44 protein-coding genes and 1 pseudogene (2 of these 45 running past the window's edge) are annotated in these 57,671 nt (G+C 40.8%); 22 read left to right on the top strand and 23 right to left on the bottom strand.

Annotated features, from left to right (window positions below; all coding sequences use genetic code 11):
- A protein-coding gene (locus tag LOC50_RS02110) for a hybrid sensor histidine kinase/response regulator (RefSeq protein ID WP_214552698.1) crosses the window boundary here: on the top strand, positions 1-1,975 show its 3' portion. Its footprint begins 1,466 nt before the window's first position; 1,975 of the gene's 3,441 nt are visible here — the last part of the coding sequence; its start codon lies off the left edge, out of view; its stop codon occupies positions 1,973-1,975.
- A 49-nt stretch (positions 1,976-2,024) separates the two neighbouring features.
- Here the strand turns inward: LOC50_RS02110 and LOC50_RS02105 are convergent, their stop codons facing one another.
- The 3 genes from LOC50_RS02105 to LOC50_RS02095 form a co-directional block, all read right to left on the bottom strand.
- Positions 2,025-4,631, bottom strand: a complete 2,607-nt coding sequence (locus tag LOC50_RS02105; RefSeq protein WP_250653532.1) for a DUF2339 domain-containing protein — start codon at positions 4,629-4,631, stop codon at positions 2,025-2,027.
- 75 nt (positions 4,632-4,706) lie between these two features.
- On the bottom strand, positions 4,707-5,606 hold the full coding sequence (locus LOC50_RS02100; protein ID WP_250653903.1) for a GGDEF domain-containing protein: 900 nt from the start codon (positions 5,604-5,606) through the stop codon (positions 4,707-4,709).
- 71 nt (positions 5,607-5,677) lie between these two features.
- The gene (locus LOC50_RS02095) at positions 5,678-6,262 is read right to left on the bottom strand and encodes a YqaA family protein (RefSeq protein WP_250653531.1); all 585 of its coding nucleotides are present in this window, start codon (positions 6,260-6,262) and stop codon (positions 5,678-5,680) included.
- A gap of 145 nt (positions 6,263-6,407) precedes the next feature.
- Between LOC50_RS02095 and LOC50_RS02090 the strand changes: the two genes are divergently transcribed.
- Positions 6,408-7,640, top strand: a complete 1,233-nt coding sequence (locus LOC50_RS02090; RefSeq protein WP_250653530.1) for a TMEM143 family protein — start codon at positions 6,408-6,410, stop codon at positions 7,638-7,640.
- A gap of 78 nt (positions 7,641-7,718) precedes the next feature.
- Here the strand turns inward: LOC50_RS02090 and LOC50_RS02085 are convergent, their stop codons facing one another.
- The 5 genes from LOC50_RS02085 to LOC50_RS02065 form a co-directional block, all read right to left on the bottom strand.
- On the bottom strand, positions 7,719-10,856 hold the full coding sequence (locus LOC50_RS02085) for an efflux RND transporter permease subunit (RefSeq protein WP_250653529.1): 3,138 nt from the start codon (positions 10,854-10,856) through the stop codon (positions 7,719-7,721).
- Between the two features lie 8 nt (positions 10,857-10,864).
- Positions 10,865-12,094, bottom strand: a complete 1,230-nt coding sequence (locus LOC50_RS02080) for an efflux RND transporter periplasmic adaptor subunit (protein WP_250653528.1) — start codon at positions 12,092-12,094, stop codon at positions 10,865-10,867.
- On the bottom strand, positions 12,091-13,344 hold the full coding sequence (locus LOC50_RS02075; RefSeq protein WP_250653527.1) for a TolC family protein: 1,254 nt from the start codon (positions 13,342-13,344) through the stop codon (positions 12,091-12,093). Before LOC50_RS02075 ends, LOC50_RS02080 begins: the two co-directional genes overlap by 4 nt.
- A gap of 171 nt (positions 13,345-13,515) precedes the next feature.
- Complete coding sequence (locus tag LOC50_RS02070; RefSeq protein ID WP_036981433.1) at positions 13,516-13,842, bottom strand: hypothetical protein; 327 nt, start codon at positions 13,840-13,842, stop codon at positions 13,516-13,518.
- Between the two features lie 189 nt (positions 13,843-14,031).
- The gene (locus tag LOC50_RS02065; RefSeq protein ID WP_013465765.1) at positions 14,032-15,177 is read right to left on the bottom strand and encodes an iron-containing alcohol dehydrogenase; all 1,146 of its coding nucleotides are present in this window, start codon (positions 15,175-15,177) and stop codon (positions 14,032-14,034) included.
- 183 nt (positions 15,178-15,360) lie between these two features.
- Here LOC50_RS02065 and LOC50_RS02060 point away from each other — a divergent pair, with 183 nt between their 5' ends.
- Both LOC50_RS02060 and LOC50_RS02055 read left to right on the top strand, forming a co-directional pair.
- The gene (locus LOC50_RS02060) at positions 15,361-16,239 is read left to right on the top strand and encodes an AraC family transcriptional regulator (protein ID WP_036956599.1); all 879 of its coding nucleotides are present in this window, start codon (positions 15,361-15,363) and stop codon (positions 16,237-16,239) included.
- 446 nt (positions 16,240-16,685) lie between these two features.
- Positions 16,686-17,972 carry a sensor domain-containing diguanylate cyclase gene (locus LOC50_RS02055; protein WP_250653526.1) on the top strand — a complete coding sequence of 429 codons (1,287 nt, stop codon included), beginning with the start codon at positions 16,686-16,688 and terminating at the stop codon, positions 17,970-17,972.
- Between the two features lie 24 nt (positions 17,973-17,996).
- Here the strand turns inward: LOC50_RS02055 and LOC50_RS02050 are convergent, their stop codons facing one another.
- A complete protein-coding gene (locus LOC50_RS02050) occupies positions 17,997-18,419 on the bottom strand; it encodes a VOC family protein (protein WP_036981430.1) in 423 nt (140 codons plus the stop codon).
- Between the two features lie 220 nt (positions 18,420-18,639).
- Here LOC50_RS02050 and LOC50_RS02045 point away from each other — a divergent pair, with 220 nt between their 5' ends.
- The 4 genes from LOC50_RS02045 to LOC50_RS02030 all read left to right on the top strand — a co-directional run bounded on the left by LOC50_RS02045 (position 18,640) and on the right by LOC50_RS02030 (position 21,949).
- Complete coding sequence (locus tag LOC50_RS02045) at positions 18,640-19,008, top strand: hypothetical protein (protein ID WP_171034667.1); 369 nt, start codon at positions 18,640-18,642, stop codon at positions 19,006-19,008.
- Complete coding sequence (locus tag LOC50_RS02040; protein WP_250653525.1) at positions 19,005-19,388, top strand: hypothetical protein; 384 nt, start codon at positions 19,005-19,007, stop codon at positions 19,386-19,388. Before LOC50_RS02045 ends, LOC50_RS02040 begins: the two co-directional genes overlap by 4 nt.
- Positions 19,389-19,553: 165 nt before the next feature.
- Positions 19,554-20,036, top strand: a complete 483-nt coding sequence (locus LOC50_RS02035; protein ID WP_036956603.1) for a DUF3015 domain-containing protein — start codon at positions 19,554-19,556, stop codon at positions 20,034-20,036.
- Between the two features lie 80 nt (positions 20,037-20,116).
- On the top strand, positions 20,117-21,949 hold the full coding sequence (locus LOC50_RS02030) for an Lnb N-terminal periplasmic domain-containing protein (RefSeq protein ID WP_250653524.1): 1,833 nt from the start codon (positions 20,117-20,119) through the stop codon (positions 21,947-21,949).
- 5 nt (positions 21,950-21,954) lie between these two features.
- Here LOC50_RS02030 and LOC50_RS02025 read toward each other — a convergent pair whose 3' ends face one another.
- Positions 21,955-22,776 carry a sterol desaturase family protein gene (locus LOC50_RS02025; protein WP_250653523.1) on the bottom strand — a complete coding sequence of 274 codons (822 nt, stop codon included), beginning with the start codon at positions 22,774-22,776 and terminating at the stop codon, positions 21,955-21,957.
- A complete protein-coding gene (locus LOC50_RS02020) occupies positions 22,766-23,215 on the bottom strand; it encodes an SRPBCC family protein (RefSeq protein WP_250653522.1) in 450 nt (149 codons plus the stop codon). Before LOC50_RS02020 ends, LOC50_RS02025 begins: the two co-directional genes overlap by 11 nt.
- Positions 23,216-23,311: 96 nt before the next feature.
- Here LOC50_RS02020 and LOC50_RS02015 point away from each other — a divergent pair, with 96 nt between their 5' ends.
- Positions 23,312-24,310, top strand: coding sequence for an AraC family transcriptional regulator (locus LOC50_RS02015; protein ID WP_250653521.1), 999 nt, complete (start codon positions 23,312-23,314; stop codon positions 24,308-24,310).
- Positions 24,311-24,402: 92 nt separating this feature from the next.
- Complete coding sequence (locus LOC50_RS02010; protein ID WP_138626211.1) at positions 24,403-25,164, top strand: substrate-binding periplasmic protein; 762 nt, start codon at positions 24,403-24,405, stop codon at positions 25,162-25,164.
- Here the strand turns inward: LOC50_RS02010 and LOC50_RS02005 are convergent.
- Positions 25,161-25,571 (bottom strand): nucleotide triphosphate diphosphatase NUDT15, encoded by a 411-nt coding sequence (locus LOC50_RS02005; protein WP_250653520.1) that lies wholly within the window; start codon positions 25,569-25,571, stop codon positions 25,161-25,163. The genes LOC50_RS02010 and LOC50_RS02005 overlap by 4 nt on opposite strands.
- A gap of 203 nt (positions 25,572-25,774) precedes the next feature.
- On the opposite strand from LOC50_RS02005, the gene LOC50_RS02000 reads away from it, so the two are divergent.
- Both LOC50_RS02000 and LOC50_RS01995 read left to right on the top strand, forming a co-directional pair.
- Positions 25,775-27,664 (top strand): AMP-binding protein, encoded by a 1,890-nt coding sequence (locus LOC50_RS02000; protein ID WP_250653519.1) that lies wholly within the window; start codon positions 25,775-25,777, stop codon positions 27,662-27,664.
- Positions 27,665-27,783: 119 nt separating this feature from the next.
- The gene (locus tag LOC50_RS01995) at positions 27,784-29,052 is read left to right on the top strand and encodes a mechanosensitive ion channel family protein (RefSeq protein WP_250653518.1); all 1,269 of its coding nucleotides are present in this window, start codon (positions 27,784-27,786) and stop codon (positions 29,050-29,052) included.
- 3 nt (positions 29,053-29,055) lie between these two features.
- On the opposite strand, the gene LOC50_RS01990 is transcribed toward LOC50_RS01995, so the two are convergent.
- The gene (locus LOC50_RS01990; RefSeq protein WP_069440129.1) at positions 29,056-29,940 is read right to left on the bottom strand and encodes a LysR family transcriptional regulator; all 885 of its coding nucleotides are present in this window, start codon (positions 29,938-29,940) and stop codon (positions 29,056-29,058) included.
- A 110-nt stretch (positions 29,941-30,050) separates the two neighbouring features.
- On the opposite strand from LOC50_RS01990, the gene LOC50_RS01985 reads away from it, so the two are divergent.
- From LOC50_RS01985 to katG, 3 genes are all read left to right on the top strand, one after another.
- Positions 30,051-31,193, top strand: a complete 1,143-nt coding sequence (locus LOC50_RS01985) for an alkene reductase (RefSeq protein ID WP_171034668.1) — start codon at positions 30,051-30,053, stop codon at positions 31,191-31,193.
- A gap of 536 nt (positions 31,194-31,729) precedes the next feature.
- Positions 31,730-33,070 (top strand): L-cystine transporter, encoded by a 1,341-nt coding sequence (locus LOC50_RS01980; protein WP_250653517.1) that lies wholly within the window; start codon positions 31,730-31,732, stop codon positions 33,068-33,070.
- 315 nt (positions 33,071-33,385) lie between these two features.
- Entirely contained in the window at positions 33,386-35,653 is a 2,268-nt protein-coding gene (gene katG, locus LOC50_RS01975; protein ID WP_069440126.1) for a catalase/peroxidase HPI, read from the top strand.
- A 61-nt stretch (positions 35,654-35,714) separates the two neighbouring features.
- On the opposite strand, the gene LOC50_RS01970 is transcribed toward katG, so the two are convergent.
- The gene (locus tag LOC50_RS01970) at positions 35,715-37,595 is read right to left on the bottom strand and encodes an MFS transporter (protein ID WP_069440125.1); all 1,881 of its coding nucleotides are present in this window, start codon (positions 37,593-37,595) and stop codon (positions 35,715-35,717) included.
- A gap of 233 nt (positions 37,596-37,828) precedes the next feature.
- Here LOC50_RS01970 and LOC50_RS01965 point away from each other — a divergent pair, with 233 nt between their 5' ends.
- From LOC50_RS01965 to LOC50_RS01955, 3 genes are all read left to right on the top strand, one after another.
- Positions 37,829-38,608 (top strand): DUF2189 domain-containing protein, encoded by a 780-nt coding sequence (locus LOC50_RS01965; RefSeq protein ID WP_069440124.1) that lies wholly within the window; start codon positions 37,829-37,831, stop codon positions 38,606-38,608.
- Positions 38,609-38,780: 172 nt separating this feature from the next.
- Positions 38,781-39,200 carry a CBS domain-containing protein gene (locus tag LOC50_RS01960; RefSeq protein WP_036981396.1) on the top strand — a complete coding sequence of 140 codons (420 nt, stop codon included), beginning with the start codon at positions 38,781-38,783 and terminating at the stop codon, positions 39,198-39,200.
- Positions 39,201-39,355: 155 nt separating this feature from the next.
- Entirely contained in the window at positions 39,356-39,718 is a 363-nt protein-coding gene (locus LOC50_RS01955; protein WP_069440123.1) for a DUF2237 family protein, read from the top strand.
- Positions 39,719-39,751: 33 nt separating this feature from the next.
- Here the strand turns inward: LOC50_RS01955 and corA are convergent, their stop codons facing one another.
- The gene (corA, locus tag LOC50_RS01950; RefSeq protein ID WP_016900502.1) at positions 39,752-40,708 is read right to left on the bottom strand and encodes a magnesium/cobalt transporter CorA; all 957 of its coding nucleotides are present in this window, start codon (positions 40,706-40,708) and stop codon (positions 39,752-39,754) included.
- A 347-nt stretch (positions 40,709-41,055) separates the two neighbouring features.
- Here corA and dps point away from each other — a divergent pair, with 347 nt between their 5' ends.
- Both dps and LOC50_RS01940 read left to right on the top strand, forming a co-directional pair.
- Complete coding sequence (gene dps / locus LOC50_RS01945; protein WP_036981392.1) at positions 41,056-41,580, top strand: DNA starvation/stationary phase protection protein Dps; 525 nt, start codon at positions 41,056-41,058, stop codon at positions 41,578-41,580.
- Between the two features lie 186 nt (positions 41,581-41,766).
- Positions 41,767-43,509 carry a SulP family inorganic anion transporter gene (locus LOC50_RS01940; protein WP_069440122.1) on the top strand — a complete coding sequence of 581 codons (1,743 nt, stop codon included), beginning with the start codon at positions 41,767-41,769 and terminating at the stop codon, positions 43,507-43,509.
- Positions 43,510-43,856: 347 nt separating this feature from the next.
- On the opposite strand, the pseudogene LOC50_RS17565 reads toward LOC50_RS01940, so the two are convergent.
- The 5 genes and pseudogenes from LOC50_RS17565 to LOC50_RS01915 form a co-directional block, all read right to left on the bottom strand.
- Positions 43,857-44,172 (bottom strand): annotated as a pseudogene (locus LOC50_RS17565) (IS4 family transposase); the annotation flags it as partial.
- A gap of 990 nt (positions 44,173-45,162) precedes the next feature.
- Complete coding sequence (gene gcvP / locus LOC50_RS01930; protein ID WP_069440121.1) at positions 45,163-48,054, bottom strand: aminomethyl-transferring glycine dehydrogenase; 2,892 nt, start codon at positions 48,052-48,054, stop codon at positions 45,163-45,165.
- A gap of 151 nt (positions 48,055-48,205) precedes the next feature.
- On the bottom strand, positions 48,206-48,595 hold the full coding sequence (gcvH, locus tag LOC50_RS01925) for a glycine cleavage system protein GcvH (protein ID WP_069440120.1): 390 nt from the start codon (positions 48,593-48,595) through the stop codon (positions 48,206-48,208).
- A gap of 77 nt (positions 48,596-48,672) precedes the next feature.
- Positions 48,673-49,755, bottom strand: coding sequence for a glycine cleavage system aminomethyltransferase GcvT (gene gcvT / locus LOC50_RS01920; RefSeq protein ID WP_069440119.1), 1,083 nt, complete (start codon positions 49,753-49,755; stop codon positions 48,673-48,675).
- Between the two features lie 119 nt (positions 49,756-49,874).
- Positions 49,875-50,474: a hypothetical protein gene (locus LOC50_RS01915; protein ID WP_138626229.1), complete on the bottom strand. Its 600-nt coding sequence runs from the start codon at positions 50,472-50,474 to the stop codon at positions 49,875-49,877.
- A 126-nt stretch (positions 50,475-50,600) separates the two neighbouring features.
- On the opposite strand from LOC50_RS01915, the gene LOC50_RS01910 reads away from it, so the two are divergent.
- Entirely contained in the window at positions 50,601-51,458 is an 858-nt protein-coding gene (locus tag LOC50_RS01910) for a LysR family transcriptional regulator (protein ID WP_036981376.1), read from the top strand.
- A 509-nt stretch (positions 51,459-51,967) separates the two neighbouring features.
- Positions 51,968-54,124, top strand: coding sequence for a TonB-dependent receptor family protein (locus LOC50_RS01905; RefSeq protein ID WP_250653515.1), 2,157 nt, complete (start codon positions 51,968-51,970; stop codon positions 54,122-54,124).
- A gap of 91 nt (positions 54,125-54,215) precedes the next feature.
- Here the strand turns inward: LOC50_RS01905 and rlmB are convergent, their stop codons facing one another.
- The 3 genes from rlmB to LOC50_RS01890 all read right to left on the bottom strand — a co-directional run.
- Positions 54,216-54,959 (bottom strand): 23S rRNA (guanosine(2251)-2'-O)-methyltransferase RlmB, encoded by a 744-nt coding sequence (gene rlmB / locus LOC50_RS01900; protein WP_069440116.1) that lies wholly within the window; start codon positions 54,957-54,959, stop codon positions 54,216-54,218.
- Positions 54,956-57,415, bottom strand: a complete 2,460-nt coding sequence (gene rnr, locus LOC50_RS01895; RefSeq protein WP_214552582.1) for a ribonuclease R — start codon at positions 57,413-57,415, stop codon at positions 54,956-54,958. The genes rlmB and rnr overlap by 4 nt, the downstream gene beginning before the upstream one ends.
- Before the next feature lie 207 nt (positions 57,416-57,622).
- Positions 57,623-57,671 carry the 3' portion of an enoyl-CoA hydratase/isomerase family protein gene (locus tag LOC50_RS01890; RefSeq protein WP_250653514.1) on the bottom strand. The gene runs 686 nt beyond the window's last position, so only the last 49 of its 735 coding nucleotides appear in the window; its start codon lies off the right edge, out of view — the gene reads right to left on this strand; its stop codon occupies positions 57,623-57,625.

Here is a 57,671-nt window from a genome sequence, read left to right as displayed (position 1 = left end):
TTCGCTAGGGGCTGAAGAGCGCTTAATCGATAAAATTCAAGCGGCTGCTTTTGTTAATCCAAAAGATCAGGCTATTTTATCGCGCCGATTAAATAAAAATGTAAAAGCCACGGTATACGACTTCAAAATACTGCTACAGACCTTTTTAGGCATTCAACGTAGCCAGCAAGTATTATCACACTATGCGCTTCATCACGACTTAAACGACAACAATGCTCACCCTCGCGCTGACTTTATTGCCTACTGCGAACGTGCACTTACTGGGGTATTAGGTGCCTCGTCGGCGCAAGCGCTTATTCATACCGTATCGTCGGGCAAACGCATGGCGTTTGAAGAGGTGGTAAACTTTTTTGATGAAACCACACAAGCACTGCAGTTTAATCAAAACTTGCTGTTTACCTCGTTAGAGAACTTAAGCCATGGCCTATCCGTTGTAGATAAAGACCTTAACCTCGTGGCTTGGAATAAGCGCTACAGTGAAATGTTTAACTACCCCGAGGGCTTTTTACAAGTTGGCCAACCTATTGAGGAAATAATCCGGTATAACGCAGAGCGCGGTGAATGTGGCCCAGGTGAAATTGACCGTCATGTTGATAAGCGAGTTCAGCATTTAAAAAATGGTAGTTCACATCACTTTATTCGCCATCGTCGAAACGGCCAAGTGTATGAAATGATTGGTAACCCACTTCCTGATGGCGGATTTGTAACCAGTTTTTCTGATATTACTACTCACATTAGTACTCAAAATGCGCTAGAAGAAATTAATATGGACTTAGAAAACCGTATTGAAGCCCGCACCCAAGAAGTACAAACGATTAATAGTAATCTACAAGCACAAATAGATAGCCGCGTACAAACAGAGCAAGCACTTACTTTAGCCAAGCGCGAGGCAGAACAAGCTAATGATAGTAAAACTCGCTTTTTAGCATTGGCCAGTCACGATATTTTACAGCCATTAAATGCTGCACGTTTATACCTTGCCGCGATTGATGAAACACAACTAGACACCACGAATAAAAATAATTTTAATAAGCTTGGCGACAGTTTAGATTCAACTGTGCATTTAATGTCGGCCTTACTCGAAATTGCAAAATTAGAACAAGGCGCAATGACCCCAAGCCCACGTCACTTTTGTATTGACGATATTTTAGACCCTCTCAAAAGTGAATATGCCATTTTATCAAGCGATAAAGGACTGTCATTTACAGTGCGCTCAAATAAGCAAATAGTGCATAGTGACATTACCTACTTGCGCCGAATACTACAAAACTTGCTTTCTAATGCGATTAAATACACCGAAAATGGCCAAGTACTAATTGCCTGCAGAAATCGTAAACACAGTTTACGCATAGAAGTATGGGATACAGGCCCAGGCATTAGCGATATTGAACAGGCAAAAATATTTAACGACTTTTACCGAATTGAAGCGGGCGACAATAAAGGCGTAGGCCTTGGTCTAGGGGTAGTTAAACGTATGGCTGATTTACTGAGCCTGCCGATTGATGTGGTTTCTTTACCTAATAAAGGCAGTCGATTTAGTATAGAAGTGCCTTATGGTGATGCGCAATTAGTGCAACAAAAACAAACAAATCAAAATATCGTAGACAACCGCGCTGCGATTAATATTATTGCCGTTGATGACGATCCTGAAAACTTAGCCGCGATGGCCAGCTTATTGAAAAAATGGCGGGCAAATTACACCTTATTCGACAAAGTTGATGCTGTGTTAGCGTATGCTAAAGCGCATGCAGCGCCCGATGTTATTTTAATGGATTATCAATTAGGTAATGATTGGGATGGCATTACTTTAATTAAAACACTGCGAGAGACTTGGCAAAGCGACATTCCGGCAATTTTAATTACCGCGGTGCGTGACACCGAGCTAAAACAAACAACCAAAGCTGAAAATATTCATTACCTAAGTAAACCAGTAAAACCAGGTAAACTTAAGGCCTTGCTTAATCATAGTACTTAACCACCAATAAACGCTTAAGCCCAGTAAAGTACTGGGCTTAAAGCTATGCTTAATTGCTATAATTACGCTTTCTTAGTTTTTGGAACAACCAACTAAGCCCGACTAACGAAAGCCCTAAGCCAATAAACGATAATGCCTTTAAAAGCCCAGTTAAATTAGCCATATCAATTAAAAATACTTTAACAATTACTGCACCAAGAACCCCCAAACCAACATTTTGTAATAATCGCAGCTGTTTTAAATGTCCGGCGATCACCACCAATGCGCCAAGTAATAACCAAATAACCGAATAGCTATATAGCTCGGCGTCACTGGTTGCCTTATCAAGGTAAATAAAGCCGCCTTGCCAATATTGGCGGATCAAGGTGTTGATAGCTAACAGGGCTAATAAACCAGACACACCGAGTGTAATTTGACTCAATTTAGCATTTAACGATTTAACTAAACTCGCTAACCATAACGCCAGCAGGCTCGGGACGAACCAGATTAAAAGCAGCCAGTTAAATATTGGCGTTTCACCAACATAAAGACGCATTAATAACGGATTATCATCCAACGTTGTATTGATTAATAATAAGCCAGCTAACGCTGATAAAATCAAACCTGCAGTGCGGTATAACTTAACCAGCTGCCCTGCACTTTGCGCGCGATATAAATAAACGCAGCCTAAAGCAAGCAAGTTACAGCTGAGCAAAACTTGCTCATAAAAACTTAAAGAAAAAAGCTGTGGGTAGTGCCCTACCAGTTGATAACTGGTTTCGGTTGTCACAAATAACGCTAAACAATGCAGTGCCGCCCCCTCTAACCATATTTTTAGTTGTGAGGTATTAAAACATTTAGCCGCTGCAAAAAATAACCCAATACACAGCGGGTAAACAACTAAGCTCCAATGCAAATCAAAGATAGTTAGATCATCATAACTAGGCGTCCACGGCGATAAGGTAAGGCGTAAAAGTAATGCCGCCACAAGGGCTTTTATTGGCCAGTGTGGCATAGCCACACTGTATTTTTTTATTAATAAGCTCAGCAGTAATACTTGAATAGCCAGTGCAATAGTAAGGCCGCTATCGCTGAGTAACATAGTAATTGCTAAAGTGATATTGGCGTTTGCTCCCACCCAATAACTAAAACGCTGCCATAAGGTTGTATTATTTTGCGTAAATTTAATTAACACCGCACTCATTAAACATAACAATACCGCCCAAAGTGGATAAGCGGTTGCTAAAGCCGTATTTGGGATCATCGCATACAAAGTGCCAACTAATGCAAACACGCTTAATGAAGCAAGCAAATGAAAAGCTAATCGTTTTGGGTATTTATTACCAAAATAGAGTCCATAGCCACTTAACCCCAGAGCAAGTAATAAGCCAAGCCCGTATTCGTTTTTAAAAATAAATAACGCATCATCAAAGGTATAAGTTTGTTTAGCACTGATCACTAATAACAGCGCAATCATTAAAGAGACTCCTTGCCATGCATCCCAACGACTATTTTTTAGCACTAAAAATAGAAGTAAAGCGATGCTTAACAATGCCACTACTTGCCACTGTAAATTAAACACACTCAACAACATGGCAATCATTAAAGGCGCCATAAAGGCCAGTAATAACCCGTGATCTGGAAATAAATTCACTAATCGTTTAAAGCTGTGCGGGCGTGCTTCAAGGGTGTTGAAGGTTAATCCTAAGCGTGCAATAGCGATTAACCCTAAAATACTTAATAACGCAAAAGCACCTATTAACCACACTGTGTCGTAGTTAAATAAAGTGAGTCCAACCAAGTACCAACCAATATGCCCTGCCCATAATAAATACCACAGCCAAACGCGCTTTACTTTATGTGCCACTACTGTCGCAGCAACACTCACAAGGGCAACATAAATAAGCAAAGAAAATAACTGCCCGCTGCCCGTATTCACCCAAACAGGGACACTGTATGCGCCTATAATGCCAATTACAGCAAGTAAAGGACCTAACTTAATCGCCATTGCACTGGCGCACAAAGCAATCACTGCTAAGCCAATAAATGCCCACTCAGCACTTAGCATACTAAAGCTGTTATAGGCCAAAAACATTAAGGCAAAGCAAGTCATAAAGCCGCCACTAGCCAGGGCTGCAGGAATGTAATTATTAAAGCCTTCAAAAACGATACGTTTATAATGTAAATAATACGCTGCGGCGATTAAGCCAATGCCAAATAATCCACCGGCACTGAGCCTCATTGCAGGTGAAAGTAGCCCAGCCTCTAAACTGTATTTTGCTAAAAATACGCCACCTAAAGCCAAAGCAATAGCACCAATCCAGGTCATCCAATTTTGCTCAAAGCCTGCACCTAACTGCTTAAAGAGCAGTTCAATACTCGATGGTTTTTTAGTTATAGTTTTACGAGCTGATGTAGCTTTAATGCTGGTTGGCTTATAAACAGCGGCTGGAATATCTGAGCTGTGTAGAGGTTTTACATTATCTATTTGAGGATCAGCGGGAGATTTTTCATTTATTGCTGCATTTGCGTTTAACTCAAACTGAAATAGTTTTAGTTTTAATGCGGCAACCTCTTGTTTAAGGGAGTTCAATTGCACTAAGGCTACTAACCCACATATGGCCCCTGCAACAATAACAATAGATATAATAATTGCTAATCCGATTAACTCATCCATACAATTCCTTTTTATCTCGCAACAAGAGTTCCCAAAAATAGCACAAGCGAAGTCTATTTCATAAAATTACGATGTTTAAGCAAACTCAAGGCGATCACGGCCTGCTTTTTTAGCGCGGTATAATGCTTGATCAGCACGTTTCATTACATTATCAAAGGTCTGGGCGCTTGTACGATGCGCAATACCGATACTGACCGTTAAAGAACGCTGATTTTGTACTGTAATAGTGCGAGCAGTCTCTAGGATAGTCTGCGAGAAGTTAAGTACTTCATCAAGCTCATAACTAGGCAGGTAAGCGGCGAATTCCTCCCCCCCTATGCGAGCAAAAATATTTTCATCTTTAAAAAGACGATTCACTTTATCAGCAAACTGTTTAAGCACCTTATCGCCCACATCGTGGCCATAATCATCATTAATACGTTTAAAGTGGTCGAGATCTATAATTAAAACAGTGTAAGGATTATTAACAACCCCCTTCACATGCTGATAAAAGCAGCGACGGTTATACACTTTCGTTAAATCATCTATAATAAATTCTTGCGCCAAGCGGGTGTGCATTCGCTGCATAAAGTGCATGGTTTTAAATAAACCATAAGCGGTAATTAGCATACCTAATGTGCGACATAAGTCTTCTACGTAATTACTTATCCAAAAAGGCTGACGTATCACTTCATCGAGCACATCGGCAGTAGAGCCTACAATCCATAGCATTAAACCGATACTGACATATAAATACGCTTTTTTAGCTAACCGTGAACATTGCACTACAAAAAAAATAGCAAAAATCACCACTAAATTAATAAAATCAGTGGTAAAGCCATAGAGGTTTTGGGTTATGTTTAATGGGGGAAAGCGCATTAACGAAAAAATTGAGAAAGCAATAATAAACGCCAGCGTCATCAAAATTAACAGCTTATTTAATCTGGTAATTTTAACAAAGCGGCTGAGCTTGAGGCTCACTTTTTCCGGATTCAGCATAAGCTATATCTACATTAGATTTATAATTATTACTAAAAACTATAACATAAATTATAAAACGGATTAATTTATATTAATGTGCTAATGATCCAGCCAACGGCAACTAAAATAGTTAACCCAATCATAGTTTTAGTTTTATGTTTACTGATAAGTCGCTCAGCTTGATTGCCTGCATAATATACCACTAACGCTAACCCAAAATAGCGTATGGAGCGGGCAATCGCAGATGCCACTAAAAACAGTGCCAGCGAGTACTTAGTTGCGCCAGCGGCTAGCATCGCAATTTGAAACGGAATAGGCACAATACCTAGGCTTAATACAAACCAAAAACCTTGTGCCTGCATTTTTTGCTTAACGTTTTCAAACTGTTCAGGACTAGAAAAGGTATTAATGATCCAATCGCCCACTACATCAAATAAATAATAACCCAACGCATAACCAAACAACGCCCCAATAACACAGCCGATTGTTGCCATAAGGGCAATTTGCCAAAGCTTTTCCCGCCTTGCCTGCATTAGCGGTACCAGCACCGCCTCGAGTGGAATGGGCACTATGGTGGATTCTAAAAACGAAGCAAACGTGATCCCGCTGAGCATATTTTTAGACTCAATAAACTGACGTGTTTTTTGCTTGAGCTTTTTTTGTATAGCCATAAACGTCCTGTTAGCAATTATGTAAGTGATTAAATCATCTCATAATAAGGTTAATGCTGCCTGAAGAAATACAGTCAACATAGTAATCAGTAAAAGACTGCTTTATTATCTTTACATATCATTATACTTTTAAAATTTTCACCATATGCAAACTGCTCGCTACATTCCCTTTAGAAAACACGACATCATTACAATGTGCGTCAAAGAGCTTGCTAAAGACCAACAAACTTCTTTTAAGCAGCTTTGTGAACTTTTAGCTAGCTTAATTCACTTTCAGTACCATGGCACACTTGAGTCATTAAAAAATAATTACGCGCCTTTTGATCCAAATAGCGATACTCGTTTGATAAACAGCGTGACTGATGAACAAAAAGCCCAGTGCCAACGCGATTTTGCTAAAGATTTCGCCAACGTATTAAACGCGGCTAATTTTGAAGTGATCACCCATCAAGACCTACAAGATGCACTCAACGAAGAATCGCTTTTTAAAGTTCGCCTTGAGGTAGAGTTTGAGGATTTTGAAGAAGTGGTTTTTTATCGCAGAGGCGAATCGCAACTCACCGAAACCATAACCAGTTTTTGGGGGTTACGTAAAAAGCCACTGCATTTTACCAACTACGATCGCGTAGCAGTATTTATCCGTTTTAAAGATAAAGCCTATTTTGAATCAAAAAATAAACTACCTATGGGGTTTGAGCCAAGTTCGACCATAGTAAAACTATTTCAAAATGTGCCAAAAGCTGACTTAGAAATGCTGTTTCCGAATAGCGAAGTGCGGATGCGCCCGATTGATAAAATTATTATTGGCTCATCTGCACTTATTGGCGGTGCTGTGGTGTTAGTTACCAAACTGGGCGCCTCATTACTTTTATTGTTTGCTTTGTTTGCATTTTGGGGAGGGTTTAGAGATGAAGCCGTTACCATGACTCAGCAGCACTTTATTACGTTAGCCATTGGTATTGGAGTATTTGGCAGTTTTGTGTTTAAAGAGTGGAGTAAATTTAAAAACCGCAAAATTAAATTTATGAAAGCACTGAGCGATAATCTGTACTTTAAAAACCTTGATAACAACGCCGGTGTTTTTCATACCCTTATAGACACCGCCGAAGAAGAAGACACAAAAGAAGCCCTGCTTGCTTATACGTTTTTACTAAAATCAGAAAAAGGTCTAAGCGCACAAATGCTTGATGAGCAAATAGAGACGTGGTTTAAAACAAAGTATAAATGCGAGCTAGATTTTGAAATTAGTGATGCACTTGAAAAGCTCACTCGGATGCGTTTAGTAACCTGCACTAACAATGTGTATAGTGCAATAAATTTAGATCATGCAAAAACTATTTTGGATGAGCGCTGGGATAACCTGTTTCAATATAATTAATGTGCAAAGTTTACTTAACAACAAAAAAGCAGCTGTCATTACAGCTGCTTTTTACGTTACTTAACAAGATGCAATTAGCTAAGCAGCTTGATGCCTAGTAAACTTTGCATGCACTAATTTATAAAGTGCAGGTAATATTAATAGCGTAAGCAGAGTTGATGAAATAATTCCGCCAACCACAACCGTTGCCAGCGGCCTTTGTAGCTCAGCGCCGGTACCAGTATTTAGCGCCATAGGAATAAACCCTAAACTCGCCACTAAAGCAGTCATTAGTACTGGGCGCAGGCGCGAAAGCGCACCTGTTTGTATTGCATCTATTAAACTAAGTCCATCAGCTCTTAATTGTTTAATAAACGACAGCATAACCACACCATTTAATACCGCTACACCACTCAGCGCGATAAACCCCACACCCGCTGAAATAGAAAGCGGCATATCTCGCAGCAATAATGCTAATACCCCACCGGTTAGTGCCAGTGGTACACCACTGAATATAATCAGTGAATCACGCAGCGAGCCAAAGGCACTATAAAGTAAGCCAAAAATAAGCAATAAAGTCACAGGCACAACCAGCGATAGCCGTTTACTCGCCGATTGTAATTGCTCAAACGTACCGCCGTATTCAAGCCAATAACCGCTAGGTAAGTTAAGTTTTGCATTCATACTCGCTTGGGCATCGCTTACAAAGCTGGCTAAATCACGCCCTGTCACATTGGCCGTTACTACCACATTACGCTTGCCGCTTTCGCGATTTATTTGATTCGGGCCTTTTTCAATGCTAATTGTAGCCACTTCTCCAAGCGGTACAAATGCAAGCTCAGGGTTACTACTTTGAGGTAATGCGACAGGTAAACGCGCAAGCGCAGAGACATCAGCAGACCAACGCTTATCTAAGCGTACTAATAACGAAAAGCGCTTATCACCCTCATAAATGAGCCCTGTTTGCACCCCGCCAACGGCAGCGGCAAGCGTTTGTTGAATGTCGTTTACAGTTAATCCTAGTAGCGCCATATGATCTCGCATTGGAGTAACAGAAAGTGTAGGCAAGCCCTCCATTTGCTCTAAACGAACATCGGTAGCACCGGTAATATTTCGTATTAAGCCGGTGGCTTTTTCGCCAAATTGCTTAAGTATGGCTAAATCGTCACCGTAAATACGCAGCGCTACATCGGCACGCACACCGGCAATTAACTCGTTAAAGCGCATTTCTATAGGCTGGGTAAATTCATAGTTATTACCCGGTACCTCATTCACACGATGACGAATTTGCTGCACTAACGCGTCTTTACTTAGTGACGGATCAGGCCATTGCTCACGCGGCTTTAACATTAAAAAAGTGTCGGCAACGTTAGGTGGCATAGGATCGCTGGCGACATCTGCTGTGCCAATCTTTGAAAATACGTTCGCAATTTCAGGCTGCTCTAATAAAGCCTGCTCCAACTGCTTTTGCATTTGCACCGATTGTTCAATACCGGTGCCAGTAATACGCAGCGCATGCATTGCAATGTCACCTTCATCAAGCTGAGGTAAAAATTCGGCGCCCATATTTTTAACTTTAAAGCCAAGTACTAGTACTAAAACCGTGGCAATGCTCACCATCAGCCACGGTAATTTAAGCGATAAGTTAAGCATTGGCTTGTAGATTTTTTTAACACCACGCATTACTGCATTTTCGCTTTCATCTACTTTACCACGCACAAATACGGCAATTGCCGCCGGCACAAAGGTAACAGCAAAAGTAAGTGCACCTATTAACGCAGCAACAACAGTAAACGCCATAGGCTGAAACATTTTGCCCTCAACACCACTCAGTGCAAATAGCGGTAAATACACCAACATAATAATTAAAATACCAAACACCGCCGGGCTGAACACTTCTTTGGTGGCTGATGTTACAACCTCTAAACGCTCACTGAGTGTAAGTAAGCGACCATGTTTATGTTGAGCCATCCCTAATTGACGAAGGCAGTTTTCAACCACAATCACCGCGCCATCAACAATTAATCCAAAATCGATTGCACCTAAGCTCATTAAGTTACCCGAGACTCGATTACCCACCATGCCTGTAATAGCAAATAGCATGCTCAACGGAATAACCATGGCGGTAATAAGCGCACCTGTGATGTTCCCGAGCAATAACAGTAAAATGACGATAACTAATACCGCCCCTTCAAACAGGTTTTTTTGTACTGTGGCAATGGTTTTATCAACCAGGTTGGTACGGTCATAGACAGGCTCAACGATAACCCCTGCAGGTAAGCTTTTTTGTACCTCTATCAACTTGTCAGCCATGGCTTTGGCAACCACACGGCTATTTTCACCAATTAGCATCATTGCCGTGCCTAATACGGTTTCCTCGCCATTATAAGTAGCCGCGCCAGTTCTGAGTTCTTTTCCTAAGTATACATTTGCCACGTCTTTAATTCGCACAGGAGCATCATCACGCTTAGCAATAACGGTGTTTGCTATATCCGCTAATGTTTTTAATTGCCCAGGTGAGCGCACTAAATATTGGCCGTCAAAGCGCTCTATATAACCGGCTCCGCGATTGCTGTTATTAAGCTCAAGTGCACTAATAACATCCTTGATTGTTAGCTTATAAGCGATGAGCTTTTCTGGTATGGGCGCAACTTGGTACTGGCGCTCAAAGCCACCTTGGCTGTTTATTTCGGTTACGCCTTTTACTTTTAAAAGCTGCGGACGAATAACCCAGTCTTGTAAAGTACGTAAATCTTCGGCGCTGTAAGGCATACCATCACTTTTTAACGCATCGGGCTTTGCATGCACGCTATAGGTAAATATTTCACCTAAACCACTGGCAATAGGTCCAAGGTTTGGCTCAACATTATTAGGTAAATCGGCGCGAATACTTTGAATACGCTCTGATATTTGTTGGCGCGCCCAATAAATATCGGTGCCTTCATCAAAAATAATGGTTACTTGAGAAAGCCCATAGCGAGAAAGCGAACGGGTATAATCAAGCTTAGGAATACCCGCCATCGCTGTTTCGACTAAGTAAGTGATACGCTGCTCAACTTCAAGCGGCGTAAAACCAGGCGCTTTAGAGTTAATTTGCACTTGTACATTGGTAATATCGGGTACAGCATCTACCGCTAAGTTTTGGATGTTATACACACCAAACCCAGCAAATAAAAATGTTAGCGCAAGCACCATCATGCGGCGTTTAACCGCAAAAGAAACAATCCAGTTAATCATGGTACCTCCTAGTGAGCGTGACTTGCGCCGCTTTTTAAAATATCGGCTTTGATCACATAGCTATTGGCAGTGACGTACTCACTACCGGGGCTTAAACCTGCGATGACTTCAACCCACTCGCTATTTTTTGCGCCTAAAGTAACCGGGCGTACTTCAAACACATTATTTTTACGCACAAACACACTCGCCATGCCGTTAAACTCTTGAATAGCCTCAGGCTTTACACGCACGCGAGCATTGACTTTATCGATACTGACATCAGTATTAACATGCATACCCGGACGCCAATGACCATCAGGGTTATTAAGCTCAATACGGGCACGTGCAATATGCCCGCCGGTCATCATAGGTGCTATAAAAAACACCTTACCTTGGGCATTTAAATGATGATGTAAATCGTACACGATGGCGCTTTGACCAATGGCTAGATTTTCGATGTTTTCAGGAAAGGCTGAGAGCTCAACCCATACTTTATCAAGGTTCACGACCTGCATTAACGCACGAGTACTTGCCAGTTCGCCACGCTTTAAATATTGCTCGGTTACCACACCGCTAATGGGGCTTTTAATACTGTAGTTTTGCAATGTTTCACGGTTGGTGACACTGGCCAGTACCTCACCTTTTTGAACCGTTTGACCAATGCTGACAAAAATATCGCTGATCAATCCGGTATATGGCGCCATCACTTCTACTGTGCCGTGCTGTGTCGGTGCAATAACACCAAACAGCGTGTCAGAAATATCAACCTCGCCGCTTTGTGCTATCTCTGTTTTAATGCCCGCGCCTTTAATTGCTCGCTCGCTAAGCACAGTTTGGCCTTCGTGCTGAGAGTACTCAAAGCTAACGCGCTCACCTTTATAATTGGCAGTAATCAAAAGCTCAAATGAATGTGGCTCATTTATCGATTGCGTGCTAACAAGGTACTCATTCTCACGGGTAAATTGTATTTTTTGCGGCGCTTCTACTAAGCGTTTTAAGTTCATTTCTATACTTAAATCGTTGATATCTACCGGCTGTTTTTGCTCATAACCATATACGCGCAGCTCAACTTTACCTGCCAATTCTCGCAGCTTTAACTCAAGAGTGAGCTTTGCGTTGGTTAATAAAAAGCCGCCATGGGCACCTTGTTTTTGGGTTTGCTCTGTTTGCCCATGCTCTGCTGAGGCAAATACATGTGTGCTTATAACGCTCGTTGTAGACGAAAGAAATATTAATAATGCGATAAACGTGTTGTTCATGATTGAAAAGTCTCAGTTAAAGATTGGCCAGTTAAACGCTCAAGAGTAAGGTGCGTTTGATATAGCGCTGCATAGGTATTGATAAGTGCGCGTTTAGAGTCAAATAGAGCTTGTTGGGCATCGAGCAATTGCAACACCGAAATTTGTCCGCGTTGATAGCTTTTTAAACTTTGCTCAATAAGTGTTTGGGCTTGTGGAATAACCTGCTCAGATAACAACTGCGCCTGTAACGTTTTGCCTTGGTAATAGGTGTACAAGGTACGAACTTGTTGGCGTAACTGAACCCGTAATTGCCCTTGCTGCTCACGTAACAATGCCAACTGACTGTTAGCCGCTTCAATATTACCGCTATTTGGGTTACTCAATTGCAATGGCATAGAAAACGAAAACAGCAACGAACTGGTATCGCTTTGCTGATTGTAGCGCAGGCCCGCACCTACATTAATGTCGCTTTGCCCGTTGGCTTTTTGCAGCGTTAAGTTGGCCGCTTGCTGTAAGTATTGTTGCTGCAACATGGCAAACTCAGGCGCTTGGTTAACTGCATTAAGTAACGCTTGCTCAGATTTAAGCGGTATTAAGGTAGCCATATTCCCTGCGAAATTCGTGTAGTTATGTTGCTCATTCCACAGCTCATTGAGCGATAAACGCGCTCGCTCAAATTCGCTATTTAGCTTAGCTGTCTCAAGCTCAACTTGGCTTAGTGCATAACGCATACGGGTTACATCGGCTTGCGATACAGCGCCGGCGTTAGCCCGTTGCTTTATTGCTTTGAGAGCTTGGCTCACCACGTGATGTCGTTCGCTGTTAAGCGTAAGTAAGGTTTGAAATTTAAGCGCCTCGTAATATCGCTCACCAGTGGTTGCTAATAAAGCTAACCGAGTATTTTGATATTGTATTGCTTGGGCTTTAATGTTCGCCGTTGCGTAATTTATGCGGCTTTGGCGTTTATCTCCAAGCTCTATAAGCTGGCTAAATGCCAAGGTTATTTCAGCGTCTTGCACACCACGCGCATCGTTTGTCCCTAATAAGTTTTCAGCTTCTATATTTAAAATAGGGTTAGGCGAAAGTGCAGCTTGAGATTTAAGTGCGCTGAGTATTTTTTGATGATAAGGGTAGCGTTTTAATAGCGGATTTTGTTGCTCGGTATTTATCAACGCTTGTTTTAGAGTTAGTGTTTTAACATTTGCAAACGCACTAAAAGCAGGCAGCGTGCACAGCATCACCACCAACATAATTGATTTTTTATTCATATAACTTGTCCGTTTTTAATAAACAGAGTTCACTTGCAAACCATTCACAACCTACGCAAAAGATAGCGACAGTGTAAAATAGTTAGCAATTTAAACATGCCATAACAGCCCATAAAACGCTTACGCGCAGGCAGCTAAAAGCACAATAATTAATTGAAATTAAATTAAAAACTAGCTAAATGAATTCGGTGGAGGTACATCAGGTGGATAATTTAAACTATGGTAATACACAAGTACTGTGGGTTTACTTTGTTGAGGAATAATAGCGTGACTAAGTGTGCTGTAATAGCCACAGTGACAATGTTGGTGTGCATGAATCTCAACCGGTGGCTGATTATCGCTTTGTCCATGGTCATTATCAGCGATTATAGTGTTTTGTGATAATGCGTTACTTACATGCTCAACGTCTTCTTGTAAATGGTATGCAGCGCCATCACAACTTATAAAGCTGTGCACAAGCACGAGTAACATGACCATTAACAAACGATTTGAGCGCATAATTTAGCTATCTTCTCAGCCTAAAATTGACTTAAATAAACCTAACCAATTAAAGCCACATAGTATATTAGCGGCAAACGACAATAAAGGGCTTTTTATCAATTAATGGCGCCAATTGCGTTTACTGAGGTTAACTATAAAACAAAAAACCACCGGCTTTAATAGCCAGTGGTTTTTTAAAATTAACGCTTAAGCAACCGCATGTTCTAAAATTTCACGGCTTTCTTTTAGCGTAATCGCTTGGTTTTCACCAAGGGCAACCATGCCATGTGCTTCTAGTTTGCCAATAATATTATCAATGGCAGCCGCTTTATCATCACCATGTTCAGTTAGCTGTGTTGCAACCTCAAGGCTGTGGTAAAACGCTTCAATCGCTTGAATTGTTTGCTCTGCTAAATCATCTGTTTGCTCAAGGCCAAATACGTTTTTACCCATTTGCTCTAGTTTCGCTTTTTTAACTGCAAATTGATTGCGCAATAAAGAAGGCTGAACAATAGCAAGCGAACGCGCATGGTCAACACCATAGGCAGCAGTAAGCTCATGACCAATCATGTGGGTTGCCCAATCTTGCGATACGCCTGAACCAATTAAGCCATTAAGTGCTTGGTTAGCTGCCCACATAAGGTTTGCACGCCATGCATCGTCTTGGTTTTCAAAGTTATCGCCCAGTGTTTTGAGCGTTTTTAATAGTGCCTCTGCGTATCCTTCTTGTACCAATGCGCCTTCAGGGAACGTAAGGTACTGCTCACACGTATGCACCCACGCATCAACTAAGCCATTTACAAGCTGGCGCTGTGGTAATGTTTTCATTACATCAGGATCCATAATCGCAAATTTAGGCAGTACTTCTGGTGAAGCAAACGGCAATTTTTGCTTAGTCGCTTCTTTGCTTACTACTGAGTTTTGGTTAGATTCAGAACCTGTAGCTGGTAGCGTTAATACGGCACCAATTGGTAATGCGCTAGTAATTGTATGCTTACCAGTAGGAATGTCCCAACCTTCGCCGTCGTATACTGCAGAAGCGGCAATGTATTTAACGCCGTCTATTACAGAGCCGCCGCCGACACCTAATACAAAGTCGATATCTTGTTCTTTACAAATTTTAACCGCTTGGTCAAGTACTTCAATTGTTGGGTTAGCACCCACACCCGAGAATTCGACCCAATCAAAACCTTCAAGTGCAGCAGCAACTTGGTCATACACGCCGTTCTTTTTAATTGAGCCGCCGCCATAAACAACCAATACTTTTTGATCTTTTGCGATCAAGTCGCTAAGTGCGGCAATTTGCTGTTGGCCAAATTGGATGAGAGTGGGATTTACGTAGCTAAATTTCATTATTTTGCTCCTAGGTGACGGTTAATTTTATAATGCTTTACTTAGTTACATATCAAGTAAAGCTTTGATGGATGCATATTAGTGGCAAAGTTAATATATAAAAAGCCCAATAACTGCCAGAAGCTTGCCTAAAACTACCAGCACTGTTATTTTACGCAAAATATTTTAATTACAGATACTTTTATGCCCATCATAGCCAAAATGTTGCAACAATACGCCGAGCACAATAATTTACTAAGCTTTGAGGGCACCATGGAAACAATTATTCCTGGGGTGTATTTTCATCGCGCTACCAAAAGCTCACCACGCCAACCGCTTATTTATAATTCAGGCATAATCGTGGTTGGCCAAGGCCATAAAATAATTCATTTCCCAGAACATCAAATAAAATACGGCGAAGGTGATTACTTGGTACTAGGTGTACCTGTCCCATTAGAGTGTGAAGCGTTTACTGATAATGACTTACCGGTTATGGGCATTGCTATAGATATAAATCCTGCCATGTTGCACAAGCTGGTTAATCAGATGATGCAGCACCAGCCTTTATCAGTCTCCAGCGCGCACATTGGTGCAGTACAATCCGCCAAGCTAGACTGCGCAATGGAGCAAGTGACGTATAGGTTATTAACAGTTTTAAATAATCCACTTGAAGCTGAGATATTCGGCGAAGATATAGTAAAAGAGCTTGTGTATCGTGTCCTTTGCGGCCCCCAAGGGAATACTTTAATAGGCCTAGCTATGCATGATGGCCATTATGCGCGTATAGCTCGCACACTAGCAACGATGCATCAGGACTATGCAAACCCTATTACTGTTGAAGGTTTAGCTGAAGAGGTCAATATGAGTGTCTCCTCTTTTCATCGTGCATTTAGGCAGGTAACGTTTGAATCTCCCTTACAATACTTAAAAAAAGTACGTTTAGCTAAAGCAAAAGAGTTAATTACCACAGCGGGCAGCAAAGCAAATGAAGCTGCTTTTAAAGTAGGTTACACCAGTGCATCACAGTTTAGCCGTGAGTTTAAACGCCACTTTAATAAAACCCCTAGTGAAATACAGTTATAAAAATAAGATTTACCCATTCATGCGCTACATCAAACTTTACTATTAATTTTTACTAGCAAAGATAATAAGCTTTGTTAATATAAGGTAACTGCCTTTTTTTATAACCCTATTATGCTCAATAACACCGTAACAATAAGGAAGCACTTACATACAACCACCTCCTTATGTATTAAATTTTGCGGTGCTTTACTTGTCATTTTTACTTTTCTCATCAGCAATACAGCTATTGCAAAAGATAGCTGCAATTTAAAATCTATCGCAACAATGTATCAATTCCCTTATCGCAAAGTATTGCTGCAGACACAAAACTAGAAAAAGGCATTAACCAATTTGAGTTGGTATGTACGCTAAACCAAAGCGGTGTTTTTACGTTTACCCGCCCGGCACTTGAACGTTTTTCGTGGCAACAAAATAACCAATTAAAAGCCCCTTTAAAAACAAATCAAATGGCTATTTTAATGGAACAAGGTAGCTTTAATGCAAAGCTAACTTTAACCACTACTGCCAGCTATAACCCCCGGTTTACTTGGCTAGACTCACAGCAATTTATTGAAAAGGTTCAGGTATACAATTTAATATTTGGGGTGTTTTATGGATTATGCGCAACGCTTATTTTTTATGCTTTAATAATAGGTTATGGCATTAGAGACGCTATCTTTAACCAATATGCTGCCTACCTTTTTTGTATCGCTAGCTTTATTTTTTTACAAGAAGGTCAACCCTATTTATTTACCAATGGCTACTTTTCTGCATATATCAGCCACCTTTATACATTAAGCATTGGTTTAACTATAGCCAGTGCCACTTGGTTTATGAGCGCACTATTAGAGCTACCTGAGTATTGGCGCAAATTAAGCTATGCATTAAAAATTATCGCGTTATGTGTACTGACTCTGTGCTTACAAAAAATAGCTTTAGATTTACCCGCTATTACTAATATCACCACAATCGTTACTGGCTATTTGTCATTACTGATTGTTATGACCATTTTTATACTCTCAGCCGTGCAAGCTAAACAAGGCATTAACGAAGCCAGCTTGGTATTTATTGCCTTAAGCTGCGTATTTATCAGCATGATATTTAGAGTGTTACTAACCGAATACAGTCCTTTTATGCAGCGTTATGGGTTTGTGATTGCTTTTACGATTGAATCTCTACTTCTTGCTATTGCAGTTGGTAGGCGAATTCAACGACTCAGTTATGCTAAAAAACAGGCTGAACGGCACGCTAATTACGATCATCTTTGTCATATTTGTAACCGCCGAGGCTGGAGTTTAAAAGCCAATGAGTTATTAAAAAAACACGCTCAACGTGGTGGCGTGTTGTGTTTTTTATATATCGATTTAGACCGATTTAAAGCAATAAATGATACCTACGGCCATGATGTTGGCGATAAAGTACTCTGCATAGTGGCTGAGTCAATTAGTCAGCATATGCGCAGTGAAGACGCAGTTGGCCGCTTAGGCGGAGATGAGTTTGTGGCTATGGCATTATTTACCAGCAAAGATAAAATTAACCGCCGAGTTGCGACCCTTGAACAAAAATTAAATGCGCTTAGCTTAGAGCATCAAGGTAACACCATCGCTATTTACGCAAGCGTAGGGCAAATAAACTATAGCGAAGCGCCTAAAAATTTAGATGAGGTTTTAAAAGCCGGTGATAAAGCAATGTATCAAAAAAAGTCATTACGAAAAGCGCAGGTTAAGCAAACCTTCACAAGAGAAAACGCCTAAAGTCATCGTTTAGGCGCATAATCATTACTCGTCTTTTTTGAATAAGACTTCTGGGTTTACCATAGTTTTCATTTCTAAAACGTTACCATTTGGATCTTCAATAAAAAACGTTTCTTGCTCAAATTCATCACCTACAAAACGGCGGTAAGGCTTATCTAAATATTCAAGGCCCGCGTGTGCAATACGTTTTTTTAATGCCTGAAATTCATCTTCAGATAAGTGAATACCAAAATGCGGTACAGCTACTGCGCCCATATCAACATCATGACGCACTGTTGGTAAGCGCTCTGTGCTTTGATGAAGCGTTAACTCGTTACCCCAAAAATCAATGTCTACCCATCGCCCAGCTTCACTATTACCCGTTTTACAACCAAGCACGTCACAATAAAACGCTTTCGCTTTTTCAAGATCACCAGCTGGAATAGCCAAATGCAAACAGTTAGACATAAATTACCTTAGGTTATAACTTTTAATATATGAAATATGCTGCATTATACATAATTTGTAATTTATAGAACATTAACGGCATTATTTTTAGTCATTCATTGCGTACATTTAATTTAAAGCCACGGTTATTTGCTCTTTTGGGAGCCATATATCGCTTTTAGTCTTAAATTGTCGATTTTAACTATTAAAGCTAAAACTGAACCTTTATGATGTGCGCCTTATGACTAAATTCATACTTTTAAAATTCATCACCTTTTTTATCGGCTGCTTGTCGTGCTTTATATTGCATACCACATTGGCATTACCTATTGTTGTGTCTGCTGCTTTAACAGGCCTCATCGGCTCATTTATTCCGTTTCCTGCACGTTATCAAAACCACCCTTATGCCTCCATTTATGCAGGTAGTTTTGCCGGTATGTGTTCCACCAACTTAATTAGCAACTATTGGGAAATCGCTATTATTTCTGCCATTGGCGCTGTTTTATATACACTAACACTTAATGTATTTGCAGGATTTGGCGGACGATTAGGCAGTATTGCATTTGCCAGTGTAGCCCTGTTTGTTTTAGCTAAAGGATTGCTGATATGACTATTACATACCCAGTATTAGCCTTGGCTGGTGCTTTTTTTACCTTTTATTTAGCAAAGCATAACCGCTTTGATGCTATAAGAGCCTCAGCTGCACTTTCAATTATTGCCTATTTGATTTTTGCACAGCTGAGCCTCAACGCAGAACTCTATAGTATCGTATTTTTTGGCGGCACCTTTATTGGCATGAGCGCCCCTCACCGCTTTGGTGTTTATACGCTTGCCAGTTCAGCAATTATATTTTCATTGTTTTTTGCCTATTTGGTTCCCATTCTTGATGGCTTTGGTGGCGCTTTGGGAATTAGTGCATTTTTATCAGTGTGTATTTGCCATATGTTTATTTTACTCGGCGCGCCAAGAAGTAAAAAGCAAAGTTCTTAAAGCTAGCTAAAACCAGTAAGTAACGTGTTTATTTTATTAATTAAAGTAAGCGCAACATGAAAAAATTCATAGCTTGTTATGTTCCTTTTTTCTACAACTCTGTTAAAATCCTCCGCGCTCTTTGTTTACCCTAAATAAAGACTAATCAAATATGGATTTATGGATATGAAAAAAATAATTGCAGTAGCAGCACTTTCTTTACTTCCTTTCTCTAATGCTATGGCTGACCAAGATATTGGTTGTGGCCTAGGCTCTATGTTATTTGCTGGTCAGCAAGGTAAAGGCGTTAAAATTTTAGGCGCTACAACTAATGGTACTTCTGGTAACCAAACTTTCGGTATTACTTTTGGTACTTTAGGTTGTGACGGTACTGGTACTGTTACTTCTTCTGAAAAAATCGCATTATTCATCGATGGCAACATGGAGCAACTTGCTCGTGATATGTCTCAAGGTGAAGGCGAAACTTTAGCAACACTTGCTGAGGTTTGGGGCGTTGCAGACCAAGATAAAGCAGCATTCAACAAACTTGCTCAAGCACAATTTTCTTCAGTATTTACTTCTGAGAACGTAACTTCACAAACAGTGTTAGAAAACCTAAACGCTGTTGTAGCAAGCGATGCACAACTAGCTTCTTATACTCTTTCTTAATCAGCTAAATTAGCCGGTTTTATATGTATAAATAAAGCCGCTAGAGCATCCTCTAGCGGCTTTTTTATGATTTAGCGATTATGAAAAAAATATTATTTACCTTGCTAGCCATACTTTTTAGTATGCAATCAAATGCTAAAAGTATTGAAAAAAGTACCTTAGCCACACACCCTTATTGGCTTAAACTGGGCCACTACCGCAATACAACCTTCAGAAACTGGAAAAGCGAGGTGGATAGCGCCGAGTTTTTTTTATCCCCTACAGGTAAAACCAGCCCAGTAGATGAGTTAAATGCCACCATTAGAGCATTTAATGCCAGTAAAAGCAGTCAACAAAAATACAGCTGTCAATTTCCAGCTCGCTACACATGGCTAAAATCAAAAATTAAAAACAATTGGCCTGCTCTTGATTGCGCTGAGCTTAAAACCTGGCAACAAGTCATTAATCCTAAAGGGGTTACGCTTGTATTCCCTACCGCATTTATGAACAGCCCTTCATCAATGTTTGGGCACACTTTACTGCGCATCGACGCTAAAGATCAAACCCGTAGTAAAGAACTGATTGCCTTTGCTGTAAACTTTGCGGCAGAACCTGATGACTCAGATAACGCTGCCATGTATGCATTAAAAGGCCTTGTTGGTAGCTATCCGGGTAAGTTTTCACTTATGCCGTATTATAAAAAAGTACGCGAATATAATGATTTAGAATCACGCGATATTTGGGAATACAAACTCAATTTAACTGAGCAACAAGTTGAGCGGGTATTACTGCATTTATGGGAGTTACAACACGCCACTTTTGATTACTTTTTTATCGACGAAAATTGCTCCTATCAGTTACTCGCGCTATTACAATTAGCGAAAGACGACCTTAATTTAACTTCGCAATTTAACATGCAGGCTATTCCTTCAGACACTGTTGCCGCACTGAGAGACAACAATTTACTGCAAGCTCCTAATTACCGCCCTGCTTTTGGCACTAAGCTTTATCACTATTCAACACAGTTAAGTGATCAACAACTTAGTGATGCGAGGGAGCTTATGCAAGGCAAGCCATTAAATACCCGTAATTACTCACAAAAAGAGCTAGTAGCTATACTAGAAATGGCGTACGAATGGCTAAATTTTGAATTTTACGATAAAGCCCTTAACCGTGAAGAAATAGCCCCTCGGCTTACTAAGTTATTATTAATGCGCAGTAAGTATGCTGTCCCTTCTCCTTTAGTTAAGCCCTATAAACCTAAAGCTTCGCCAGAGCAAGGCCATGGTTCTTCAAGGCTAACAGCTAAAAGAGTGCAAAATAATAACCAGCAAAATACCACCAATTTAGCTTATCGACTTGCTTATCATGATTTACTCGACAGACCTGCTGGCTTTATACCTGGAGCACAAATTAGCTTTTTTGACCTGGAAGCCAACCTTACAGATAACGGCAATAATCACATTGAGCACTTTTACTTACTCGATGCAATGTCGCTTGCTCCAGATAACCGTGTATTTGATAGCTGGTCATGGAATATCAAAATGGGCTTTGACAGACAGCCTAGTCAAAATAAGCGCACAGGCCGATTTTTTACTAAAGGTGGATATGGTAAGTCTTATGGCAACCCGAACCGTGTGCATGGCTATATTTTGGGACAGTTTGAGCTAAATACTGGTGATATTTCTAACCAGCTAAGTATAGGGCTAGGTAGTGAGGCTGGCATTATTTGGCAAGTAAATAACAATCACAAACTTGCGCTAACGGGTAATATGTTTTGGCTAAACGATAATACCGCTAATAACCACAGTGAAGCTGCGCTAACCTGGAGCTATGCGCTGTCACGTAACATAGCGCTTCGCAGCCAAATAAAGCTCGAAAAATGGCACAACCATAATACTGCGGCTAGTTTAGCCCTACAGTTTTACTTTTAAGTCTATTATTTAATTTTAATGCTACTGGTTGGGTAGCCAAAAAGTACCTTACATTTAGCTTTTAAACCTTTTGCCTTATAAGCACTTTTAAATAAATGAGCCCACTGATGAAACGTTATCAGCAGTGGGTTATTACTATTTAGCTGGCCTACGATGCCGTATTTGCATGGCTGATTTTTGTCTTCCTCTACAAAGGTACCAAACAGCTTATCCCAAATAATAAGTACGCCAGCAAAGTTTTTATCAAGGTAGCTTTTATTAATTGCATGATGCACCCTATGGTGCGACGGCGTATTAAATACGCTTTCAAACCAGCCCAACTTGCCTACTATTTGCGTATGTACAAAAAATTGGTACGCTAAATTAAGTGCCACCACACTAAATACTGTAAGCGGGTCAAAACCTATGAGAATCATGGGCAGCCAAAATACCCACATGCCGGCTACTGGGTACATTATGCTTTGCCTAAATGCCGTGGTAAAATTCATTTTAGTAGAACTATGATGCACTACATGAGCGGCCCATAACCAATGAATATGGTGTGATGCACGATGAAACCAATAGTATAAAAAGTCTTGCAGTAAAAAAGCGCCTAAAACAGTAAATACTGTCAATTCAATATCAAATAGTCGAAACTGATACAACCAATAAAAAAACGGCATTAATAATAATAACGCAATGGCATCAGCGCCTTGATGTAATAAAGCAAGTAACGCGTTGGCTAAGCTGTCTTTTATATCGTAGTAACGTCTAAATTTTATAAACTCAACCCCTACAAACAGCAAAAAAATAGGGCTCAGTGCCAATAAAATAATTTCAATGCTCATGACGTTTCTCCTGAAAATAGCTGGCTATTTTTTTAAGTGCTTGGCTAACATCTTTTTTTATAAAAAAAGCCAGTATAAAGTCGGGTAACCACAAAGGCGCAATACAACGAATATGGTAGCTGATCTCGGTGAGTGATGGCTGAGTATTATTGGCTTTTAAGTAAATATCACCACGGTGCTGTGCAACGGGTTTATCCCCTAAAATGCGGTAACAAATGTGGCTATTATCGGCCGTTATTATTTGCTCTTTAAATGTTGTACCTTGCATTTTTATTTGTCTAATGGTGCCTTTTCCACCACTTATTTCACCCGAGTCTTGCGGTGTTAACACTTCAAACTGCGCATTAAAAAAGCGCTCCAAATCAGCATGCGCTAATAATAAGGTGCATAATTGTTCAGGCGTTGCTGCCACACTATGTTTAACGTTTATCTCAATCATTGTGTGCCCCATATTATTTTTATAGAGCTCTAGCATATAAAAATATTGCATGGCAAACTTGCGATTAGATGACTATTTTTTAGCTTTAGGCGACAAATGAAAACCTTAGCCGATCATTACTTTTCTAGCTGTTTGGATTATCTTCAAAGCACAGGATTAGATAGCCAAGAGATACTAACTGCCATTGAATTTGATGAATATGCAAATAAGCAAACACAACAATTAGCGCCTCGTATTAGCTTAAAAAGCTATAATGCGCTGCTTAGTTATGCACAGCAAACGCTAAATGACTCCTTATTCGGGTTTGAGTTAGGAAAACAAATACGCACCGCTGATTTTGGTGTACTTGGGTATTTAATTGAATCAAGTACTAATCTAGCCAGTGCCATTACTGCATTACTGAGCTACGACAGTTTAGTGGCTAACATAGGGCGTGCTGAGTTTGAACAGCAACAAACACTTTGCAAGGTAACCTGGTTAGCAGACCCACAGTGCAGTCCACAGGCCGTATTACGAAATATGACCGCGTGGGTAAGTGTTATACGCCAACTGCTTAATCCTCAGCTTTCGCCTAGTTGCGTTTATTTCATAGCACATTTTTCAGACAGTGAGTTACAACAATTAGCGCAATGGTTTAATTGCCCAGTAAAAGCTGGCGCTAACTTTAATCAAGTAGAGTTTCCAAGTAGTTACTTAACCCTTCCTTTTAAAACCGATAACTCCCAGATTAACGCTGTGCTAAAGCAAATGTCAGAGCAACAGCTATCCCAGTTTAAAAGTCAGCAATTATTAACAGAAAAAATTAATCATATTTTAATGGCTAAATACGATTTGCAGGACTGTTCACTGGTCAGAACGGCTAGTGCTTTAAATATGACCCCGCGCACAGTGCAACGTCATCTAAAGCAAGAAAACACCAATTTTGCCGCTCTTCTTGAGCAAGAGCAAAAACGCCGTTTGTTAACTTATATTCCTCATTATCCGCTAAGCAGTATTGCAACTATGTTGGGGTTTAATGATCAAAGCTCTTTTAATCGCGCCTTTAAGCGCTGGTATCAATGCTCACCTCGTCAATTTATAAAAAACAATAATTAAACAATTTGATTACCTAAAACACACATTACCGTGTACCTTTTTATTGATTTTATTTACACTAGCCTCATGTATTGCTTTAAAGACAATTATTTATGCGTTTGCGTATGATGTTAACTGTTTTTGTAGTGGTTTTTTATAGTGCGGTCTGTCACGCAAACCCGGTCACCTTCATCGCTGAAGATTTGCCCCCTTATCATTTTAAAAACCCTCAAGGTGAAGCGCAGGGTGCCTTAGTTGATATCGCTAAAGCAGTATTAAAAGGCACGGCTTTAACAGCAACGTTTGAAATAATGCCGATGGCGCGTATGTTTCAACAACAACAAGCCAATCCTAATGCCATCATGCTGTCACTGTTAAAAACACCAAACAGAAACAGCCAGTTTAAGTGGCTGGGAAAAGTGTATTTTGCAGATGCATACCTAGTAAGTTTACGCAGTCATAACGATGAAGTGATTCACTTAAACTTTGCCAAAGAATACAAAGTAGCCACTATTCGCGGTTATTCTGCACAAGCTTATTTAGAAGCTCAAGGCTTCACTGAAAGTGAGAATCTAGTCTTAGTGAGTTACTACCAGCAGCTATGGAGAATGCTGTATAAAAATCGTATCGATTTTGTGGTAACTAACACCCTCACACTTGAAAACGAGCTAAAGCGTACAGGGCTCGACCCAAGCTTAATTACTAAGCGTATACATTTAGATGAGCTACCTTCCTCTCTTCACTTTGCAGCAAGTAAGCAGCTTAACCCGCAAACAGCGAAAATTATTACTGATAGATTAAACGCGATAAAAGAAAGCGGTGAATACCAACAAATTTTAAATAAATGGCAACTCCCTATTCCAACGCGCCTTTAGTCTTGAGTGGGTAAAACGCTTTGTGTTGAGTAATTTTTTAATGAAGTAAATAAAGGTGAAGGTAAGTTATTAATATCGCACCAACGCCACTTTAAACATTTGTTAGGCTCTTTATTTACAGGCTCGCCACCTTCATACTTTGCCTGCACATATAAAGTAATATAATGCTTGTTCTCGGCGCTAAAAATATCGTTGGTAAAATCGAGTTTACGAATATTAGTAACAGTAAGCCCTGTCTCTTCTGCTACTTCGCGCACTGCACATTGCTCAACCGTTTCACCAAATTCTAAATGCCCCCCAGGGGTTGCCCAGGTATTTGCACCATGTGCGCCTATTCGCTCACCGAGTAAAATTTTATTATCATGCATTACTATCACTGCAACGCCTACTCTGACAACTTGACTCATTATTACCACATTAAATAGTTCATCATTTTTATATGTTACCTCATTTAAATCATCAAACTAGTTGTTAGTTCGTTATAAACCATAGCGTTAGCTAAAAACCACACAACCCGTTCATTATTCAACCGACCATAGTCGAATATCACTCCTGATAAAAAGCGCTTAGTTTTAAATAAAGTTATATTAAATTTTGCTCAGGAGCCTTTATGTCAGGTGAATACAAACAACATTACAACGAGTTTAAACAAAACCCGGCAGCGTTTTGGTTATCGCAAAGTAAACGCCTCCCTTGGTACCAGGCTCCCGAAACAGCTTACACACAAGATGAAAACGGTTTATATCACTGGTATGCCGATGGCCAACTTAATAGCTGCTTTTTAGCCGTAGATCAGCATGTTATTGCCGGCCATGGTGATGAAACAGCGTTAATTTATGACTCACCCGTAACCAATACCGCGCGCAGCTACAGTTACTTTGAACTACAACAAGAAGTCGCTAAATTCGCAGGAGTAATGCAGTCTTTAGGCGTAACAAAAGGCGACCGCGTGGTTATTTATATGCCCATGATCCCCGAGGCTGTAATTGGCATGTTAGCCTGCGCCCGCATCGGCGCTATTCATTCGGTCGTTTTTGGCGGGTTTGCAGCACATGAGCTTGCCGTAAGAATTGATGACGCCAAGCCTAAGTTAGTACTCAGTGCTTCTTGCGGTGTAGAAGTGAATACCGTAATTGAATACAAAGAGTTACTTGATAACGCCCTCGAATCAGCCTCGTATAAAGTAGAACATTGTATTATTTATCAGCGTGAGCAAGTAACTGCACCACTTATGCCTGAGCGTGATATTGACTGGGCTGTTGCAATGCAAACAGCTACTGGCGTTGATCCTGTTCCGGTAAGTGGCGATCACCCGCTTTATATTTTATACACGTCAGGCACAACGGGTACTCCCAAGGGGGTTGTTCGTGAAAATGGCGGCCATGCCGTGGCCATGCATTACAGCATGGAAACCGTATACGGAATGAAACCTGGTGACGTGTTTTGGGCCGCTTCAGATATTGGTTGGGTTGTAGGCCATTCGTACATAGTGTATGCCCCACTTATATACCGCTGCGCCACTATTTTATTTGAAGGTAAACCGGTTAGAACCCCAGATGCCAGTGCATTTTGGCGTGTGGTTGAACAGTATAAAGTAACGGCTTTATTTAGCGCACCAACAGCCTTTAGAGCGATAAAAAAAGAAGATCCCAATGCCGATGGGTTTAAACAATACGATACTTCAAGTCTGAAACGCTTGTTTTTAGCAGGCGAGCGCTTAGATCCTCCCACCTACGATTGGCTCAAAGAAAAAACAGGCCTACCTGTGCTTGATCATTGGTGGCAAACAGAAACTGGTTGGGCGATAGCCTGTAATCCTGTCGGCATTGAGCATCTACCTACAAAAGCAGGTAGTTCAACGGTTGCGACTCCTGGGTTTGACGTACGTATTTTAGATATGAATGGTGACGAATGCGCCCCCAATGAACAAGGTGCAGTCGTTATTAAACTGCCTTTACCGCCAGGATGTTTACCCACTATTTGGCAAAATACCGAACGCTTTAAAGCCGGTTATTTAAGTGAATATGAAGGCTGTTATCTCTCTGGCGACGGCGGTTATATTGATGATGATGGCTACCTATTTATTATGGGCCGCATCGATGATGTGATTAATGTTGCGGGACATCGTTTATCAACCGGTGAAATGGAAGAAATTGTAGCCGCTCATCCCGCGGTTGCTGAATGTGCCGTATTTGGTGTTAATGATGCGCTCAAGGGTCAAAACCCCATGGCCATGGTGGTATTAAAAAATGATTTTCATGGATCGCATAAAGAAGTAGAGCAGCAATTGGTGCAAACCGTGCGTAATCAAATCGGCGCTATTGCGTGTCTTAAAAATATTATATGTGTAGAGCGCTTACCAAAAACACGCTCAGGTAAAATTTTACGCAAAAACTTACGTCAACTTATTGATGGTGAAGAACTGCAAATTCCATCAACCATTGACGATCCGAGTATTTTTGAGGAGTTAACTCTGCAACTTGCTGAAAATAAAATATAAATATTATTTTTAAAACGTCTATTTAAGCGCGGCTTAAATAGACTTTTCTCGCCCCATCTGCTTAACTAGATCTCATTAAATAGATGAAACTCACGCAAATAAATCTCTTGGGAATATAAATGACTGAAATACGATCGCAGCTGCGAGAATTTTTACTGCAATGGTTTAGTCTTTATTTTCCTGGGAGTGCGCATTTATGGTACAACATATTAGTACTGTGCTGGGTTGGCTTATTTGCGCTCATATTGCACCTCATCTTAAGGTCAGTTTCAAAACGACTACTTAAAGGCCGCTTTAGTGATAAAGTTGTTCAAACCGATACCCACACGCCTGCCGACTTAGCGCTTAAATTAACACGTAATATTTCCTTTGTTTTACAAGGTGCTGTGGTTGTTATACAAGCTAGGCTCTGGGTTCCAGAAGGAACGGCTTTTTTACATATCATTGAGATGTTTACTGATCAGTGGATCATTTTATTTGCACTGCTCTCGCTGTTCTCTTTGCTCAATATTTTTCAAGCATTATCTGACAGGCAACCCATTGCAGCTCACTTTCCATTACGTGGTTTTTTACAAACAATTAAACTGATCGCCAGCGTATTAGCCGGTATTTTAGCGATTTCATTATTAATGAATAAATCCCCGTTAATATTACTCAGTGGTTTAGGTGCGCTATCGGCTGTACTGCTACTGGTGTTTAAAGACGCTATTTTAGGGCTGGTGGCCGGTATTCAGCTTTCAGCAAACAATATGCTTGCGGTTGGTGATTGGTTAGAAATGCCCAAATACGGCGCAGATGGCGATGTGATTGATATAGCCTTGACCACAGTTAAAGTAAGAAATTGGGATAAAACCATTACCACTATCCCAACCTATGCGCTAATTTCTGACTCATTTAAAAATTGGCGCGGTATGTCAGAATCCGGTGGACGGCGCATAAAACGGAGTATCCATATAGAAATGAGCAGTGTGCGCTTTTTAGATGAGCAAGAGATCACCGCGCTGAAAAAAGCAGATTTATTAAGTCACTACCTCGAAATTACCCTACCGGCTATTAACGAGCAAAATACCACGAAAAAAATAGATATGAGCTGTACGTTAAATGGTCGTCGGCTCACTAATGTTGGCACATTTCGTCATTATTTAGTCGCGTTATTAAAACATCACCCACATATTCATCAGGGAATGACACTGATGGTAAGGCAGCTAGAGCCAACTAAAAATGGCTTACCCATTGAAATTTATGCATTTACCAATACAACTAATTGGGGTGAGTATGAAAATATTCAGTCAGATATATTTGACCATATATTAGCGATATTACCCGCCTTTTCGTTGCGTGCCCATGAGGCACCAACAGGGAACGATATTCGTCAACTAATTAAATAGTCACTAAATCCGTTTTAATTGCGCTATTAACCACTGGTGAATATCGCTGTTATTTGAACGTGGATGCCACGCTGCAATCACCTTAAATGGCGGTGGTAATAATTCAACTTCAAGCTGTTTCACTTTGGCGTTTGGCAGTAAACGCGATGGGTAAAAAGCAATTAGGTCAGTACTGCAAAGCAAATCGGGGACAAATGAAAAGCCAGGCACTGACATAACTATATTGCGCGCATAGCCCTTATCAGCAAACCACTGGTCGTGAGAGCCTCTTAAGTTAGCACGTGACGCTGAAATCACTAATTGAGGGTGTGCCGCCACTTCAGCAAGGCTCAACGTCGATGAAGAAAACACCGTGTCTTTGCCCGCAATACAAATATGTTGTTCTTCAAATAATGTGTCATAGATTAAGTTTGTTGGGATAAATTCAGGAAAACTAATTAATAAATCCAGCTCTCCTGCACTTATTAATTGATTAACATTATCAGAGGCAAAGTCACGAATAATCAGCTTTAATCCTGGCGCTTCGCGTCTTGTTATTTCTAATAATTGTGGCAAAAGAGCTGCTATAGCGTAATCAGTCGCACTTATTGTAAATACGCCCTTGTAACTACTTGGGGTAAATTGTTTAGGTATTAATAACGCTTCTACCTGAGTTAATATTTGATTAATGGGCTTCTCTAGTGCGATAGCCTTAGGTGTTGCAACCATTGTATTGCCTTGGCGAATAAAAAGCCGATCGTCAAATAAGTCACGCAATTTTCGCAGCTGCTCGCTAATAGCCTGCTGGGTTAAGCCCATTTTTCGCGCCACATCCGACACATTTTTTAGTTTAAGTAATGCACTCAATATTCGTAATTGTTTTATATCAAGCCGAGATATACCATTCATAATTGTATCTTAAACAAAAAAGCATTGTTTCAAATTGTACCTTTTAATCCCTACGATCACCAGCATTGTAATTGGCGCTAAACAGCATTATTAATTTAAAAGGTATTAAAATGAGTCAACCAAGTAAAAATATCGACAGTCTATTTTCATCAATCAATTTAGGCCCACACACGCTTAAAAACCGTATTGTAATGCCGCCACTTACACGCTCACGCAGCACGGTTCCTGGCAATATCCCCAACGAGGTGATGGCCACATATTATGCACAGCGTGCTAGTGCTGGTTTTATGGTTACCGAAGGCACTCAAATTGAACCAAGAGGACAAGGGTATGCCTGGACACCGGGCATTCATTCTAATCAACAAATAGCTGGTTGGAAAAAAGTAACTGATGCAGTACATGCAGAAGGTGGAATTATTTTTGCCCAGCTTTGGCACGTTGGCCGCGTTTCACATACTAGCTTACAGCCTAATGAAGCCAAACCTATTGCCCCCTCAGCTCTAACAGCTGATAGCGTTAAAGTCTTTATTGAAACAGGACCGGCTCAAGGCGCTTTAGCCAACCCTAGTGAACCACAAGCTTTAACAACCGATGAAGTAAAAGAGCTTGTTGGCATGTATGCACAAGCTGCCCGTAATGCGCTAGAAGCGGGGTTTGATGGCGTAGAACTGCATTGTGCTAATGGGTATTTAGTAAATCAGTTTATTTCTGAGCACACCAATAAACGAGATGATGAATACGGCGGCTCTCTTACTAATCGCCTGCGCTTTTTAAAAGAAATTGTCGCGGCAGTAAGTGACGTAGTAGGCCCTGAGCGCTTAGGGGTTAGATTTGCGCCCTTATTTAGCAGCACTGATGAAACCCGTGTTTATTTAGGATTAGTAGAATCAAACCCGCATCATACCTACATTGAAGCAATTAAAGTACTTGAGCAAGCTGGTATTGCCTACCTTTCAATTGCAGAAGCTGATTGGGACAATGCCCCTGATTTACCAGAGCAATTTTATCAAGCAGCCAGAGCTGAATTTTCTGGGCGTATTATTTACGCTGGTAAATACACTGTTGAAAAAGCGGTGGCGATGTTAGCTAAAGGCTACGGTGATTTATTTGCTTTTGGTCGCCCTTTTATCGCAAACCCTGATTTACCAGCGCGCATAAAAAATCAATGGCCATTAAATGAAGCCGATACAGCCACTATGTATGGCGGGACTGAGCAAGGTTACAGTGACTACCCTTACTACAAAAACGATTAATTAATAGGCCATGGATGGCCTTATTCAATGTTTAAACGCTTTTTACATCGTCTCCCAGCTTGTTAAATTTAATCTGCTCACTATTTTTACATTTATAAAATGTCATACATTTGGTTAAAAAATGTCGATAAAAACCATTAAAATTAGTTTTAAAGTATTGTTTTTAAATAATTAACAAGCATTAAAGTAGTGATATTTTTATATATCAATACAATAAGCTTTTATTTTTTTAGGCATCGGTCTTTGGAGCATGGGTTGTTAAAGTTAGCAGAAGTTAAATCAACTTCTTTGAGTCTTTTAGCCGTGTATGGATTATTTTTATTTGTAGTTAAGATCTTACTTTCATCTAGTAAACGCCATAAATTAAAGAAAATACAATCATATGGGTTAATTTTTTCAACAATGTGCTCATTCGTTATACTTTAATATTATTACTATATTCATTTTAATTCTATACCATAGCGAAAGCGTATTTTGTTAACGTCTTACAAAGCGTTAAAGTGCCGCGCTAATTCACAGCTATAAAAGAGGGTACTATGTCGCTTGCTGTATTATTAATGTTGGCATTATTTGTCGGTTTGCTGTTCGCGATTTATCTTTTTTCGCAAAAAAGCAGCTCTTTATCTCGTACCGTTTTATTTGGCTTAGTGCTTGGTAGCACCTTTGGCTTAGCCCTACAGTTTTTATTTGCCCACTCTCCAGAAACCATTAAAGAAATACTCAGCTGGGTCAGCGCGGTGGGCAAAGGCTATGTCGGTTTATTAAAAATGATCATTATGCCATTAGTATTAATTTTTATGATTGCCGCAGTGGTAAAGCTCGAAAACCAAGGCTCACTGGGGAAAATCTCCTTTATTAGTATCTCTGTTTTACTCTTTACCACAGCAATTGCAGCGTTAATTGGTATTGCGGTAACGTATGGATTTGACCTCAGTATTGAAGGGCTTGTTTCGGGTACTCGTGAAGCCGCTAGAATGGACACACTACAAAGCAAAGCTGCGAATGTAGCCGACTTAAGTGTGCCGCAAATGTTATTGAGCTTTATTCCTGAAAATCCCTTTGCGGATTTAAGTAATCAACGTTCAACCTCTATTATTGCCACGGTTATATTTGGTGTCCTTGTTGGTATAGCTGCACGTAAAGTAATGCTGGAAAAAACAGAACTTGCTAGCCCAATTCGTAACGGTGTAAACGCCCTACAAGCGACAGTAATGAGCTTAGTTCGCATGGTAATTGCACTCACTCCTTATGGTGTTGCGGGCTTAATGGCAAGTGTTGTGGCAAACTCTAGTAGTAACGATATTTTAAATTTACTCGCCTTTATTGTGGCTTCTTACGTGGCTATTTTATTGATGTTTGTTGTGCATGGCTTATTGCTTAGCTTTGTGGGTGTAAATCCAAAGCATTATTTTGAAAAAATCTGGCCAGTACTGACCTTTGCATTTAGCTCACGTAGCTCAGCGGCATCGATTCCTATGAATGTTGACGTGCAAATTAACCAGTTAAAAGTACCACCAGCAATTGCAAACTTATCGGCTTCTTTTGGTGCCACTATTGGTCAAAACGGCTGTGCTGGTATTTATCCTGCGATGCTCGCAATGATGGTTGCGCCAAGTGTGGGGATAGACCCACTTACATTTGAGTTTATTTTACCGCTAATTGGTATTGTCGTTATTAGCTCGTTTGGTATTGCAGGTGTTGGTGGTGGTGCTACCTTCGCAGCGTTGGTTGTATTGCCTACCATGGGGTTACCTATAGAGGTTGTGGCTTTACTTATTTCTATTGAACCCTTAATAGATATGGCACGTACTGCGCTCAACGTATCAGGCTCTATGACCTCAGGTGTGATCACCAGTAAATTAATGAAAAATCAATAACACAGATTTTAATCTAATAGCCCAGCCTACGCTGGGCTTTTTTATGTCTGCCACTTTCAAAGCTCTTTAGTGATTTGTTTATTTAATCATTTAACTTTAATAAATCATTTTTATAGATTGTATCAATCAGTTTATTTCGCACACGGTTTTTAGCCCCTCTACTATACTATTCGCACTGCTTAGTCATTCAAGCTTGGTAAACAACAACTTGAATGGAGTAAAAGCTCACTAATTTTTAAATTATTAGATTCTATTTTTAATAATAGTAATACGCTTTGTATATAACGAAATTCGTTAACTTTAAGGAAGCTGACAATGAAAAACCGATCATTTACTAAAAAAGCACTTGTTGGATTTATAAGTATGGCACTTATGTCTGGCTCTGCTTTTAGCCAAGAAAAACCACAAATGTCTAAGCCACAAGGTGCTGTTGGCATGGGTGAGGCTAAAATGGGCGCAACCAGAACAAACCAATTTTGGTGGCCAGATCAACTAAACCTATCTCCTCTTCGTGATCATGATCTACGCTCAAACCCTTATGGTGCAGACTTTAATTATGCAGAGGCATTTAACAGCCTAGATTTAGACATAGTAAAAAGTGATATTGACGCCCTACTTACGCAATCTCAAGACTGGTGGCCAGCGGATTTTGGTAACTATGGCCCATTTTTTATTCGTATGACCTGGCACAGTGCAGGCACCTACCGTACGCTTGATGGCCGTGGTGGCGCAGGTGGTGGTCAACAACGTTTTGAACCGCTTAACAGCTGGCCAGACAACGTAAGCCTAGATAAAGCACGCCGCTTACTTTGGCCAATTAAACAAAAGTACGGAGAAGCACTTTCATGGTCAGACTTAATCGTATTAGCAGGTAACGTTGCTCTAGAAAACATGGGATTTGAAACCTATGGTTTTGCTGGTGGTCGTACTGACGACTGGGAACCAGACATGGTTTACTGGGGTCCAGAAGTAGAAATGCTTGCCAGCGACCGTGAAGATGCTAGCGGCAAATTAGAACGCCCATTAGGTGCAACTCACATGGGTTTAATTTATGTAAACCCAGAAGGGCCTAAAGGAGTACCTGATCCTATTGGTTCAGCTAAAAATATTCGTGTTGCGTTTTCTCGCATGGCCATGAACGATGAAGAAACCCTAGCACTTATCGCCGGTGGTCATACCTTTGGTAAAATGCATGGTGCGCACAAACCTAAAGACTGTGTAGGTGCAGAGCCTGCTGCAGCAGGTATTGAAGAGCAAGGGTTAGGCTGGAAAAACAAATGTGGTAAAGGCCACTCTGAAGATACCGTATCAAGTGGTTTAGAAGGCGCATGGACACAAGCACCTACTCGCTGGTCATCACTGTACTTGAGCAACCTGCTTAACTTTGAGTGGAAACAAACTCGCAGCCCTGCAGGCGCTATTCAGTGGATCCCAACAGATGAATCATTACATAAGTCAGTACCTGATGCGCACATCAAAGGTAAATTTAACCCACCGGTAATGACCACTGCCGACTTAGCGTTAAAATTTGATCCTGAATACCGCAAAATTGCTGAGCGCTTTTTAAACGACCCTAAAGAGTATCAACTGGCCTTTGCTAAAGCATGGTACAAATTGACTCACCGAGATATGGGGCCACCACGTAACTTTTTAGGTAAAGAAGTACCAAAAGAAGACTTAATTTGGCAAGATCCTATTTCAGCAGAGACTCAATCAAACATTGATGCTGGTGCAGTAAAAGAGCTTAAAACCGCTATTTTAGACTCGAACCTAAGTGTACCTGAGTTAGTACGTGTTGCATGGGCATCGGCTGCCAGTTACCGTGATTCAGATATGCGCGGCGGAGCCAATGGCGCACGCATTGCGCTTGCTCCACAAAAAGATTGGGCAGTAAATAACCCAGCAGAAACCGCAAAAGTACTCAAAGTATTAAAAGCAATTCAAGCTGACTTTAACGACAGCTTATTTAGCAAAAGCCATGTATCGCTTGCTGATTTAATTGTGCTTGGTGGTAATGCAGCGATTGAAAAAGCAGCCAAAGATGCAGGCTACTCAGTAAACGTGCCGTTTAATGCTGGCCGTGGCGATGCTACGCAAGCGCAAACTGACGTTAATGCATTTAACTTATTAGAGCTGCCAGCCGATGGTTTTAGAAACTACTTTGATGCAGAGAAAAGCTATAAATCGCCAACTGAAATGCTAATAGATAAAGCCGATCAGCTTGACCTAACCGTGCCAGAAATGACTGTATTAATCGGTGGCTTACGTTCGCTTGATGCAAACTACAAAGGCACTGATTACGGCGTATTTACTGACAAGCCAGGTACACTAAATAACGACTTCTTTGTTAATTTATTAGACATGTCGACGGTATGGAAAAAATCGTCTGATGCTGGCATTTACCAAGGCTTTGACCGTCAATCAGGTGAGCAAAAGTACACTGCTACTTCGGTTGATCTGATTTTTGGTTCAAATTCAGAACTACGTGCAGTTGCTGAGGTGTATGCTTTTGATACATCAAAACAAAAGTTTGTAGAAGACTTTGTTGCGGCATGGACTAAAGTAATGAACTTAGACCGTTAATTACCATTAAGTAATACAACCATAGCGCTGCAATTAATTGCAGCGCTTTTTTATTATTAAGCTATTTTAAAGCAACCACTCGCTCGCGCAAATCATCGGCATTAACCTTCTGTGCAGCCACCATTTCACCAATAGTCACACTGACCAACGACCACTTTGGTCTAGGCAATCGCCACTTCGTTTTTCGACTAAACATACTGCCCCATAGTCCATCTAAATGGACAGGAATAACAGGCACCGGTGTGCGCTGAATTATTTTTTCAATGCCACGGCGAAATACATCAACCTCGCCATCTCCACTGAGCTTGCCTTCAGGAAAAATTCCCACCAGCTCTCCACGCTCTAGTGCCTGAGCGATATCGTCAAAGGCTTTATTAAACGCCTTAGGATTTGCTTTTTCACTATCAATTGGAATGGCTTTGGCCATTTTAAACAACCAATTAAGTGCTGGTGAATAATAAATAGGGGCAAACACGACAAACCGAATTGGCCTAGGTGACGCGGCTAAAATAAACATCCAATCAACAAAGCTAACATGGTTACTCACCACCACGGCAGCCCCATCATCGGGCATATTAAGCGTTCCCTTAGTGCGTACTCGATACATGCAAATCGCTAAAATATAAATAATAAAACGTAAGAAAAACTCAGGCACTTTGCTATATATGTACAGCGATATCAGTAAATTAAGCCCTGCTAATAACAACAGTAATTGTGAAATCTCCCAGTGTAAAAGCGTTAGGGTAACAATACTTAAAACAGCGCTGCCAACCATAAACAACGCATTTAGCACATTATTAGCTGCAATTACTCGAGAACGGCTATCGGGGTGAGTACGCTGCTGAATGAGTGCATACAAAGGCACCGTATAAAACCCCGAGGCAATACCAATACCTGCCATCCAAACAAAATGCCAGAGCATATCGCCGGTATTAATTACTTGCTCAAGAGCAAGCTGCAACTCATTAACTAAACGATAAGATTCAATGCCAGGTTCTTGACTTAATAAATATAAAAATAAGGTAATTAACAGTGCACCAAAGGGCACTATACCCAACTCAATACGTGAGCGCGATAGCTTCTCACACAATAAAGATCCTAATGCAATACTCAACGAAAACACCACTAAAGCAGCCGTCACAACCAACTCATCGCCTCCCATTACATGTTTTACGTAATTAGGGAGCGCCGTTAATATCACCGCACCAATAAGCCAAAACCAGCTGATCCCTAATACTGACTTACCCACTGACTCGGTTTGTGCGTTAAGCGCATTAAATACACTTTTGGTCGAGGAAATAGGGTTAAGCGATACCTTTAAATTAGCATCATTCGCAGCACTTTTTGGTATAAAACGACTACTCAAATAACCAATAACCGCCAGGCTCACTATCGCGATACTGATATAAACAGGGCCTGCAGCTTGGGTTATATAATAAGTGCCAAATACCGTGCCCAATAAAATAGCCACAAAGGTGCCAGATTCAACTAACCCATTAGCTTTGGTTAATTCATGAGGAGCGACATGCTGCGGTAAAATTGAGTATTTTAATGGCCCAAAAAAAGTGCTTTGTAAACCCATTAAAAACACAGTACCTAACATTAACCAAACCTGCTCGGTTAAAATAGATACCACGCCCACCAGCATTATTGGAATTTCGCAAAACTTTACGATGCTGATTAGTTTTGATTTTTCCAACTTTTCTGCAATTTGCCCAGCCATGCCTGAAAATAGAAAAAACGGTAAAATAAATAATCCTGCCGCCAGATTAGAATAAAAGGCACCATCAGCTACCGTAGCAGCTTGAAAAATTAAAATAAGTAGGATTGATTGCTTATAAACATTGTCATTTAAAGCTGAGAAAAACTGCGTCACAAACAGAGGTAAAAACCGTTTACTACCCAGTAAAGCTCCTTGAAATTGTTGTTTATTTTCCTTCATTACGGTCTCTTAAAATTAGCTTCAGAACTTAGATTAGCACTGTGGAAAAGAAATACGAACCCACTTTTTAAGTACGTGCTCAAACATATATTTAAATAAACAAAATAGCTAACCCAACAAAAATGACTAACTAATGAACAATGCGACTAAATCAATCGTATAAGTTGTTTATGAGTTGTAAATAAAACATCTATGTTCTAAACCTAAAAGGTGACTAAAAAAGGAGCATCTTTATGCCAACTACAAACACAATAGACAAAGACACTAAATTCGCACGTTGTTTAGAGTGCAACAAAGTAAATACATTTGCCGCTTTTCATTGGCTTTCGTTAGCGTTTAAAGATATGGCGCGCGCGCCCATGTTGAGTTTAATTTACGGTTTAATCTTCACGCTTATTCCGGTAGCGATTGTTTACTCTATTGTACTTACCGACAGCCACTTAGCTATTTTACCTGCAACCGTTGCTTTTGCTTTGATCGGTCCGGTATTCGCCGTTGGCTTATACGATGTAGCCTGGGAACTAGAGAAAGGCCATAAACCTACATTAAGCCATTCATTAAAATCAATGTTTCGTAACCCTGTAGGTGAATGGGGTTTTGCGGTATTACTTATGGTAATTATGATTATTTGGATGCGCCTAGCTGCAATTGTACATGCATTGTACCCAAGCCATGTAAACCCCACCTTTGAAGAACTTTCTGCGTTTTTAACTATAGGCAGCATTATCGGTGGGATTTTGCTGGTCAGTGTGTTTTCAATTTCTGCATTTACGCCGCAAATTATGATGGAAAGACGCGTTGATATTATGACCGCAGTCGTTTCTTCAATCCACGCAGTTAAAGAAAACTTTGCAGCCATGGTAGTGTGGTCAATTTGTATATTTGTACTGGTAGCGCTTGGCTTTGCTGCAGGTGCCGCTGGATTTATTATTATTATGCCACTACTTAGTTACGCTAGTTGGCATGGATACATTGCTGTTATTAAAACAAAAACACCACGTGGTTATGAATAACATTTACCTGTAGTTTTATCACTTAATTAAATGCTTTTTGGCATTTAATTAAGTGTTGCCTCTTCTCCCTCAGTTTATAAAATCCGTAAAAACCTTGATCTCAATAAGGTGCAAAGCTTAAAAATAGCGCTAATATAAGCTGATACACTACAGATAATATAAAGGAATAAACATGAGTCAAAACGTTAAAGACTTAATGACACCGAACCCATTTTCAGTGAACGTAAAAAGCACTTTGCATGACGCACATAATTTAATGAAAGAAAAAAACGTTCGCCATATTCCTGTTATTGACGAAGACGGCGCATTTGTCGGTATGCTCACACAAAAAATAATGGTCGCCAAAGTCATGGGTATCATGGCAACATTTGGTGCTAATGCATTACAACGCAAAGAAAAACTCACAAAAGTAGAAGATATTATGGTGAGTGATTTTATAAGTGTAACCCCAGAGCAGCCGCTATCAGATGTGGTTAAGTTTTTTGTAGATAATCGCCACGGTTGCATGCCCGTTGTTAGCGAGCAAGGCCAGCTAGTAGGTATTTTAACGTCTTCTGATTTTGTACGTTTAGCTGCAGCACTGCTCTCGTAAATACTCTTCTTTAATGAAACTGTATTTAGCTTTGCCAAATACAGTTTTTACTCACTTAACAGATATAAAAATTAACAGCATAGATAGCTAAGTCACTAACAGCCTGTTATGGTAAACACCCTGCTTTTAATGGTTATTACAAGGTAAGTTTTCATATGGCTAATCAGTTAAATGTACTAGGAACTCGCTTACAACTTTGCTGTGGCAACGGTGGCTATACCCGTGAGGGATTTTGCTATGTACCAGATTCAGACTTTGGCAATCACAGTGTATGCGCCATTATGACCGACGAATTTTTGCAGTTTTCTAAGGCGCAAGGTAACGATTTAATTAGCCCTAATCCTTTGTATAATTTTGCGGGCTTAAAAGCTGGCGATAAGTGGTGCTTATGTGCGATTCGTTGGTATCATGCCATTGCTGCAAATGTTGCTCCTCTTGTTGTACTTGAAGCAACAAACCAAAAAGCGCTAGATATTATTCCCCTTGAAGTATTAAAAGCACATCAATATACCGGGTAATGATTTGAGCGCTCAGCTTGCAATATTAAAGTATTATAACCACCCTTTATGTTTAAAAAATAAATAAGGGGCAAAGCCCGACAGCAACATAATGCCAATTGCAAATGGATAACCCCATTCCCATTGTAGCTCAGGCATTATATTAAAATTCATACCATACACACTAGCCACTACTGTAGGCGGTAAGAAAACCACTGAGGCAATAGAAAAGGTTTTAATAATTTGATTTTGTTCAATATTAATAAAGCCTTGTGTTGAATCCATCAAAAAGTTCACCTTATCGAACAAAAAGGTACAGTGCGACATTAAAGTTTCTATATCGAGTACAATTTCTCGAAGAGATTCGCGCTCGTCATTTTGCGCGCCTATACGGCGTATTAAAAACGAAATATTGCGTCGCGTATCCATTAAACATAAACGCACCTTACCATTAGCATCTTCTAAGCGAGCTATGCGACCAACCGCCTCTTCTAAATCTGAGTTATCTTCTTCAAGTACATAAGCACTGAGCTTCTCTAATTGATGATGCATGTCTTCGAGCATATCCGCGTGGTTTTCAACTTTTTGATCAAATAAAGTGATTAATAATTGTTTTGCTGTATCGCATGCCACCTGACCTTTGCGCGCTCTTAAGCGCAGTAGTCTAAAATCAGCCAATTCCTCATCACGAATAGTAAGTAAGCAATTGTTTTGCAACAAACAAGCTACCGTTACAGTATTAAATCGCCCTTCATTAGGTGACATAAACAATGCATGCACATGTAAACCTTCATTATCGATAAAGCACCTAGACGACGTTTCAATCTCTTCTACATCTACCGAATCTGGAAAGGTTATATTGAGCGTTTTTGCAAGCGCATTTTGCTCCTGCGGTGTTGGATTAATAGTATCAATCCAATGTGCATTCTTTATGGATACTTCAACAGGGGTATCAGGTAAAGGCGCTAACTCTTTGATCACTCCTTGCTCGATGGAAAAAAACCTCAACATACACTTCTCCTTTAATGAATCTTTGGGTTGAGTATATGTAACAGGACATTAATCAACAATGATAATACCTTCATTATAACCACTATAAAGGGCACGCTATTCGCTAACACTTTAAAGTATTGCTGTTTTGCAGAATTTACAAAAAAGTGCATATTTTTCATACCCGTTAAGCTAAACACTCCTTAAAACTTTATTAAATAAAATTAAATCAATATATTTCAATTGGTTAAGTTAAAAGCTCAATCGGCATGCCCATTGCTTCGATAAATACAAGAGGTGTTCGTTATCGCAATTTAAATACTCACTAGAGTAAAGCGAGCACTATTTTTGAAATAGTAGGAGGAATCATGAGTAACAGTAATAATGCAAATAAAGTCGCTGAATTTACCGCTCCCGGTGTAAAAAACGAATCAGCAAATAAAGCAATATCTGTACTAGAAAATCGCATGGTAGCGCTAATTGATTTACAGCTAACTTTAAAACATATTCATTGGAATGTAGTAGGTCCAAACTTTATTGGCGTACATGAAATGCTAGACCCACAAGTAGAAACCGTCCGTGAAATGACTGACACCATAGCAGAACGTATTGCCACTTTAGGCGGCGTCCCAGTTGGCACACCAAAATCGATTGTTGAGCGTCGTACATGGGAAGATTACGCCATAGGTAAAGGCTTAGTAACTGAACACTTAGCCGCGTTAGACAAAGTATATAACGGCGTTAACAGTGATCACCGTAAAGCCATAGAATCACTTGCTGAGCTTGATCCGGTATCTGAAGATATGATCATTGCGCAACTTGCAGAGCTTGAGCAATATCAGTGGTTTGTTCGCGCCCACATAGAATCATCAACTGGTCAATTGAATAGCTAATTTTTAAAGCAGTCATTTTTACTTACAAAGCCCAGTAACTTGCTGGGCTTTTTTGTTTTTAAACTACATTCCTCTTATTAATACACTAGATCCCCCCCTATTTAGCGCATCTAACACGTTTAGTTACTATACTTATTATTAAAGAGAACTTACTATCTACTCCTAATTATTAGCAGGGAATTTGAAGTGTTGTCGCGTCTATATAGCTTTATGCCAGGTTTACACAGCTTATTTAATTATCAACGTCAATGGTTTGCTGATGATGTGAGGGCGGCATTATCGGTTGCAGCTGTTGCTTTACCTGTTGCTATAGCTTATGCGCAACTTACAGGCGTTAATGCTGCAGTTGGCCTGTATTCTTGCGTATTACCTATGATGCTTTATGCACTTTTTGGTACCTCTAAACAGCTTATTATTGGCCCTGATGCCGCAACATGTGCGGTTATTGCTGCAGTTGTTACTCCACTTGCTGCAGGCGATAGCTTTAAACATTGGCAATTAGTGATCACCATGACCGCAATGACCGGTTTTTGGTGCTTTATTGCCAGCCGCTTTAAGCTAGGTGTATTAGCCGACTTTTTATCTAAACCAATTTTAATGGGGTTACTAAACGGTGTGGCTATTACCATTATTGTTGGTCAGTTTTCTAAAGTATTTGGCTTTACCTTTGATGAGCGCTATTTGCTTGAGCGTTTAGGTGGCGTTCCTACGTATTTATCGCAAACTCATATTCCCACCTTATTAATGGCTTTATTTACCCTCGGCGTTTACTTTGTGTTAAAGCGCTTAAAACCTACATGGCCAGCCTCTATGTTTGCCATTGCACTAGGTGCGGTATTCGTTTGGTTTTTTAATTTAGAGCAATTTGAAATAAAAACCATAGGCACAGTAACTGGTGGTTTGCCCGTGTTTAACCCCCCAGTATTTGACGTGGGTATTATTCGAGAACTTGTTGTACCGGCACTCAACTTAGCCATAGTTAGCTTTGTCAGCATGATGCTAACAGCGCGAAGCTTTGCAGCAAAGAATGGCTACGACATCGATGCCGATAAAGAATTTAGAGCCTTGGGCATCGCTAATTTAGCGTCAGCATTATCACAAGGCTTTGCCGTTAGTGGTGCCGACTCACGCACAGCCGTAAACGACGACTCTGGCGGAAAAACCCAATTAGTTTCGATTATAGCTGCCGCTATTATTGGTGTTATCGCTCTTTTTTTAACGGCGCCGCTTGAGTTTATTCCCAGTGCTTCACTCGGGATTGTATTAATAATTGCCTCTGTTCACCTGCTTGATTTAAAGGCAGTCTGGCAATTAAAATTTAAAGATAAGCAGGCATTTTACTTAGCCTCAGCCACACTTTTTGCTGTGCTGTTTATTGGTGTTATACCAGGAATTACCCTTGCTGTATTACTAGGGTTATTTCAATTTATTCGAACTGTTATGCGCCCATCAGACACCATTTTAGGTGTGGATATAAAAGGCGTAGTAAGAAGCTTAGACGAAACAGATAAAGCCAAAGCAGTACAAGGGGTTTTTATATATCGTTTTAATTCTCCTTTAACCTATTTTAATGCCAGTTATTTTAAACGCCGCTTGTTAGAGCAATATGCAAGACAAAAAGACGACACGCAATGTGTCATTATTGATGCTGTGCCCTGCTTCACTCATCTTGATTTAAGCGTTATGGCCATGCTCGCAGACCTAGATGTGATATTTAAAAAACGAGGTATTCGATTAGAGCTAGCGGGAAGAAAACGCCAGCTACTTTCTTGGTTTAAAACCGCTGGTATCGCCTCAGGTAAAGACGGTATTTATATTCATTCAGACTTATACATTGCCTTACAAAAAAACAGCGTCAGCCAGCATGTCGACGAGGTTACGATGTTTCAATCGCAAAACTCCGAAGAGATAAATGCAGGTAATAATTAGGGTTATTATTTTTCCTCAACGACACTAGATGAGTCATTTATTGTGAATGACTCTTTGATTTCGATAAAAACAATAAAGTGTTCAAGCATTTTAATAAATCAACACTTAATAATAAGCGTAGCCTTATTACCTTTTCTTGCTACATACTAAACCTTAAAAATACAAACAATAGCCAGATGCAAATATCATACAGCGCAGTAAATACATAGTTTAGTTATAAATAAACATCAACAAAAAAGCCGTTATTAGAAAATAACAACTCTCGTTTAAGAACGAGTGGTGTTTTTTCGTTTATATCTAACCGGATATTTTTGTGTCTTTGCCAGCACCGCTCGCGGATAAGCTTATCGCTTTCTTTTCTCCCGTAATATTAGCCGTTTACCGTTTTCACGTAGTTCTTTTAGCTTTTTAGGGATTGTCCCTGGGCTTTCGACCTGAACACCATAAAAACTCGTCTTGTATGAGATATAATACGTTAATAAAACTGATGCGTAATGGCTCAACTTTATGGGCTTTAGCCATCTCTGCCATTTCAAGTCTCACGATATTATATGATGTCAGAATACCCAAGAGCTCTTGATAAATACCTTCCTATTTCAAGCTCTGTAATGCTGGTTTATTTGATAGCTGATACTGCTTGAGCTCACCATAGCCTCGCTCTATTTCCCCTTTAGGTGTCGGAATTTGAATTTCACTTTGGGTAATGGGGCCAAACGCTGGATCGGATATTAAATGCGTTCTTGTCAACATCAAGGTCACAGCAAGTACTGAGGGGAAGTTTGTTGTCGATTGAGCATAGCCAAAATGACGGTTGCTCGGTGTATCTTGAGTTTTAAATTGTGTACCGACAGTGCAGATCACTGACAACCCTTGTAAAAACTTACAAGCTGTAATGTTAATACATAGGGCGGTAAAGTAGTTAGAGCGACAAACCAAGAGGTAAATTACAGCATTGATGACGTATTAGGTACTAATTTTAGCAACGTTTTAACTGATAAACTTTGGATTTAGCCAAAACCAAACACCAACCTCACGTTTAACCCCCACCCCCGTCATCACGCCTTGAAAATAAGCAACTGATGAGTAATATCGCGCATGGATGCGCGATAAGGCGAAACTAGGCCATGGATGGCCTATCTTTGCCGTTTACGTTCACATCAATTAATTATTCGTGATGCTCGGGTGCGCTGGGAGGTGACGAATAACCGAAGCGCAGCTTCGCAATATGAAGAAGTGGAGGCATGGATGCCGACAGTAACCCAGCTTCAGGGATGAATTACTTACAGCAGAATCAATTTGAAAATCGCCCCCTCTTTGACTGCTGTCGCCTGCGCGACAAAACCTTGAATAAGGTTCTAAATTCTATAAGAACGAAACGCACTAACGCTATCGCGTGGCAAAAATCTAAAACACTAATCGTGTTTACGCCCGCGCGCCAGTAAGCTGTGCGCCTACAATAAATAACACATACCCTTGGCTTTTGAGCAAATAAGCATATTTGTGATTTGTTAGGCTTCGCTTTACTTAACCCATCTTTATACAATTAACGTTAATCACCTCACACAAAAAAGCCGTTGCATTGCTGCAACGGCTTTTATAATTTTGATAAATCCCACTCTACAGTGGAACTTACTACCCATTAAAGTTCAAAAGTTAATCGCGGTATGTCTCAATCGGAGGACATGCACATACTAAATTACGGTCGCCGTATACGTCATCTATACGCGTAACCGTTGGCCAGAACTTATCTTTAGCAACTGCTGGTACTGGGAAGGCAGCGTAAAAACGGTCATACGCGCGGTCCCATTCATTACCTAACACATCAGCTTGAGTGTGCGGTGCAAATACCAATGGGTTGTTTTCGATAGACCATTCACCTGAAATGATTTTATCAATTTCACCTTTAATCGATACCATAGCTTCGATAAAGCGGTCAATCTCGCCCTTAGACTCAGACTCAGTTGGCTCAATCATTAATGTGCCCGCTACTGGGAACGACATCGTTGGTGAGTGGAAACCGTAATCTTGTAAGCGCTTAGCAACGTCCATTTCAGTAATGCCTGAGGCTTCTTTTAATGGACGTAGGTCAATAATACATTCGTGGGCAACACGGTTGTTACGGCCACGGTATAAAATTGGGAAGTGCTTGCTAAGCTCATTACTTAGGTAGTTAGCATTTACAATCGCCATTTCTGTCGCTTGTTTTAAGCCCTCAGAGCCCATCATGGCAATGTAAGCCCATGAAATAGGTAAAATAGAGGCAGAGCCATAAGGCGCTGCCGATACTGCGCCGTTACCAGCATTAGTACCTGGTACGTTAATTACGCTGTGGTTTGGCATAAATGGCGCAAGGTGCGATTTAACACCAATTGGACCAACACCTGGGCCACCGCCACCGTGTGGAATACAGAAGGTTTTATGTAAGTTTAAGTGCGATACATCTGAGCCAATAAAGCCTGGGCTAGTAACACCTACTTGCGCGTTCATGTTTGCGCCATCCATGTAAACTTGGCCACCGTGCTGGTGAACAATTTCACATAACTCACGAATCGTTTCTTCGTATACACCGTGTGTAGATGGGTACGTTACCATGGCACATGATAGGTTTTCGGACACCTCAGCAGCTTTGGTTTTTAAGTCTTCCATGTCGATGTTGCCGTGTTTATCACAGTTAACAACTACAATTTTCATGCTGGCCATTTGTGCCGACGCTGGATTAGTACCGTGCGCAGAACTTGGGATTAAACATACGTTACGGTGCGCATCCCCTCGTGACTCGTGGTATTTACGAATGGCGATTAGGCCTGCGTATTCACCTTGTGCACCTGAGTTTGGTTGCAATGAAACCGCATCGTAACCGGTAATGTTAACTAGCCAATCGTGTAGCTCGTTAATCATTATTTGGTAACCTTCTGCTTGGTCTAGCGGGCAGAATGGGTGAAGGTTTGCAAATTCAGGCCAGGTAATTGGGATCATTTCAGCGGTCGCGTTGAGTTTCATAGTACATGAACCTAACGAGATCATAGAGTGATTAAGCGCTAAATCTTTGTTTTCAAGACGCTTAATATAACGAAGCATGTCTGTTTCGCTGTGGTAGCTGTTAAAGTTTGGATGCGTTAGGATTTCATCATCACGCACTAGGCTTGCAGGAATAGAGTCACTGCCATTTGCTTCAACATCCGCAGCAATTGCATCTACGCTTAGGCCGTGGCCTTCGCCTAAAATAATATCAAATAACTCGGCAATGTCTGCACGTGTTGTGGTTTCTGATACTGAAATTGAGTACTCACCCGCATGGTTAGCAGCAAAGTTAACACCTTTAGCTACAGCACGCGCAATCACGTCGGCTTTGTTTTCATCAACAACAGTTAATGTATCAAACCAGGTAGTGTGCTTAAGTGCGACGCCTTTTGCTTTTAAGCCAGTTGCTAAAATATCAGCAAAACGGTGAATGCGTTGTGCAATGGTTTTTAGGCCTTGAGGGCCATGGTATACCGCGTAAAATGCCGCCATGTTCGCTAGTAATACTTGCGCAGTACAAATATTTGAGTTTGCTTTGTCGCGACGAATGTGTTGCTCACGGGTTTGCATTGCCATACGCAGTGCATCGTTACCTAAACGGTCTTTTGATACACCAATAATACGCCCTGGTAATGAACGTTTGTATGCATCACGTGTTGCAAAAAATGCAGCATGTGGACCACCGTAACCCATTGGCACACCAAAACGCTGTGCTGAACCAAGTACGACATCTGCGCCTAATTTACCTGGTGCTTTTAATAGTAGTAAGCTCATGATATCGGCTGCCACACAGGCAATCGCTTTTTTGCTTTGTACGCCAGCAATTAGGTCTGTTATATCAACAATTTCGCCTGATGTTGACGGGTATTGAAATAACGCACCAAAAATGTCGTGGTTCACGGCATCAGCGGCTTTACCTACAATAATTTCAAAACCAAATTGCTCTGCACGGGTGCTCACTACGTCAATGGTTTGCGTGTGTACGTCGTCGGCAATAAAGAACGCATTGGCTTTTTTAGCTTTTGATACACGTTTTGCAAGACCCATTGCCTCAGCTGCAGCAGTTGATTCGTCAAGCAGTGAAGCACTTGCTAAATCTAGGCCGGTAATGTCTAAGGTCATAGTCTGGAAATTTAATAGTGACTCTAAACGCCCTTGTGCAATCTCTGGCTGATACGGTGTGTACGCTGTGTACCAACCCGGGTTTTCAAGTACGTTACGTAAAATTACGTGCGGTACGTGAGTTGGGTGGTAGCCTTGGCCAATATACGATTTGAAAACTTTATTTTTGCTTGCTATTGATTTTAAGTAGCTTAGTGTTTCAACTTCGGTACGGCTTTCGCCGATATTAAGACCTTGCTCAAGACGAATACCAGCAGGTACAGTTTGACCGATCAGCTCTTCAACGCTCGATACTTCAAGAGCGCTAAGCATGTCGTTTACTTGCGCTGGGCTTGGCCCAATATGGCGGCGAATAAAATCTTGCTTTTGCTCTAATTGTTCAAGAGATTTGGCGTTTGACATGTGTCCAGATTCCTATGATCCTAAATACTAATGGGTAACTAGTATTGATTAAAATATGTAGTGATTTGGCAACTTACTGAGTATGGTAATAAGCTGTAAAATCATAAAAGCCCCAATGTTTTAAATAAAGGGGCTTTTAACTAATTAACGATTACTCTTCGTCAATAGTGTGTGCGTAGCCTTCTGCGTCGAGCAAGTTATCAACTTCAGATTCGTCAGATGCTTTAATGCGGAATAACCAACCGTCGCCGTAAGCGTCGTTGTTTACTGTTTCAGGCGCATCTTCTAGCTCTTCGTTAATAGCAACAACTTCACCGCTAATTGGTGCGTAAATGTCTGACGCCGCTTTTACTGACTCTGCTACTGCACAGTCTTCGCCTGCATCGACTACGTCGCCTACTTCTGGTAATTCAACAAATACCATGTCGCCAAGCAGCTCTTGGGCGTGCTCAGAAATACCAACAGTGTAAGTGCCGTCACCTTCATTACGAACCCACTCGTGTGAAGGTGCGTATTTTAACTCGCTAGGGATATTGCTCATTTTGTTTCATCCTTTGGTTTAGATTGGGTGAATACCAATAAATGAGGGTGACCTATTTACTGGTATAACCAAATTATTTAGATTATTGATTTACCGTTACGTACAAAGCCCGGTTTAACTACTTTTACGTTAACTAATTTTTTACGCATTTCTACTTGAGCTATGTCGCCGGTTGAACGTGGCACACGTGCTAATGCAACACTATAGCCCAATGTTGGTGAGAATGTGCCAGATGTAATAACACCTTCGCCACCATCAACAATTACTTTAGAGCCACTGCGTAGTACGCCTTTTTCTTCAAGAATAAGACCTACTTGCTTGTGAGTACTTTTTTCTGCACGTTGTTTTACCAATACATCACGACCAATAAAGTCACGATCTTCTGGCTCCCATGCAATAGTCCATGCCATGTTAGCTGCTAGTGGTGATACGCTTTCGTCCATATCTAGGCCGTAAAGGTTCATACCTGCTTCTAAACGTAGTGTGTCGCGCGCGCCTAAGCCCGCAGGCGCTACACCGGCATCAAGCAGTTGCTGCCATAAATCGGCTGCTTGCTCGTTTGGTACTACAATTTCGTAACCGTCTTCGCCAGTATAACCTGTTGTAGCAATAAATAAATCACCGGCTTGAACACCAAAAAATGGCTTCATGCCTTCTACTGCAGCTTGCTGGTCTGCGTTTAATACCTGGGCTGTTTTAGCACGTGCATTAGGGCCTTGAACCGCAATCATGGCGTATTCTGGGCGCTCAGTAACCGTTACAGCAAAATCGCTCGATACCTTAGCTAAATGTGCTAAATCTTTTTCACGGGTCGCTGAGTTAACCACTAAGCGATAAAATGTTTCGCTAAAGTAGTAAATAATTAAGTCGTCGATTACGCCGCCCTGCGCGTTAAGCATGCCAGTGTAAAGCGCTTTACCTGGTACGGTTAACTTAGCAACATCGTTAGCTACTAGCTTGCGTAAAAACGCTTGTGCTTGCTCACCTTGTATATCAACAATGGTCATGTGTGATACGTCGAACATGCCCGCATCGTTACGTACGGCGTTGTGTTCTTCTATTTGTGAACCGTAGTTAATTGGCATTTCCCAGCCATGAAAATCAACCATTTTTGCGCCGGCTTCAAGGTGCTTTGCATGTAATACTGTTTTAGAAGTCATAATATTCCTTCACTTTTAAATTAACCCATGTGTGTGGGCGTGGCCTCAATTAAATGAGGGGGAATAACATGGTAGCCATTATTAAGCCTACCAAATTGTAATCTTTAACTTTTTACCCGTTAGGCTGCTTGAGTGTTGGTAACACTAAAGCCCTGTTGCTGCATATACTGTTGCCACTTATCAAGCGTGGCAGTTTTAGCAATAACAATAAACTGCTGTTCGTTGTTTTGATCTACTGCAGTAACAAACACGTCTCCACTTTGCGCGCCATAACAAAGCTGCGCGTCAGCAAGGCGTAAGCCAGGTGTTAATTTAAACGCATCAACTAAGGTATCAAAGGCGTTACTACCGGTTAAGGTAAAGGTTGCTAAGTCGGTGCGTACCACAAAGTCGATATCGTATCTAAGCTGTTGCTCGTTAATGAGCGCTTGTAATTGCAGGCTCGCATTAACTGGAAGTACAAATCGAAAGGCGGTTTCGCTAAAGTAGTAAACGGCGTAGCTAAAATCAGAATTTAAATCGCCATCCAGTGTGCCTTTAAAGCCAAAGCCACTGGCGGTTAGTTTTGTGAGGTCATGACCTAAAATCGCACTTAAAAATACCGATGCTTCACTGCCGCTAAAATCAATAACAACGTGGCTGTTATTAGCTTGTAAGGCATTAATAACCGCGCTGTTAGCGTTGCTATGGCGGGCAAACATTATCGGGTTAAAAGTCATAACAAATACCTATCTATCTTTAATAGCAAAAGTATATTGCGCAAGGCTTACAACAACAAATTGTAATTACTTATCAATTGATAAATAATACTTATATATATAGCCATATAAATAGTAATTTTAAATATGAAAAATATTTCAACCGACAGTTTACGAACTTTTGTTATGGTGGTTGAGGTTGGTGGATTTGCCAAAGCAGGCGATTTACTTGGCCTTTCGCAACCTGCGGTGAGCTTACAAGTAAAACGCTTAGAAGACTTACTCGGTTATAAATTATTTAAAAAGCAGGGGCAACGCCAAGTACTTAATCAATATGGTGAACTGTTACTGCCTATGGCAAAACAAATGGTGCAACATAACGATGCCATTTTACAGTTATTCACTTCCGAAAGTGTGACTGGTAAAGTGCGCCTGGGGATCCCTAGCGAATTTGCAGCACGCATTTTACCTTCTATTATTGGCGACTTTGTGGCGCTCTACCCTGATGTATCGTTAGAAGTGAAATCACGTTTGAGTAAACACTTACTTTCGGATGAGCGCCAAGATCAATTTGATTTAGTATTGGCGCTAAACGAGCAGCTTGACTCAGAAAAGTTCCCTATTTTTATTCAAGATCAATTAGTGTGGGTTGGCGACCTCTCACTGGCGCAAAATGAAACCGTTACCTTAGTAACAGCGCCTGAGGGCTGTATTTACCGACGCAGAGCAACCCAAGCACTTGAAAAAGCAGGCATTAAATATCGTATTGTTTACAGTAATGCCGATTTAACCGGTTTAATTGCCGCATTAAAAGAAGGCTTAGGCATAACAGTGCTCGCAAAAAGTACCGTACCTAACGATTTAGCCTATCACTTACACACTAAACATTTACCTGCGCTTGGTAGCATAGGTATTAGTTTAGTAAAAACCGCCAGCGAACCTGAAAACGCCGTGTTTAAACTCGCTGAGTTTATTAAGCTGCGCTTAGGTTACCCCACTGCTTAAATAACCTGAACTCTGGATAATAAATCTATCTCAAGCAGCGTTCAGGTTAAATTAACCGCCACCAGCCAATACATTATCCTAATTTTATAAGATTAGAATAAACATTCAGGGTCTGTTGACCTTTGCGGATTAAGATTTGTTCAAACTAGGGGCGGTTTAATCGCGGCGCGAGGTTTGTAACCTAGTGGGCTAAGTAAAAACCGAGCAACAAAGAGTAAATCGCCCCTAGGCAGAACCCTTCGGGCAGCGCCTGTTTGGCATTGATGCTGCGTTATCGCCTATTTATGGGGAATAACCACACCACATAGGCTCTGCCTTGCCTAAATACCAAACAGACTGCTGCAAATTTAACCTTGAAAGATCAACAGACCCTAGTTAAAAATGTTATAAAAATAGCGTGTTTTTACGGCAAATGTAAATATAACTAAAACTTAATAATATTGATTCTCATTCGTTAACATGTTTAAATTACGCCAATTTCAGTAGTTGAACTATTTTTAGGGTAACCAATGTCACACAAATTTTTAGTTTCTTCATTAACTGCAGCCGTAGCGCTGTCTTTAAGTGCTACAGCAATGGCAAAAGATGCCGGCGGCGTTGAACGCAATTTTGAACAAATTACCGTTATTGGTTCACAAGCAGCAATTAACGATATTCCAGGATCGGCTACATTTATCTCTGATGAAGAATTGCAAAAATTCGAATTTACCGATATTTCTCGCGTATTAGCATCTGTACCAGGTGTATACGTTCAAGAAGAAGATGGCTATGGTCTGCGTCCTAACATTGGTATGCGTGGCACAGGTACTGGCCGTAACGATAAAATTTCAGTAATGGAAGACGGTGTACTTGTTGCACCGGCTCCTTACTCTGCACCATCGGCTTATTACTTCCCGACTATGGGTCGTATGGAGTCTATTGAAGTATTAAAAGGTGCTGCCTCAGTTAAATATGGCCCGCGCACTACCGGTGGTGTATTAAATTTACTTTCTCGCAGCTTACCAACTGAAGCAAATAGCTCTATGGGTATGGTTGACGCGGCACTTGGTAGCGATGGTTACTATAAAGGTCACGCTTACTTCGCTAAAGAAAAAAATAACACAGCTGGCTTAATTGAAGTGTTTTCTTACGGCGCTGATGGTTTTAAAGAATTACCAGTAGGCGATGACAACACTGGTTTTGAAAAAAATGACGTACTGGTAAAATTTGGCCATACCTTTGGTGAAAACGATGCCCATAACATTGAGTTTAAAGCTAAGTACTCTGAAGAAACATCAGACGAAACGTACATGGGCTTAACTAACGCCGATTACCAAGAAAATCCTAACCGTCGTTATGCGGCATCGCAAAATGATGAGATGAACACCCGTCATAATGCATACCAAGTAAACTATGCATACCGCTTTGGTGAAGGTTACGAATTTTTAGCAACCGCTTACTTAAATGACTTCCACCGTAACTGGTACAAAGCCAGTAAAGTAAGCGAAAGCTACCTTGAGCAATACAGTGAATTTGAAGCAAACCCAACGGCTGAAGGTATCGAAAACATAGGTGTTAAAGCTAATAACCGCGACTACCAAGCTAAAGGTGTGCAGTCTGAATTACACATTCCAGCGGGCGATCACTACATTACAGTTGGCGTACGTTACCACGAAGATGAAATGGATCGTTTCCAGTGGGAAGACAAATACACGCTTAATCAAGATTTAAGCATGACTCTTACTTCGCAAGGCGCACCTGGGTCTAATAGCAATCGATTAGACAGCGCAAAAGCAAGCACCCTATTTATTCAAGACGAATGGACAATGGATGCATTAGTAGTGAGTGCAGGTCTGCGTTATGAAGACATTACTATTACCCGTGAAGAGTGGGCTAAATCAGATCCAACTCGCAGCCAAGGCTTAACGAAAGACATTTCAAACGATACTAAAATTTTAGTACCGTCTTTAGGTGCTACTTACACACTTAACGACAACGTAACGTTACTTGCAGGCATTCAAAAAGGTTATGCACCCGCAGCGCCAGGCAATGCCGACCAAGACGAAGAAGAAAGCGTCAACATTGAGTTTGGCTCTCGTTTTAATGCTGGCGGTTTTAACGGTGAAGTGATTGCATTCTACTCTGATTACGACAACATGCATGGTAACTGTACCGCATCAGTAGGTTGTAGCGACGACAACATTGGCGACCAATACAACTACGGTGAAGTAGAAGTATCAGGCTTTGAATTTAGCGCTGGTCGTACGTTTAATACTGCATCAGTAGCGTTCCCAGTTAAACTGACTTACACCTACACTGATTCAGAGTTTAAAAACACATTTGATTCAGAAATTTGGGGCTCTGTAGAAAAAGGCGATGCAATGCCTTACGTTCCAGAAAACCAAGTTGCTTTATCATTTGGTGCCGAAGTGAATAACTTTGTTGTTAACAGCCAAATACGTTACGTATCGGATGCACATGCTGACCTTTCTGACTCAGGTTTAAATGCGATTGATAGCCGTGTTGTATGGGATTTAGCTGCTAAGTACTTAATTGATGAAAACCAAAAAGTATACCTAAGCGTAGATAACTTATTTGATAAAACCTACATTGCTAACCGTGCAAATGGCGGTATTCAACCTGGTAAGCCACGTTCAGTACAAATGGGCTACTCTTACAGTTTTTAATAAAGTGCTAACTTAAAAGTACAAAAAAGCCGAGGTTGATTAAATCAATCTCGGCTTTTTAATACCTATAATGCCTATGTAATTAATAGGCTTAATTTGTTTCTGCGCGCTGGCGTAATACTTCAAATAAACAAATACCGGTTGCAACCGATACATTTAAACTTGAAACCGTGCCCGCCATTGGAATTTTAACGAGTACATCACAGTGCTCACGGGTTAAACGGCGCATACCCTCGCCTTCAGCTCCCATCACAATCGCTATTGGGCCTGTTAAGCTGGCATCAAATACGTGTGTGTCGGTTTCACCGGCTGTGCCTACAACCCATACACCTGCGTCTTTTATTTCACGTAATGTACGTGCAAGGTTAGTTACCTGAATAAGCGGTACCGTTTCTGCTGCGCCACAGGCCACTTTACGTGCCGTGCCATTAAGCTTTGCTGACTTGTCTTTAGGAACTATCACGGCATGAACACCGGCAGCATCGGCGCTACGTAAGCAGGCACCTAAATTATGCGGATCGGTAATGCCATCAAGTACCAGTAAAAACGGGGTGTCTTCGCGTTCAATGATCTTATCAAGATCTTTTTCGTTAAACACACGTGCCGCTTTCACGTTAGCAATAATGCCTTGATGTTGTTCATCTTTCGCTTTGTTATCAAGCGCTTTTCGTTGCATAAACTGTACTGAAATACCAAACTGACGCGCTTGCTCAATCACTGGCGATAAGCGCTTATCATCACGTCCTTTAAGGGCGTATATTTCTATAAAACGCTCTGGCTCTTTTGCCAAAATTGCTTCAACAGAGTGAAAGCCAAAAATTAATTCATTACTCACGAATTGTTTGCTCCTGGGCTACTACGTTTACGGGCATTTTTACCTGGTCTTTTAGGCTTTTTGACCGCTTTCTTTTTGGTTTTTTTCTTAGCGGTGGTGTCATCCGCTTTTACTTTTGATTTGCTCGCTGATTTACCTTTTGCAGCAGGCTTTTTACTCGTCTTTGGCTTTTTGTTATCACTTGCTGACTTTTTACCCGGGATTTTACCGGCTTTAAGTTGCGAGCGAACACTGGCTGGAGCATTTTTTTTAGGTGCACGACGACGCGCATAACGATCTTGGGCAACATCGCCTTTTAGCGTTAAGTTTATACGACGATCATCTAAGCTTACCGAGGCAACTTGTACAGTCACTTTGTCGCCTAAACGATAAACCGTATGTGTGTGTTCACCCACCAAGCAATGTTTAGCTGCATCATGCTGGAAATATTCATCACCTAAATTAGTAACATGAATTAATCCATCAATTTGTAAGTCATCTAAACGAATAAATAAACCAAAGTTAGTAACCGATGAAATAACCCCGTTAAACTCCATGCCTACATGATCTTGCATGTATTCACATTTTAACCAATCGGCTACTTCACGGGTGGCATCGTCTGCGCGGCGCTCAGTGGTAGAACACTGCTCACCAAGTTGATCGACTTCATCATCGCTATAAGCGTATTCACCAGAGGTTTGCTGCCCTTGTGCTTTTAATACTGCTTTAATTGCACGATGCACCACTAAATCTGGGTAACGGCGAATTGGCGAGGTAAAGTGCGCGTAAGCCGATAATGCTAAACCAAAGTGACCTATGTTATCTGGCTGATAAACCGCTTGTTTCATTGAGCGCAGCAGCATAGTTTGAATAAGCTCAGCTTCAGGACGATCCCCTAAACGAGCCAATACATGAGTAATTTCTTTCGGCGTTGGTTCATCACTTAGCGTGCTTTCAATCCCCAGCTCAGTTAAAAACTGAGTAAAGTTACCCAGTTTTTCGCTATCAGGTTCATCATGCACCCTAAATAGGGCACTTGCTTCGTGTTTTTCAAGTAACTTAGCCGCCGAAACATTGGCTAAAATCATACATTCTTCAATCAGCTTGTGCGCATCGTTACGAATAACTGGCACAATTGATTCTATTTTACGCTGTGCATTAAATACAAAACGGGTTTCGAGTGTTTCAAACTCAATGGCACCACGCTCTTGGCGCGCCGCTTTTAATGCCATGTACATTTGCTGCAAATCAGTTAAATGCGGCACTACAGCTGCGTATTCTTTACGTAGCTTTTCATCGTTTTGTAAAATGGCATTTACTTTGGTGTAAGTTAAACGTGCATGTGAGTTCATCACCGCTTCGTAAAACTTATAACCTGAGAGCTTACCCTCTTGCGATACGGTCATTTCTGCCACCATACACAAGCGATCAACCTCAGGGTTTAGCGAACACAAACCGTTAGATAATACTTTTGGTAGCATTGGAATAACTTGCTCAGGGAAATACACTGAGTTACCGCGCTCTATCGCTTCTTTGTTAAGCGGCGTGTTCATACCTACATAATGTGATACATCGGCAATGGCTACCCATAAGCGCCAGCCACCCGACTTTTTAGGCTCACAGTATACGGCATCATCAAAATCACGAGCGTCTTCGCCATCTATGGTCACAAGCGGTAAGCCGCGTAAATCAACTCGACCTTGTTTATCGGCTTCTTCAACAAATTCACCTAAGTGGGCAACTTGTTGTTCAACCTCTTCAGGCCATACGTGTGGAATATCGTGATTACGCAGCGCAACTTCAATTTCCATACCCGGCGCTAAATGCTCGCCCAGTACGTCGATAACTTTACCTACCGCATTCATATTGCGACTTGGATTTTGGGTTATTTGCACTTGCACCATTTGGTTATGGCGCGCGCCTTTTTCGTTACCCGGTAGAATAATAATGTCTTGGGTAATGCGCGGATCTTCAGCAACCACAACGGCAATACCATGCTCAACAAAATAACGCCCTACAATAGGTGCGCGCTCGTTAGTGAGTACTTTGATGATGCGTGCGTCGCATTTTGAGCCTGAGCCGCGTTTAGTGCCTTTGGCAAGAACGATGTCACCGTGTAGCACCATATTCATTTGATGCTTGGCAATAAACCAATCTTTGCTCTCGCCTTCAACTTCTAAAAAGCCAAAACCGTCTCTGTGACCGACTACTTTGCCTTTGGTTAAACCGGCTTCGTCAATCAGGGCATAACATTTAAATTTATTAAAATACAGCTGCCCATCACGCTCCATGGCGCGAAGTCGGCGCTTAAATGCTATTTGTCGTTCTTCATCGTTGACCGCGAGTTCTTCACATAGTTGTGCGTAGCTAGCAGGTTTGGAACGCTCTTGCAGGTGAGTAAGTATAAACTCACGACTAGGGACTGGGTTTTCGTACTTTTCTTGTTCTCGACTGAGATTTGGATCTTGGTTTGACATTCACTATCTTGTTAGTTGGTTATGTAAGTATTTTAACTCATATACTCGCAATGAGACAGGTAAAAGCCATTAAACTTTTAATAAAGCGTTATTACCTTTTGCATTTTGTAGCAATGTAGCTAAATAACACTTAACACCTACTTAATTAATGTACATGAAAGTGAGTAAATTAACTGTAGTTAATTTACTCACTTTTATAAAAACAGCTTACTTTTGCTGTAGTTTCTTCCACAATAGCGCGCTGATGTTTTCAATA

It is taken from the genome of Pseudoalteromonas sp. SCSIO 43095, assembly GCF_023650455.1.
In the GTDB taxonomy this organism is placed as follows: Bacteria; Pseudomonadota; Gammaproteobacteria; order Enterobacterales; family Alteromonadaceae; genus Pseudoalteromonas; species Pseudoalteromonas tetraodonis.
This window is presented reverse-complemented; position numbering and strand designations above follow the sequence as displayed.

Excerpts from the sequence above, each read along its gene's own strand:
- LOC50_RS01990 (WP_069440129.1), bottom strand. The coding sequence starts at position 29,940 with ATGAATGGTATATCTCGGCTTGATATAAAACAATTACGAATATTGAGT.
- LOC50_RS02015 (WP_250653521.1), top strand. The coding sequence starts at position 23,312 with ATGAAAACCTTAGCCGATCATTACTTTTCTAGCTGTTTGGATTATCTT.
- LOC50_RS02065 (WP_013465765.1), bottom strand. The coding sequence starts at position 15,177 with ATGAAATTTAGCTACGTAAATCCCACTCTCATCCAATTTGGCCAACAG.
- LOC50_RS01980 (WP_250653517.1), top strand. The coding sequence starts at position 31,730 with ATGTCGCTTGCTGTATTATTAATGTTGGCATTATTTGTCGGTTTGCTG.
- LOC50_RS01970 (WP_069440125.1), bottom strand. The coding sequence starts at position 37,595 with ATGAAGGAAAATAAACAACAATTTCAAGGAGCTTTACTGGGTAGTAAA.
- LOC50_RS01915 (WP_138626229.1), bottom strand. The coding sequence starts at position 50,474 with ATGACTTTTAACCCGATAATGTTTGCCCGCCATAGCAACGCTAACAGC.
- LOC50_RS01995 (WP_250653518.1), top strand. The coding sequence starts at position 27,784 with ATGACTGAAATACGATCGCAGCTGCGAGAATTTTTACTGCAATGGTTT.
- LOC50_RS01960 (WP_036981396.1), top strand. The coding sequence starts at position 38,781 with ATGAGTCAAAACGTTAAAGACTTAATGACACCGAACCCATTTTCAGTG.
- LOC50_RS02050 (WP_036981430.1), bottom strand. The coding sequence starts at position 18,419 with ATGTCTAACTGTTTGCATTTGGCTATTCCAGCTGGTGATCTTGAAAAA.
- LOC50_RS02000 (WP_250653519.1), top strand. The coding sequence starts at position 25,775 with ATGTCAGGTGAATACAAACAACATTACAACGAGTTTAAACAAAACCCG.
- LOC50_RS02020 (WP_250653522.1), bottom strand. The coding sequence starts at position 23,215 with ATGATTGAGATAAACGTTAAACATAGTGTGGCAGCAACGCCTGAACAA.
- LOC50_RS02045 (WP_171034667.1), top strand. The coding sequence starts at position 18,640 with ATGACTAAATTCATACTTTTAAAATTCATCACCTTTTTTATCGGCTGC.
- corA (WP_016900502.1), bottom strand. The coding sequence starts at position 40,708 with ATGTTGAGGTTTTTTTCCATCGAGCAAGGAGTGATCAAAGAGTTAGCG.
- rnr (WP_214552582.1), bottom strand. The coding sequence starts at position 57,415 with ATGTCAAACCAAGATCCAAATCTCAGTCGAGAACAAGAAAAGTACGAA.
- LOC50_RS02005 (WP_250653520.1), bottom strand. The coding sequence starts at position 25,571 with ATGAGTCAAGTTGTCAGAGTAGGCGTTGCAGTGATAGTAATGCATGAT.
- gcvH (WP_069440120.1), bottom strand. The coding sequence starts at position 48,595 with ATGAGCAATATCCCTAGCGAGTTAAAATACGCACCTTCACACGAGTGG.
- LOC50_RS02040 (WP_250653525.1), top strand. The coding sequence starts at position 19,005 with ATGACTATTACATACCCAGTATTAGCCTTGGCTGGTGCTTTTTTTACC.
- LOC50_RS02095 (WP_250653531.1), bottom strand. The coding sequence starts at position 6,262 with ATGGCTATACAAAAAAAGCTCAAGCAAAAAACACGTCAGTTTATTGAG.
- LOC50_RS01910 (WP_036981376.1), top strand. The coding sequence starts at position 50,601 with ATGAAAAATATTTCAACCGACAGTTTACGAACTTTTGTTATGGTGGTT.
- LOC50_RS02075 (WP_250653527.1), bottom strand. The coding sequence starts at position 13,344 with ATGAATAAAAAATCAATTATGTTGGTGGTGATGCTGTGCACGCTGCCT.
- LOC50_RS02090 (WP_250653530.1), top strand. The coding sequence starts at position 6,408 with ATGCAAACTGCTCGCTACATTCCCTTTAGAAAACACGACATCATTACA.
- dps (WP_036981392.1), top strand. The coding sequence starts at position 41,056 with ATGAGTAACAGTAATAATGCAAATAAAGTCGCTGAATTTACCGCTCCC.
- LOC50_RS01955 (WP_069440123.1), top strand. The coding sequence starts at position 39,356 with ATGGCTAATCAGTTAAATGTACTAGGAACTCGCTTACAACTTTGCTGT.
- LOC50_RS02025 (WP_250653523.1), bottom strand. The coding sequence starts at position 22,776 with ATGAGCATTGAAATTATTTTATTGGCACTGAGCCCTATTTTTTTGCTG.
- LOC50_RS02060 (WP_036956599.1), top strand. The coding sequence starts at position 15,361 with ATGCCCATCATAGCCAAAATGTTGCAACAATACGCCGAGCACAATAAT.
- gcvP (WP_069440121.1), bottom strand. The coding sequence starts at position 48,054 with ATGTCAAACGCCAAATCTCTTGAACAATTAGAGCAAAAGCAAGATTTT.
- LOC50_RS02105 (WP_250653532.1), bottom strand. The coding sequence starts at position 4,631 with ATGGATGAGTTAATCGGATTAGCAATTATTATATCTATTGTTATTGTT.
- LOC50_RS02085 (WP_250653529.1), bottom strand. The coding sequence starts at position 10,856 with ATGATTAACTGGATTGTTTCTTTTGCGGTTAAACGCCGCATGATGGTG.
- LOC50_RS02055 (WP_250653526.1), top strand. The coding sequence starts at position 16,686 with ATGGCTATTTTAATGGAACAAGGTAGCTTTAATGCAAAGCTAACTTTA.
- LOC50_RS02070 (WP_036981433.1), bottom strand. The coding sequence starts at position 13,842 with ATGCGCTCAAATCGTTTGTTAATGGTCATGTTACTCGTGCTTGTGCAC.
- LOC50_RS01985 (WP_171034668.1), top strand. The coding sequence starts at position 30,051 with ATGAGTCAACCAAGTAAAAATATCGACAGTCTATTTTCATCAATCAAT.
- LOC50_RS02010 (WP_138626211.1), top strand. The coding sequence starts at position 24,403 with ATGCGTTTGCGTATGATGTTAACTGTTTTTGTAGTGGTTTTTTATAGT.
- LOC50_RS02030 (WP_250653524.1), top strand. The coding sequence starts at position 20,117 with ATGAAAAAAATATTATTTACCTTGCTAGCCATACTTTTTAGTATGCAA.
- LOC50_RS01905 (WP_250653515.1), top strand. The coding sequence starts at position 51,968 with ATGTCACACAAATTTTTAGTTTCTTCATTAACTGCAGCCGTAGCGCTG.
- LOC50_RS01965 (WP_069440124.1), top strand. The coding sequence starts at position 37,829 with ATGCCAACTACAAACACAATAGACAAAGACACTAAATTCGCACGTTGT.
- LOC50_RS02035 (WP_036956603.1), top strand. The coding sequence starts at position 19,554 with ATGAAAAAAATAATTGCAGTAGCAGCACTTTCTTTACTTCCTTTCTCT.
- gcvT (WP_069440119.1), bottom strand. The coding sequence starts at position 49,755 with ATGACTTCTAAAACAGTATTACATGCAAAGCACCTTGAAGCCGGCGCA.
- LOC50_RS02080 (WP_250653528.1), bottom strand. The coding sequence starts at position 12,094 with ATGAACAACACGTTTATCGCATTATTAATATTTCTTTCGTCTACAACG.
- katG (WP_069440126.1), top strand. The coding sequence starts at position 33,386 with ATGAAAAACCGATCATTTACTAAAAAAGCACTTGTTGGATTTATAAGT.